Raw genomic sequence first — 41,884 nt, 5'->3', positions numbered from 1 at the left:
CATGCCCGTCACCTCCCTCCGCAAGTCCTTCGTTCGGCCTCCTGAAGTCGCTCAAGATCAAGAGCCAGATCAAGAGCCAGATCAAGAGCCAGATCAAGAGCCAGATCAAGAGCAGATCAAGAGCAGATCAAGAGCAGATCAAGATCAACGGCAACGGGGCGTTCGGTGGAAGGGGTTACTACTTACCAGCGCGCACGGCTCGCCAGCTTCGCCTCAGAACCAGCGATCGTTCTTCTTGCGCCCACGGGTGAGGGCGGGCAGGATCAGGCCCGCCAACAGGCCGGCACCGGCGATGCTGCCGCCATACACCATGTAGCGCATCATCACCTGTTTGTTCTCGTCGCCCAACCTTGCCTGCGTATCACGCAAGGTCGACTGGCTTTGGTCGAGCTCATCGCTCAGCGACTTGTTGCGCGCTTCGAGCTCATCCACCAGTTGCTTGCGCGAATCGAGGGTTTCCTGCATGCCCTGGACGCGGTTTTTCCAGCTGTCGTCGATGGTCTTCAGTTGCCCCGTAAGCTCCGCAACCTGCGCATCCAGCTGCGGCAGGCGGTCGCCCTGGCCAGGTACCGACTGCAAGTCGCTGGACAGGATCCACACCACGTCGCCGTTCTGCCCGCGCACCTGGCTGTAGTTACCCTGGGTGCTGACCAAAGTCAGTTTCTGGCCAGACTTGAGGGTGCCGACGATACGGTGACCGTCTGTCGGGCCGCTGCGCACATAGGTGCTCAGGCTGTCGCTCACCCAGCGTGCATCGCTGGCAGGCTCTTCGGCATGCGCCGGCACGGCAAGGGCCACCGTGGCGGCGAGCAGGCCACCGCGCAGGGCAGTAAGGGCGTAGGCAGTTGGGCGGGAATCGGGCATTTTGAGTCTTCGCTGAAACAGGACAAAAGTAGGCCGGGGACTGGGCCGGTGAACCGGTCGGTGGGTTGACCGTCAGCCAAAGACCTTTTTTTTGTAAGCTGGTTCAGCGATCGGGTTCGGAAATATCTACAGCATGTTGCAACGTAGGCAGGCTTTGCGACCTCACAGCGCCTGTTCATAGCATCCCGTCAGGGGGCGTACCTGTCGTCAGCTCATCCGGCAGCGGCACCACCGGGGCGGCCTCCTTGGCCCACCAGGTGTTCTTGCGGCACACCAGCCTGAACTTGTAAAGCTGCCCGTCTGCTGGCTTGAGTCCGGGGTCGAGCAGGTCTGCGCCTCGCACCAATGCACTGTGGCCGTTTATGCACAGAATGCAGCCAAACTGCTTGCCCTGGTCGAACCAGGCAACCCTGCCAATCCAATGCTCTTGCACGATCTGACACCCCCAACCATCCAGCATCCGGGGCTGTTGCCCAGGTAGCACCATGCTGCGGCGGTCGACCAAAAGCTGAAACTGGCAATTTTGCCAGTTGGCTCTGCGCCGTGGCAGGTGCGCAGGGCGAGGGGCGGCAATGGCTCAGTGTTAAATCTCTGAGCACGAAGAACCAGCCGATAAGGCCGAGAACAATCCAATCGAGCGTCTCTGTGCGGCCTGGCCACCCCTTGCAGACCCCCGAGCCATTTTTAGTTGGTGGCAGCATGACCCTTCCTTGTCACGTTCTGTTAACCTGAACGGCATCACCTGGGCCTGCATCCCCGAGAAGCGTGGACACGTTGCTTGCAGCGGCCTGGGTTGTACCAGGAAACGGAGATTCGTCTAGATGGCCACTGACCGTGTGAGCCTGATTCATTTCGATAAACTGAGCATGAGCCCAGATGCTGCCAACCGGTTCCAGTCCGCCCTCGACGCCCTGGAGGCGCTGAAGCTGCAGGACCGTTACGTGTACCTCATCGCTCCCTATCTGGGTGACATCGCGGACGCTTCCGATACTGAGCAATTGGCCACGGCGCTGCAGCAGAGCCAGCGCGTGGTCGAGGAATTACTGGCTGCCAGGTCGGTAACCCAGGCCAAGGCAGAAGAGGTCAACCAGGTGTTCCTGCGCGCTGCGGAGCGCGCCCGGGCCGAGCTGTCGGGCTGAGCCGCGCATCGCCCAGGCCCTGCCGCTTTTGCTGCTTCATGCGCCCGGTAACTGCTCCCCCTAGATAGCGAAGAGGGTAGAAGGCCATGCGTTGCGTTCGCCGCGTCATGCTGCTTCTGTCTTGCCTGGCATTACTGCCAGGCTTCGTCGTGCCGGCCGAGCGCTGCCAGCGACTGACCGCCACCGGTAACCCTGAATACCCCCCTTATCTATGGCGCGACCCTGCCAACCCTCAGCAACTGATCGGCGCCAATGCCGACCTGGTCAAGCACCTGGCCGAGCGCCTGGGCCTTGACATTGATGTGGTCTATGGCGGGCCGTGGTCCCGCGCCCAGGAAGAGGTGCGCACCGGCAGGATCGACCTGCTGGCCGGTTATTTCATGACCGATGCACGTGAGCAGCAGATGGATTTCGTGCTGCCCCCCTTCCTCCATACGCCGAGCGTGGTCTGGGTGCGCCGGGAGGGCACCTTTGATTACCGGCAATGGGCCGACCTGAGGGAGCGCAAAGGCGGCACGCTGGTGAACAACAGCCACGGCCAGCAGTTCGATGACTACGCCCGGCAATACCTCACCCTCGAAGCCGTGCCTACCGCAAGGCAGGCATTTGAAAAGCTGGTGCACAAACGCAGTGATTACGTGGTGTACGAGCAATACCCCGGAATGGCGTTGGCCCGCACGCTGGGTATTGAAGGCGAGCTGCTGGTGTTGCAGCCGCCTGTATCCAGCGAAGGGCTTTATCTGGCGATGTCGCGCGCCTCACCTTGCAATCAACCCGCGTTGATCGAGGCGCTCACTCGCGAGATGAAGGAGGTCACCGCGGGAGCACTGCCTGATCAACTGTTGAAGCAGAACCTGCAGCGACGGCAGGAGTGAGTGAGCGCGGCCCCGCTACCGCATATGCAGGATGATCGGGCTGCTGCTGGCCGGGTCGGTATGGTCCCGCAGCTTCGCTACCGCCGCCGGGTCCACCGCCGGGCCATGGTTACCCCAGGCACTGCGCACAAAGCTCAGTACCTCGGCAACCTCCTGATCGCTCAACTGTGCCCTGAACGCCGGCATCCGGTAGGCGTCCGGCATGCCCGCAGCCACCACGCGCTGTGAACCGTTGAGGGTGATGTTGATGGCTGAAGCGTTCTCTTTGGCCAATGCCGAGGTAGCGCCGGCCAACGGTGGCATCCATTCGCCCTGGCCCTTGCCGTCCATGCCGTGGCAGGAAGCGCAGCGGGTCACGTAAGTGTGCGCCCCAGGCCGATCGAGCTGGGCGACACCAGGCTCATCCTGATACTGCCAGGGCGTCCCGTCGCGTGCGGGGTCGCCTGGCAGCGACGTGAGATAACGAGCGATGGCTGACAGGTCCTGATCGTTCATGAACTGCGTGGAGTTGTTGAACGCCTCGGTCATGGAGCCGAATACCACGGCATGACGGTTACGCCCAGTTTTCAAAAACTGCACCACGTCGGCCTCGCTCCAGCGGCCAAGGCCCGTGTTGTGATCGGCGCGCAGGCTTGGCGCATACCAGCCGTCTAGCAGCGCCCCCGCCAGGAACGGTGCGCCGCTGTCATCCAGCGCCTTCTCATTGAACGCCAGCCCGCGGGGTGTGTGGCAGCTGCCGCAGTGGCCGGGCCCCTGCACAATGTAGGCACCCCGGTTCCAGAGCGCATCCTGCCCGGGTTTGTCGGCGTAAGGCTCGGTGGGAGCGAACAGGCCGTTCCACAGGGCGATGGGCCAGCGCATGTTCAGCGGCCACGGGATGCTACTGGCCTGGTTGGGCTGGCGCGCCGGTTGCACGCTGCGCATGAAGAACGCATACAGGGCCTTGACGTCTTCATCGCTGAGCTTGGCGTAGGACGGGTAGGGCATGGCTGGGTAAAGCCGTCGCCCACCCGGTGCCACCCCCTGGCGCACGGCGCGGTCGAAGTCCGCCAGGCTGTAGCTGCCAATGCCGGTTTCAGCGTCGGGAGTGATGTTGGTGGCATGGATGGCGCCCAGTGGCGTCGCCATTTCCAGCCCGCCGGCAAAGGGCTTTTGCCCTGGCAGGCTGTGGCAGGCCACGCAATCGCCAAGGCGCGCCACGTATTCGCCTCGGCTTACCAGGGCCGGGTCATCGATGGCTGCCTGTGTACGTTTAAAAGGCGAGGCCGGCTCACGGGTGACATACCACGTCACCAGGCCCGCGGCCACTGCACAGGGCAGCAGCAACCAGCCAAGGGTTGTTTTCATACGACGTGTCATCGCGGCGTCCTTGTCGGTCAGCTGAAGGTATGACGGCTCATGGGCAGGCTACGCACCCGTTTGCCGGTGAGCTGGGCAACCGCGTTTGCCACGGCAGGCGCCACCGCTGGCAAGGGGGGCTCGCCGATGCCACCCATCTTCGCGCCGCTCTCGATGATGCGCACATGCACCCGTGCCATGCGCGACGGCGGCAGGATCGGATAGAGGTCGTAATTGCGCGCCCGGGGCATGCCGTCCACATATACAGCTTCTTCCACCAGCGTTTGTGAAAGGCCCAGCGCCACGGCGCCATTGACCTGATGCTCGATGATGGCTGGGTTGACGATGCTGCCAGGGTCGATGGCCTGCCAGATGTCATGCACCTTCACCTGGCCATTCTCGATCGACACTTCGGCGATGACCGCAGCCTCGGAACCGAACGGCGACGCCATAGCCACACCCCGCGCCCTTCGGCTGCCGTCCTCGGCGGTGAACGGCCCGCGCTTCCAGCCGCCAGACAACTCGCCCACGGCTTGCAGCAAGTGGGTCAGGCGCGGGTTGTCACGCAGCAGGTGTAGGCGCAGTTCAAACGGGTCCTTGCCACCCTTGTCGGCCAGTTCGTCCAGAAAGGACTCGTAGAAGAAGTCGTTCAGCGAATTGCCCACCGACCGCCAGTAACCGAGCATCGCCGGCCCCTTCACGTAGACCTGGGCGATGCGTTTGTGCGCGATCGCATAGGCCTTGCCCGACAGCCCCTCGAGCGCCGTGGGGTCTATCTTCTCGCCCTGCTTGCCCGCCAGTGCCTCGGTCGGGCCTTCGGTAGCGCTGACCGCCTCCAGGGCTATGGGCATACCGTCGGCATCCAGTGCGGCACGGAATTTCACGGCAGCAACCGGGCGCAGCACGTCGCGCAGAAACTCTTCTTCCCGGCTCCAGATCAGTTTCACTGGCTGGCCGACCGCTTTGGCCAGCGCGATAGCTTGCGGGTAAGGGTTGGCGGACTCATACAGGAAATGGCGGCCAAAGAAACCGCCCAGCAGGGGTGAGTGGAGGGTGATCTGGCTAGCGTCCAGGCCCGTGCGTTTGGCTATGTCGTCGCGGAACATGTCGGGCGCCTGGTTCGGCAACCAGACTTCCAGGGTGCCGTCCGGGTTGAAACGGGCCAACGCAGAGGGTGGCTCCAGCTGGGCGTGGTTGAGGTACTGGTTGTGATAGCTGGCTTCTACCTTGGTCGGTGCGCTGCCCAGGGTAGCTACGAAATCGCCCGCCTGCTCTTCATCCCGGGCCGGGCCTTGCGTCGCGCCCAAGTGCTCTACCCAGCGGTCGCTGGAAAAGTCCGCAGGCATCGCGCGCACGGTGGAGCCCGCCGCCGCTTCCTGCCAGTCCACCTGCAGGGCCTCCACTGCCCGCTTAGCGTGCCACCAGCGTTTGGCGACCACTGCCACGGCCCCCGGCAGTTGATGCACCGAGTGCACGCCGTGCATGGCCTTGACCTCGGGCTCGTTGCGCAGGCCGCCAACCGTCATGCCCAGGCGCGGTGCGTGCTGGACAGCGGCGTGCAGCATGTTCTCGACGGTGATATCGATGCAGTACATGGCCTTGCCGGTGGACTTGTCACGGGCATCCAGGCGCATGACAGGCCTGCCGATCCAGCGGAACGTGGCGGGGTCGCGGAGCTTCAGGGTAGTGGGGTCGGGTACCGGTAGGTCCATGGCCCGCCCGGCCAGTTCGCCGTAGGGTATGGATCGCCCGGTCGTGGTATGTACTACAGTACCCGGAGTAGTGGACAGCTCTGCCAACGGCACACCCAGCTTCTCGGCACCCGCCTGCAGCAGCATGGCGCGAGCGAGGGCGCCAAGGCGGCGCATGGTGGGGTAGCTCATGCGCACCGACATGCTCCCACCTGTGATGCGCATGCCGTTCTCCATCACCACATAGGCATCACCAGGGGGCGCGCTCTCGACCACGAAGTTGACGGGGTCGACGTCGAGCTCTTCTCCGACGATCTGCGCCATGGCGGTGAACGGCCCCTGGCCGCCTTCCATGAACGGGCTCAGTAGGCGCACCGTGCCGTCAGGGCGAATCTCCAGAAACGCGGGCACCTGGGTACCACGCTCGGCATGGGTGGCTGCCTGTACGCGAGAAACGCCAAGCGGGAGGCCAAAGCCGAGCACCAGTGCACCCACTGCCGTACCGGCAAGAAAACGCCGGCGTGACAGGTTCACGGTTTCGCCAGCCTGCAATTTGGCCAGCTCAGGGAACGTATCCATCAGGCTTTCCCCCCTTGCGCCAGCGCGTGCATCGCCGCATGGATGGCGTTGTAGGTGCCGCAGCGGCACAGGTTGACCATGGCCGCATCGATCTGCTCATTGCTGGGGTTGGGGGTGTGCTTGAGCAGGGCGGTCGCCGCCATCACCTGCCCTGACTGGCAGTACCCGCATTGGGCCACCTGGTGCTCAACCCAGGCCGCGACCACCTTCTTGCCGACAGGGTCGTCCTCGATCGCCTCGATGGTGGACACTTCGCGGCCCTCCACGCCCGCCACTGGCGTGACGCATGCGCGCACCACCACACCGTCGACCAGCACCGAGCAGGCCCCGCACTGGGCCAGGCCACAGCCATATTTGGTGCCGGTGAGGCCCAGGTCGTCCCTGAGCACCCACAGCAGGGGCGTGTCGGCTTGCGCTTCGACCTGGTAGGCCGCGCCGTTGATGCGTAATTCCATGGTTCACCTGCCCATCATCGGTTGCTGTCGCTGTTCTGAGATACACCGGGGGTACGTTGCCCCCGTCCGCAAACGCTAGCACATCGTGTCTACCGGCCATCCGAGCAGCAGGCAGATCCAGAGGATCAGGCAAGCATTCCCCCGTAATACGCAAGCGCAGACCGCCTGGCGCGGCGCAGCGGGTACCGGGGAGGATTTCCACGGCGAAAACCCGGATAATGCCGGGCACTTCTGTTCTGCACGTTTAAATCACGGTAAACCCGCATGGAAATCAAGGTCAATTTTCTCGACAATCTGCGCCTCGAAGCCAAGTTCGACGACTTCACGGTGATTGCCGACCAACCGATCCGCTACAAGGGAGACGGCTCGGCGCCGGGGCCGTTTGATTACTTCCTGGCGTCCTCGGCCCTGTGCGCCGCTTACTTCGTCAAGCTGTACTGCCAGGCTCGCGACATTCCGACCGAGAACATTCGGCTGTCGCAGAACAACATCGTCGACCCTGAAAACCGCTACAACCAGGTCTTCAAGATTCAGGTCGAGTTGCCCGAAGACATCTCCGAGAAGGACCGCCAGGGCATCCTGCGTTCCATCGACCGCTGCACGGTGAAGAAGGTGGTGCAAACCGGCCCCGAGTTCGTCATCGAGGTGGTGGACAACCTGGATGCCGACGCCCAGGGGCTGTTGATGCCGGTGGCGCAGACCAGCACCCGTATCCCCGGCAAGGACCTGCCGCTGGAACAGACCATTGCCAACATGTCCGGCATTCTGGCGGGCTTGGGCATGAAGATCGAAATCGCTTCGTGGCGCAATATCGTGCCCAACGTCTGGTCGCTGCACGTGCGCGACGCGCAGTCGCCGATGTGCTTCACCAACGGCAAGGGCGCCACCAAGGAGGCCGCCCTGGCCTCGGCCCTGGGCGAATTCATCGAGCGCCTGAATTGCAACTTCTTCTATAACGACCAGTTCTGGGGCGAAGACATCGCCAATGCGCCGTTTGTGCATTACCCGAACGAGCAGTGGTTCAAGCCCGGCCCGCGTGACGCGCTGCCAGGGGAAATCCTCGACGAAAACTGCCTGGCCATCTACAACCCCGATGGCGAGCTGCGCGGCTCGCACCTGTACGACACCAACTCAGGTAACACGGCGCGGGGCATCTGCTCACTGCCATTCGTGCGCCAGTCGGATGAACAGGTGGTGTACTTCCCGTCCAACCTGATCGAAAACCTGTTCCTGAGCAACGGCATGAGCGCAGGCAATACCCTGGCTGAAGCCCAGGTGCAGTGCCTGTCGGAAATCTTCGAACGGGCCGTGAAGCGCGAGATCCTCGAAGGCGAGCTGTGCCTGCCGGATGTGCCAGCAGAGGTACTGGCCCGTTACCCGGGCATCGTGGCTGGCATTCAGGGGCTGGAAGAGCAGGGCTTCCCGGTGCTGGTCAAGGATGCCTCGCTCGGGGGTGAGTTCCCGGTGATGTGCGTGACCCTCATGAACCCGCGCACAGGGGGCGTGTTCGCCTCGTTCGGTGCACACCCGAGCATGGAAGTGGCGCTGGAACGCAGCCTCACCGAGCTGCTGCAGGGCCGCAGCTTCGAGGGCCTCAATGACCTGCCGCAGCCGACCTTCGAAAGCCACGCGCTGACCGAGCCGAACAACTTCGTCGAACACTTCATCGATTCCAGCGGTGTGGTGTCCTGGCGCTTCTTCAGCAGCAAGGCCGACTTCGAATTCGTCGAGTGGGACTTCTCGGGCCAGGGCGAAGATCGTAACGTCCAGGAAGCCGCCACCCTGTTCGGCATCCTGGCCAACCTGGGCAAAGAGGTGTACATGGCGGTGTACGATAACCTCGGTGCCACCGCCTGCCGCATCCTGGTGCCTGGGTACTCGGAAATCTACCCGGTGGAAGACCTGATCTGGGACAACACCAACCGCGCCCTGAGCTTCCGCGCCGACATCCTCAACCTGCACAGCCTCGACAACCGCTCCCTGAAGCTGTTGCTCAAGCGCCTGGACAACTGTGACGTGGATGACTACACCACCATCACCACGCTGATCGGCGTGGAGTTCGATGACAACACGGTGTGGGGCCAGCTGACCATTCTCGAGCTCAAATTGCTTATCTGCCTGGCTGTGCAGCGCTTCGAGGATGCCAAGGAGCTGGTCGAGGCGTTCTTGCAGTTCAACGACAACACCGTCGAGCGGGGCCTGTTTTACCAGGCGCTGAACGTGGTGCTGGAGGTGATGCTGGACGACGACCTGGAAATGGCCGACTTCGAAACCAACTTCCGGCGCATGTTCGGCGACGCGCGCATGGACGCGGTGCTGGGGTCTGTCGATGGCAGCGTACGCTTCCACGGCCTGACCCCGACCAGCATGAAGCTCGAAGGCCTGGACCGCCACCTGCGGCTGCTCGACAGCTACAAGAAACTGCACGCAGCGCGGGCCCGAATGGCCTGAGGGTGTGAGGCCACGCGCGGCGGGGTGGGCCCCGCGTGGCCGAGGGTCATTGGCTGCAAATAGCTTGCAGGATGTTTCAAACGGTTGAAGCGGTGAACTATCACCGCTCCAGGGTGCTCATTGGTTTAGCGCACCTTGCGCGCCCCTGTGGGCTTTTGCCCATCAGAGCTGGGTCACCGAATGAAAAGGAGGCACCGTGACCGTAACCGACCAAACCCTTTACCGCTGCAGGCCCGGCCCGCTGCACGCGCTGCTGTTGGCAGGCAGCGTGCCGTTGTTCCTTGGCGCCATGCTGAGCGACATCGCCTACTACAACAGCTACCAGATCCAGTGGAGCAACTTCGCCGCCTGGCTTATCGCCGGTGGGCTGGTGTTCTGCGGGCTGGCGTTATTGTTCGCTTTGGTCAACCTGGTGCGGGCGCGGCAAAAAGCCGGCCGGCCTACCCTGTATTTCGTGCTCTTGCTGGTGACTTGGGCGCTGGGCTTGGTCAATGCGTTCGAGCATGCCAAGGATGCCTGGGCCGTGATGCCGTCGGGCTTGGTACTGTCGGTGATCGTGACCGTGCTTGCCGTGGTGGCGGCCTTGCTCGGGTTGAGCAACCTGCGCGCGCGAGGTGAAGCATGAAACGTCTACATGCACTGAGCCTGCTGTCCCTTTCACTGCTGCTGGCCGCCTGTGGCGGCGATGGCGAGCCCACCCAGGCCCATGGCCCGGACCCAAAACTGCCTGAACCCCAGCGCGGCTTGCTGCCGAGCATGAAGATCGCCCAGCCGGTTGCGTGGGGCCAGCAGAAGCCGACCGTGCCAGACGGCTTCAGCGTCACGGCCATCGCCACCGACCTGAAGATCCCCCGGCAAACCCTGGTGCTGCCCAATGGCGACATCCTGGTCGCAGAAGGGCGGGGCGGTAGCGCGGCCAAGCTCAAGCCCAAGGACGTGATCGCCAGCCAGATCAAGGCCAAAGGCAATACCCAGGTCAAGGGTGGCAACCGCCTGACGCTGCTGCGCGATGCCGATGGTGACGGGCGTTATGAAATGCAGACAGTGTTTGCCGAAAACCTCAACGCCCCTTATGGCCTGGCTTTTGCCAACGGCAAGGTCTACGTGGCCAACCAGGATGCGCTGGTGAGCTTTGACTACAAGGACGGCCAAACCAAGGCCGAGGGCGCACCTGCCAAGGTCACCGACCTGCCCGCCGAGATCAACCACCACTGGACCAAGGCACTCACCGTCAGCCCAGACGGGCGTTACCTGTATGTGGGCATCGGCTCCAACAGCAACATCACCGAACGCGGCCTTGAGGTTGAAATCGACCGCGCCATGGTCTGGCAGGTGGATGCCCAGACCGGTGCCCACCGCCCGTACGCTACCGGCCTGCGCAACCCGACGGCGCTGACCATCCAGCCAGGCACCGGCCAGCTGTGGACTGTGGTGAACGAGCGCGACGAACTGGGCCCCGACCTGGTGCCGGACTACCTGACTTCGGTGCGCGAAGGCGGTTTCTATGGCTGGCCCTATAGCTACTGGGGGCAGAATGTAGACGACCGGGTGCGGCCGCAGAACCCTGCCAAAGTTGCCGCAGCCATCAAACCGGACTACAGCCTGGGGTCGCACGTGGCAGCCCTTGGGGTCGACTTCTCGACAGCCGCCATGGGCGAGGGCTTCACCGATGGCGTGTTCGTCGGCGAACACGGCAGCTGGAACCGACCAAACCCGGTGGGCTACAAGGTGATCTTCGTGCCGTTCAGCAATGGCAAGCCGGCCGGCGAGCCGATCGACTTCGCCACCGGCTTCCGCGGCGAAGATGGCAAGACTCGAGGGCGGCCAGTGGGTGTGACCGTAGACCCGCGGGGGGCGTTGATCATCGCTGACGATCTGGCCAATACCGTGTGGCGTGTAACGCGTAACTGATACAGCCAGCCGCTGCAGTAGTTGCATGCCCATGGTTCGCCCATGGCATGCAACCTTCTGCATGTGATCCATGCCAGTTCAGATGATGGTCAGTATTCAAATGGCGAATGCCAGCCGTGCATAGTTTCGATTTCCATAAGACCCATCGATGACCCCAAGCTGTCGTCACGTGTTTGATGATGGAGAACGGTCATGTTCAGTAAAACCATGCTCATGGTGGCAGTGCCGGTAGCCTTGGCAGTGCTTGCAGGCGCCATGCTGCCGTTTCAGGCGGCCGGTAACGCCGCTGCAGGCCGCGCACTGGGTCATTGGTTGTGGGGGGCGTTCGCGTCGCTCACCGTCAGCGGCATCGTAGTGATTGCGGCACTGTTGATCTTGCGTGTACCTGCGCCAGAGGTAGGCAGGGCACTGCAGGGGCCTTGGTGGCTATGGATCGGTGGCGTGCTGGGCGCCTTGTACGTGGCCGGTGCAGCAGCGCTGACGCCCAGATTAGGGGCGGCAGGCTTTCTGGTGCTGGTGGTTGCGGGGCAAATGGTGATGGCCGTGGTGGCCGACCATTTCGGGTGGATGGGGCTGGCCGGAAGGCCGCTTGGCTGGGGGCGGATAGCCGGCTTGCTGCTGATTCTGGGCGGTGTGTGGTTGGTGCAGGGTGGCTGGGCTACAGGTCCACTCCCCAAAACCGACACGGTGATCAAACAGCCCAATGGCTGATCAAGCGTCGGGCTGGCTGCACGCCCACACGCTTTCGCGCAGCCAGCGGTGGCCCGGGTCGTTGTTCTTGCGTGTGTGCCACGCCTGCTGGTAGTCGAAGCACGCGATGTTCAGGGGCGGGGGGAACGCTTGCAGGTACGGTTGCTGTTGCAGGCACCCCACGGCACGCTGGGCCACAGTCAACACCAAGTCGGTGCCCGTCAATACCTCCACTGCTGCACTCCAGTGCGGCAAGGCCAGGGCAATGCGCCGCCGCAAACCCTGTTCGGCCAGGGTGCGTTCGATCTCATCGAAAGCGTCCGGGCGCATGGCCAACAGCACATGAGGGCGCGTCAACCAGTCGTTCAGTGTGAGGCCACCTGAGGGTGGCAGCACGCGCCGGTCTGCCACGCTGACGAAGGTATCCTGGAACAACGCCTGGGCCGTGATCGTTTGAGGCAATTCCGGGAACAGCCCGAGTGCCAGGTCCAGTTCGCCGTCCAGCAACTGGGCAAGCATCGTTTCGCGGCTGGCCTGGCTGATGGCCAGGTCGACCCCGGGGGCGACGCGACGCACATGGCGTACCAACGGCGGCAGGATGATGCGCGAGGCGTAGTCCGATAACGACAGCCGAAAGCGACGCTGGGCCAGCGCCGGGTCGAAATGCGGGGCGGCCAACAGGCCGTTGAGGCTGCCCAAGGCGTCTTCCAGCGGTTGCTCCAGGGTCTGCGCCAGGGACGTGAGCACCATCTTGCCCTGCTGGCGTATCAGCAGCGGGTCATTGAAGTGTTTGCGCAGTTGGGCGAGGGCGTGGCTGACTGCCGGTTGGCTGCGGTGCAGGCGCAGAGCTGCGCGCGTCACATGCTTTTCGCTCAGCAGGGCGTGCAAGGCCAGCAGCAGGTTGAGGTCGATTCTGCGAAGTTCATCCATGGGGCGAATAGCCATCGGCTGTGAAGGTGGCGGCCATCAGCTTAACAAATACTGGGTGCGGGGGTAGCGCTACGCCACCGCAGCCGCGACCTGCCGGCCGCTTGAAGGTATACTCACCGGCCGTTTGACTGTTATCCGAGTATTTCGATGGGTCTTTCTGCAACCGCTTCACCTGAACCGCGCCGCCTGGGCGCACCCCTTGTTGCGCTCGGGCTGCTGATAGCCGGTGCCTGGTTCCTTGATTTGAACGCTGGGTTCAAGCAAGTACTGTTGCTGCTCGTTGGCGCTGCCCTGGGCCTGACCTTGTACCATGCCGCCTTTGGCTTTACCTCAGCGTGGCGGGTGTTCATCAATGAACGCCGTGGTGCAGGCTTGCGGGCACAGATGGTCATGCTGGCCCTGGCCGTTGTGCTGTTCTTCCCTGCACTGTCGGCCGGCACCCTGTTTGGCAACCCCGTCAATGGGCTGGTAGCGCCTGCGGGCGTTTCGGTCGTGTTCGGGGCGTTCATTTTCGGTATTGGCATGCAGCTCGGCGGCGGCTGTGCCTCTGGCACACTGTTCACCGTAGGCGGTGGCAACGCGCGCATGCTGGTCACCTTGCTGTTCTTCATCATCGGTTCGGTGACCGCTACCCACCACGCGGATTGGTGGTTCGCCCTGCCATCGTTCCCGGCCACGTCGATCGTGCAGGCCTGGGGGCTCGCGCCCGCCCTGGTGGTGAGCGTGGCCGTGTTTGCGCTGATTGCATGGGCCACGGTGGTGCTGGAAAAACGCCGGCACGGTGCGCTTGAAAAGCCCCTGCCCAGCGAGCATGAAGGCTTGCGGCGGTTCCTGCGAGGCCCGTGGCCTTTGCTGTGGGGCGCCATTGCCCTGGCGCTGCTCAACTATGCCACGCTGGCGCTTGCTGGCCGGCCTTGGGGTATTACATCTGCCTTTGCCCTATGGGGTGCCAAGGTACTGGACGCAGCAGGCGTGCAGGTGGGTACCTGGGTGTTCTGGCAAGCGCCTGCCAACGCCAAGGCTCTGGCCTCGCCACTTTGGCAGGACATCACCACGGTCATGGACCTGGGCATCGTGCTGGGGGCACTGCTGGCAGCAGGGCTGGCGGGGCGCTTCGCACCTAGCCTGAAAATCCCATTGCCTTCACTGGTAGCAGCAGTGATCGGCGGGCTGTTGCTCGGTTACGGTTCGCGGCTGGCCTATGGCTGCAACATCGGCGCCTACTTCAGCGGCATTGCCTCGGGTAGCCTGCACGGCTGGCTCTGGCTGATCGCGGCTTACCTGGGGAACGTGATTGGCGTGCGCCTTCGCCCGATCTTTTTCGCCGGGGAGCGCCGCCCGGTAACGCTGACCGGCTGCTGACAGATTATCAATGCGCGGGGCGACCGCTGGGCGCCCCAATGCAGCACTCAACTCTGATTCTCAAAATGATAATCGGCATTAACTTCTAACCATAACGCTATGATTAAGAAGTTATTTTCTTGCAACGGCATGCTGCACGCACTGCTCATAGTAGGTTTGCCCGATGGCCGCAGGCTTGAGCCTGGAGCGGCTGTTGAAGGTTTGCTCCGTAATCCCTAAAGCGGTCATGCGCATCCAGGCCTTGGCAAACCTGCGCACCTGCAGCTTCTTGCGCGAGGCATACAGCGTTACCCCTGAAAGCTTCGCCTTTTGCGCCTCGGCTGCAATCTGCGCACCCCATTTGCAGGTGTGGCGATCATTCTGGGTCAACGGACGAGCCTGGGCGCCCATGGTAGCTGAGGCCAACACGCACCCTGCCGCCATTGCTAGAAATACTCGCATGTTGCTGTCCTAAGCATCTGAAGAGAAAAGAAGTTTGCCTTCAGATAATTCGTACAGGGGCCAGCACTTTGCCCTCAGTGGGCCCAGGCTGGCAAACCTGGGACATCACAAGCGCCGATAGCGTGTCAGGCGTATGTGATCGTACAACTGCCTGCGCTATCATGGCGGCTGTCATTCAAGGTGAACAGGGCATGTCAGAGCAACAGCCACAGGCACGGGCCCGGCGCAAGCCGCGTAGCCTGGCGCAGGAACTGGTCACGGTATTGACCGAGCGCATCCGCAGTGGCCAGCTGAAGCGCGGGGACAAGTTGCCGACCGAGTCGCAGATCATGGCCGAGGAGGGCGTAAGCCGCACCGTCGTGCGTGAAGCCATCTCGCGCCTGCAGGCTGCCGGCCAGGTCGAGACCCGTCATGGTATCGGCACCTTCGTGCTGGACGCCTCGCCTGCCGCGGGCTTGCGTATTGACCCGGCCACGGTGGTCACCCTGCGCGAGGTGCTGGCAGTGCTGGAGTTGCGTATTGCCCTGGAAGTGGAGTCGGCCAGCCTGGCAGCGCAGCGGCGCAGTGACGAGCAACTGGCCGGCATGCGCGCGGCGCTGGACGAGCTGAATGAGGGCGCGGCCCATGCCCTGGATGCGGTGTCAGCGGACTTCCAGTTCCACCTGCGCATCGCCCAGGCCAGCGGCAACCACTATTTTGCCGACATCATCCATCACCTGGGTACCAGCATCATCCCGCGCACGCGCCTGAACTCCGCGCGCCTGGCTCACGATGACCAGCCCCATTACATGAGCCGGTTGATGCATGAGCACGAGGCGATCTATGAAGCGATTGCGCGGCAGGACAGCGAGGGGGCGAAGATGGCGATGCGCATGCACCTGAGCAACAGCCGTGAGCGGCTGCGCCAGGTGCATGAACGGGTGCAAGGGAACGAGGGGTGACTGGGGGGCTGCGATGTGTTCGCCTTTGGGGATGCAGCGTCTGTGAGATCGAGCGCCGCCCGCGCGGCGCAATTTCACCCGCCATCCCCCGTCAGCCTCACCTACTGCTCAAGGCCTCCCTCACACCACTCCCCATTCACCAGCCGACGCAACCCCAGTGGGTTGTCGTCACGCAGCGCCTCGGGCAGCAACGCCTGCGGGTAGTTCTGGTAACACACCGGCCGCAGAAACCGGTCGATTGCCAAGGTCCCCACAGACGTACCCCGGGCATCCGAGGTGGCCGGGTATGGCCCCCCGTGAACCATGGCGTCGCAGACCTCGACGCCGGTGGGGTAGCCGTTGACCAGAATGCGCCCGACCTTTTCCTCCAGCAGCGGCACCAGCCAGGCAAACGCGGCAAAATCCTCTGGCTCGCCGATCAACGTCGCGGTCAACTGACCCCGCAGGCCCTGTAGGGCACTGCGCAACTGCTCATTGTCACGCGCCTCTACCGCCACCGTCGTCGGGCCGAACACTTCTTCCTGCAGCAGCGGGTCCGCCTCCACCAGCAGGCCGGCTTCGGCCTTGAACAACTGCGCCCACGCCTGGTTGCCCGCCTGCGGCTGGCCGGCCAGGTGTTCGATACCGGCATGGGCGTGAAGGTGTTCCAGGCCACTGACGTAACTGCGCAAGCCCCCGGCATTGAGCATGGTCTGGCCGGCCTGTTGCTGAAGGTGGCCGCCAAGGTCCGCAAGCAGCTGGCTGTAGGCAGGCGATTGCAGGCCTATCACCAACCCCGGGTTGGTACAGAACTGCCCAGCCCCCATGCACACCGACCCGGCCAGCTCGCGCGCAATGGCTTCGCCACGCTTGGCCAGCGCACCCGGCAGGATGATCACCGGGTTGATGCTGGACATCTCGGCAAACACCGGGATCGGTTGCGGGCGTTCGGCGGCCATGCGACACAGGGCATCGCCACCCTTGAGCGAGCCGGTGAAGCCCACCGCCTGAATGGCCGGGTGCTTGACCAGCGGTTCACCCACGCCAGCCCCGAACACCATGTTGAACACGCCCTTGGGCATACCGGTGCGGGCCGCCGCGCGCTCAATGGCGCAGCCGACCAGGTCGGCAGTGGCCATATGGCCGCTGTGCGCCTTGAACACCACAGGGCAGCCTGCCGCGAGCGCAGCGGCCGTGTCACCCCCCGCGGTAGAGAAAGCCAGCGGGAAGTTGCTGGCGCCAAATACGGCTACAGGGCCTACGCCAATGCGCATCTGCCGCAAGTCCACGCGCGGCAGTGGCTGGCGATCCGGCAGGGCCAGGTCGATGCGCGCGCCTAGAAAGTCGCCCCGGCGCAGCACTTGGGCAAACAGGCGCATCTGCCCGCTGGTGCGGCCCCGCTCGCCCTGGATGCGGGCAGGCGGTAACGCCGTTTCACGGCACACGATGGCGACGAAGGCGTCATCCAGCGCGTCCAGCTCTGCGGCGATGGCGTCGAGAAATTCGGCGCGGCGGGCAGGCGCCAGCTGGCGGAACGTTACGAATGCGGCCTGTGCGGCCTTGGCCGCCTGGTCCACTTCGGCGTCCGTGGCCTGGGCGAAGCTGTAGGGCAGGGGCTCGCCCGTTGTGGCGTCCAGGCTTTGCAGACGCTGTAGGCCGGCGGCGCTGCGCTGCCAGGCGATGAAGTTGTGGCCAAGAATGTCCGGCATCTGGAACTCCTAGAGGGGAAGGGTCAGGTAATGGGTGCGGGGTTGAACAGGGTGATGTCGTTGTGCAGGCGGTGCCGTTCAGCCCAGGTGCGCTTGCGCCCGCTGGCGACGTCCAGGTAGTAGTGGAACAGCTCCCAGCCCAGCGCTTCGATGCTGCTGCGCCCCGTGGCGATGCGCCCGGCGTCGATGTCGATCAGGTCCGGCCAGCGCTGCGCCAGCTCGGTGCGGGTGCACACCTTCACCACCGGCGCCATCGCCAGGCCATAGGGAGTGCCGCGGCCTGTGGTGAATACGTGCAGGTTCATGCCGGCGGCCAGTTGCAGGGTGCCGCAGACAAAGTCACTGGCTGGGGTGGCGCAGAAGATCAGCCCCTTGCCATTGACGCGTTCACCGGGGCCAAGCACCCCCTGGATCGCGCCGCTGCCAGACTTGACGATCGACCCGAGTGCTTTCTCGACGATATTCGACAAGCCACCTTTCTTGTTGCCCGGTGTGGTATTGGCGCTGCGGTCGGCTGCCCCCTGTTGCAGGTAGCGGTCATACCAGTCCATTTCGCGCACCAGGGCATCGGCAACCTGAGGGTCTTGGGCCCGGGAAGTCAGCATGTAGATCGCGTCACGTACCTCGGTCACCTCCGAAAACAGCACGGTAGCGCCGGCCCTAACCAGCAGGTCTGCCGCGTAGCCTAGCGCCGGGTTGGCGGTGATGCCCGAGAATGCATCACTGCCACCGCACTGCATGCCCAGGATCAACTCACTGGCCGGTACAGCCTGGCGCCGGCGTTGGTCGAGTTTTTTCAGGCGGATTTCGGCCAGCGCCATGATCTGCTCGATCATTTCGGTAAAGCCCAGGCTTGCGTCCTGCAGGCGGTACAGCCAGGGTTCGCTCAGGTCGACGGAAGGGTCGTTGTCGTGCATCACCTGCCCGGCCTGGAGCTTTTCACACCCCAGGCTGATGACCAGCGCTTCGCCACCCAGGTTGGGGTTGCGCGCAAGGTTGCGCACCGTGCGGATAGGGATGTAGGCATCGCGGGCATTGATCGCCACGCCGCAGCCGTAGCTGTGGGTGAGGGCGACCACGTCGTCCACGTTGGGGTAGCGGGGCAGCAACTCGTCGCGGATACGCTTCACCGCATGCTCCAGCACACCGGTGACGCACTGCACGGTGGTGGTGATGCCGAGGATGTTACGGGTGCCTACCGTGCCGTCGGCGTTGCGGTAGCCTTCGAAGGTATAACCTTCCAGGGGCGGCTGCGGCTGGGGTACGGCGTCGCAGCGGGGCAGGCTGGCCAGCTCGGGCGCGGCCGGCATGGCCAGCTGGCTTTCCTGCACCCAGCTACCCTGGCGCAGGTCCTCCAGGGCATAGCCAATGACCTGGCCATAGCGCCTCACCGCGTCGCCCCGGGCAATCGGCACGGTGGCCACCTTGTGGCTCTGCGGCACGGCTTCGACCAGGGTCAGGCCATCGGCAAAGCGTGCGCCTTCGCCCAGGCCACCGTCGTTGACCACCACCACGACATTGTCGTCGTCGTGCAGGCGCACGTAGCGGGGCGATTCAGAGTGTTCGATCAGCTGCATGTTCGGGCCCTACTGTTCAGGTTCTCAGGCTTTTGTACATCCGCCCGCGCCGGCATTGGCCGGCCCGGGCGTGTTCACTCAGTGCGGCGGGCTGGCCAGTTGCGGATTGGCCGCAGGCTCTGGGCGTGGCTTGGGTGGGTCTTCGCGCAGCTCGATGCGCTTGATGGGGCCGACGATCACCAGGTAGCTGAATACCGCCACCAGTGCATTGGCCCCCACGTACACCAGTGCCCACTTGAACGAGCCGGTGGCGCTGATGATGTAGCCGATAACGATGGGGGTGGTGATCGAAGCGATGTTGCCAAACGTGTTGAACAGCCCGCCAGACAGCCCGGCGATCTGCTTGGGCGAGGTGTCGGCCACCACCGCCCAGCCCAGTGCACCAATGCCTTTGCCGAAGAAGGCGAGGGTCATGAAGCCCACCACCATCCATTCGGCGTCAACGTAGTTGCAGAACACCATGGTGGTCGACAGCAGCAGGCCACAGACGATGGGCAATTTGCGTGAAAAGGTGAGCGAGTTGCCGCGGCGCAACAGCCAGTCCGAGATTACCCCGCCCAGTACCCCGCCAATGAAGCCGCAGATAGCCGGTAACGACGCGATGAAGCCCGCCTTCAGAATGGTCATGCCGCGCTCCTGCACCAGGTACACCGGGAACCAGGTCAGGAAGAAGTAAGTGATGGCGTTGATACAGTACTGGCCCAGGTACACGCCGAGCAGCATGCGGCTGGTGAGCAGTTGCTTTACGTAACCCCATTTAGGCCCGTCATTGCCACGCTTCTGGTCCATGTCCACCAGGCCGCCGTTCTGCTCGATGTGCTCCAGTTCGGCAGGGCTGATACGCGGGTGCTGGCGCGGGTTGTAGATGGTCTTGAGCCACACCATGGAGAACACGATACCCAGGGCACCCATGACCACGAACACGTGCTCCCAGCCGAAACTGAATACGATCCAGCCCATCAACGGCGCGAAGAGTGCAGTGGCAAAATACTGCGCCGAGTTGAAGATCGCCGAGGCGGTGCCTCGTTCCTGGGTCGGGAACCAGGCCGCGACGATCCGCGCATTGCCCGGAAACGACGGCGCCTCGGCAAAACCCACCAGAAAGCGCAGGGTGAACAGGGTGACAACGGCCCAGGCCACCGGCAAGCCGCCGACAAACCCCTGCAGCAGGGTAAACAGTGACCAGGTGAAGATACTGAAGGCATAGACGTTCTTCGAGCCGAAGCGGTCCAGCAGCCACCCCCCCGGGATCTGCCCGGCCACGTAGGCCCAGCCGAATGCGGAGAAAATATAACCCAGGGTAACGGCGTCGATGCCGAGGTCTTTCTGCAGGCTGGAGCCTGCGATGGCAATGGTGGCGCGGTCTGCGTAATTGATCGTGGTCACCAGAAACAGCATGAACAGGATCAGGTAGCGCACATGCGTCTTTTTAGTCGCTTGCATGCAGTTGTACTCCCACTAATTATTGTTGTGCGGGGTATTGGGATGTAGCCGGAGCGAGGTGTGCTCACTCCGGGTGCGGCGGAGGCAGGCCGCTAACGGGGTTACTGTGGTCCCATCTTGTCCATCAAGGCTGCCAGCATTTCATACTCGTCGGCGCTCAGGTCGGTCAGCGGTGTACGCACCGGGCCTGCGTCGTAACCGGCAATACGGGCGCCTGCCTTGACGATGCTCACGGCATAGCCGGCCTTGCGGTTGCGGATGTCCAGGTAAGGCAGGAAGAAGTCGTCGATCAGCCTGGCCACGGTGGCGTGATCTTCGCGGGCGATGGCGTGGTAGAAGTCCATCGCAGTTTTGGGGACGAAGTTGAACACCGCCGATGAATAAACCGGTACGCCCAGCGCCTTGTAGGCTGCGGCGTACACTTCGGCGGTCGGTAGGCCGCCGAGGTAGCTGAAACGCTCGCCCAGGCGACGGCGAATCGACACCATCAACTCGATATCACCCAGGCCGTCCTTGTAACCGATCAGGTTGGGGCAACGCTCGGCCAGTTGCTCGAGCAGTGTGGCATTGAGGCGGCAGACGTTGCGGTTATAGACCACCACGCCGATGTTGACCGATTTGCACACGGCTTCGACATGGGCGGCTACCCCATCCTGGCTGGCTTCGGTGAGGTAGTGCGGCAGCAACAGCAGGCCCTTGGCCCCCAGGCGCTCGGCTTCCTGTGCGTATTCAATCGCCTGGCGGGTGGCACCACCGACGCCGGCCAGAATAGGTACCGACGTTGCGCAGGTGTCCACGGCAGTTTTGATGACCTGGCTGTATTCACTGGCCGCCAGGGAGAAGAATTCGCCCGTACCACCCGCAGCGAACAGCGCGCTGGCGCCATAGGGCGCCAGCCATTCCAGGCGTTTGACATAGCCGGCCTGGTTGAAGTCGCCATGGGCATTGAAGTCGGTGACGGGGAAGGAGAGCAAGCCGTGGGAGAGGATGGATTTCAGTTCTTGTGGGTTCATTGTTATTGGCATCCAGACGCTTGGGTGAAAGGGGTGCTGTTTGTGAGAGGTAAGTTATCGTACAACCTAAACGATGACCAGTCCTTCTTTTAGATTTTCTCAGGCGGGGAGTGCGCGTCTTTTAGAACGCTCAGTGGATATGCGCTGGATGGGCGGGAGTAATTGGATACGCGGTTTCACCTGTGGTCAGGTGATCGTATGTCTATCAGCGTGGCAGCGAATCAAACGAATGGGGCGGCATTGCGCCGCCCCGTGGTCATGTCCGAGCAGGATGCAAGTGCTCAGGCAGCCTGCTGGCGCTTGCCCTGAGCTTTGCGTACCTGGGCGCGGCATGCATCACCGAACGCCTGGAAGATCTTGATCGAATCAGGGTTTTTCGCCGCCTGCCATTCCGGGTGCCATTGCACGGCGAACAGGAAGGGCGACAGGGTCGGTGCATGGATGGCCTCCACCAGGCCGTCTTCAGCCTGGGCAATGGCCTCGATACCCTCACCCAGGTTGCGCAGGCCCTGGCCGTGCAGAGAGTTCACGCGAATTTCATCGGTGCCCAAGGTGTGGTGCAGCCAGCTGCCTGGTTGAATCTTGACCCCGTGTACCTGGGCGTATTGCACTTCAACCGGGTCTTCCGGGTTTTCCCGGTGATCGTTGAAACCAGGTTCTGCGTACACCTTCTGGTAGATGTCCCCACCCAGGGCAACGTTGATTTCCTGCATGCCACGGCAGATACCGAAGATGGGCAGCCCGCGCTTGATGGCGGCTTTGACCAGGGGGATATCGAACAGGTCACGGTTCGGGTCCTGGCCTTTGCCCGGAGTTTCGTTCTGCTGGCCGTACAGCGCCGGGTCGATGTTGCTGCCCGCGCCGGTCAGGTAGACGCCGTCGGCCATGTCCAGGTAGGTGTCCAGGGCATCGGTACCGCAGCAGGTAGGTACCAGCACGGGGACGCAGCCTGCGAACTCGACCAGCGGGGTGATGTATTTGTGGGTCATGACCTGGTAGTCATGGCCTTTGCGCTCTTGGGTACCCATGGTCATCAGGACGACGGGCTTGCGCAGGGAGGGTTGCTTGTTGCCAATGTTGCTGTTGGACATATGTCACCTTGGGACAGGCTGAACCTGTCGTTGTTGTGCAGGCGCACAGCGCGGGGCCTTGGGTGCAGCCTGTGGCCCCGAGCACTGCCGGCTCGTCATGGGCGACGATGCCGGTCGGGGCCTGTGGCTAGAGTGCCAGAGCCGTTCAATATGTCAAACGACCGATAAGGCGCATACCGCCCGTAATCGCGGGTCCAAGCGGTGTGAAAACGATCTAAACCCTGTGCCTGTGAGGGTTTTCCAGCTACGGAGGTCAATAATATTTAACGATGCAGTCGGCTCATTGCAGCCATGCAAAGAAGCCTGCCTGTGCATTGACCCACGCGCTGCGCCGCGCCAGCATGGCCTGACAATACCCACCAGGAGGTTCTGATGTCCGCACCCTCAGGCGGCGCCGTTGCGCGCATTCCGTTTACCGAGCTGCAGGCACTGCTGCAGGGCATTTTCGAGCGCCATGGGTGCAGCCAGGCGGTGGCGCAAGTACTGGCCAGCAACTGCGCCAGCGCCCAGCGTGATGGCGCCCATAGCCATGGCATCTTCCGCATGCCCGGTTACGTATCGACCCTGGCCAGCGGCTGGGTGAACGGCCGCGCCACGCCTCAGGTCAGCGACCTGGCTGCTGGGTACGTCAGCGTCGACGCCGGGGGCGGCTTTGCGCAACCGGCGCTTGCCGCTGCGCGGGAACTGCTGGTGAAAAAAGCGCAGGCGGCCGGTATCGCCGTGCTTGCCATCCACAACTCCCACCACTTTGCAGCGCTGTGGCCTGACGTGGAGCCGTTCGCCGAACAGGGCCTGATCGCGCTGAGCGTGGTCAACAGCATGACCTGCGTGGTGCCCCATGGAGGGCGCAAGCCGCTGTTCGGCACCAACCCCATCGCGTTCGCCGCGCCTTGCGCGGGGCACCCTCCGATCGTCTTCGACATGGCCACCAGCGCCATGGCCCATGGTGATATCCAGCTTGCCGCCGCCGCAGGGCAGCCGTTGGCCGCGGGGATCGGCGTAGACAGCCAGGGCGACCCTACAACCGATGCCAAGGCAGTACTGAACGGGGGCGCCTTGCTGCCCTTTGGTGAGCACAAGGGCTCGGCCCTGTCGATGATGGTGGAGTTGCTCGCTGCGGGCCTGACCGGTGGGCATTTTTCGTGGGAATTCGACTGGGCACAGCATCCGGGCGCCAAGACCCCTTGGACTGGCCAGTTGATTATCGTCATCAACCCAGGCCTGGGCGCAGGCCGACCGTTTGCCGAGCGCAGCCGGGTGCTAGTGGAGCAGATGCAGGCGGCGGGCTTGACGCGCATGCCGGGCGAGCGGCGCTACCGTGAGCGCGAGGTGGCCGAGCGGGAAGGGGTGGCCATTACCGAGCAGGCGCTGCAAGGGCTGAAAGCCCTGCTTGGCTGACCCGGCCACTTCGCGGGCGAAAGCGCAGCGATAACATGCAGGGGTGCACACACAACCGTGCACGATAGTGGATGTTCCTGAGCACGCACTCCGGGTATGCTCAGGCCTGCCTTTTCGAACTGTCCTGATCCAAGGAGCTGCACGCTGTGTTCAAACATGTCGATGCCTACGCCGGCGACCCGATTCTCTCGTTGATGGAAACCTTCAAGGCCGACCCCCGCGCCGACAAGGTCAACCTGAGCATTGGCCTTTATTACGACGAGGCCGGCGTGGTGCCGCAGCTGGCTGCCGTGGATGCCGTCGAAAAACGCCTGGCCGGGCAGGACCACGAAGCATCGCTGTACCTGCCCATGGAAGGCCTGGCCAGCTATCGCCAGGCGATCCAGGCACTGCTGTTCGGTGCCGACCACCCGGCGGTCACGGGCGGGCGCGTGGCTACCGTGCAGACGGTCGGGGGCTCCGGTGCACTGAAGGTTGGCGCGGACTTCCTCAAGCGCTATTTCCCTGAGGCTGAAGTGTGGGTCAGCAACCCTACCTGGGACAACCACCGCGCCATTTTCGAGGGTGCAGGCTTCAAGGTGAACAGCTACCCGTATTTCGACCAGAACACCCGCGGCGTCGATTTCGACGGCATGCTGGCCACCCTTCAGGGCCTGCCGGCCCACAGCGTCGTACTGCTGCACCCGTGCTGCCACAACCCGACCGGTGCCGACCTCGACCAGCGCCAATGGCAGCAGGTGGTTGAAGTGGTCAAGGCGCGGCAACTGATCGCGTTTCTCGACATTGCCTACCAAGGCTTTGCCGAAGGCCTGGTAGAAGACGCCCACGCCATGCGTGAAATGGCCAGCGCCGGTGTACCGTGCCTGGTCAGCAATTCGTTTTCGAAGATCTTCTCGCTGTATGGCGAGCGCGTAGGCGGGCTGTCGGTGGTTTGCGAAGACCAGGCCACCGCCCAGCGCGTGCTTGGCCAGCTCAAGGCCACTGTTCGCCGCAACTATTCCAGCCCGCCCAGCTTCGGCGCCCAACTGGTGGCCGGTGTGCTCGGTGATGCCGCGCTCAATGCCCAGTGGGTGGCCGAAGTAGAGGTCATGCGCAAGCGTATCCTCGACATGCGTCAGGCCCTGGTGGATGCCTTGGCCGTGCTGTTGCCCGGCCAGGACTTCCAGTTCTTCTTGCGTCAGCGTGGCATGTTCAGTTACACCGGCTTCAGCGTCGAGCAGGTACGAAGGCTGCGTGACGACTTCGGCGTCTACCTGATCGACAGCGGCCGCGTGTGCATGTCTGGCCTGCGCCCGGCGAACCTGCAGCGCGTTGCCGAGGCGTTTGCTGCTGTGCAGAAGTAACGTTGCGGCGGGCGGCTCTGAAGTCTGCACGATCAGAACCGCTCGCTACTGCGCTTGTACAGACAAGTGCAACCGCCCCTCCGAAAAAGGCTTCGCAAGTGCAACCTTTCAGTGCACAATCGCGCCCCTCTTTTCCGGTTGAGTTGGGCGGAGCCGACATTTCGCCATTCTCAGCCTGTTACAGTCTTGCGAGTGGAGCTTCACCCGGAATGAATGAGCAGGCCCAAGGCGTTCAGCAACGCCATGCAGAATCGACCGCCGCCACCCTTGGCAACTGGTCGCGTCACGACACTACCTGGATGCTGGGCCTGTTCGGCACAGCCATTGGCGCCGGAACCTTGTTCCTGCCCATCAATGCCGGGTTGGGCGGCTTCTGGCCGCTGCTGGTGCTGGCCGCGCTGGCCTTCCCGATGACCTATTATGCCCACCGCGGGCTGACCCGTTTCGTGCTGTCCGGGCGCAACGGCGGGGACATCACCGAGGTGGTCGAAGAACACTTCGGGATCAAGGCCGGTGCCTTGATCACCGTGTTGTACTTCTTCGCCATTTTCCCCATCCTGCTCATCTACAGCGTTGCACTGACCAACACCGTCAGCAGCTTCATGGAGCACCAACTGCACATGGCGCCGCCGCCCCGCGCCGTGCTTTCGCTGGTGCTGATCCTTGGCCTGCTGGCGATCGTGCGCTGCGGCGAGCAAGCCACGGTGCGCATCATGAGCCTGCTGGTGTACCCCTTCATCGTCGCCCTGGCGCTGCTGGGCCTGTACCTGGTGCCGCACTGGACGGGCGGCATCCTCGACAGCGCCCACCAGGTGCCGAGCGGGTCGGCGTTCTTGCACACCGTTTGGCTGGCTATACCGGTGATGGTGTTCTCGTTCAACCATTCACCGATCATCTCGGCCTTCGCCGTCGACCAGAAGCGCCGTTACGGTGAGCATGCCGACGCCCGCAGCGGCCAGATCCTGGCACGTGCCCACCTGCTGATGGTGGCGATGGTGCTGTTCTTCGTGTTCAGCTGCGTACTAACCCTCGATAGCGCACAGTTGGCCGAAGCCAAGGCCCAGAACCTGTCGATTTTGTCGTACCTGGCCAACCACTTCAGCAACCCGACCATTGCGTTCGCGGCACCGCTGATTGCCTTCATTGCCATCGCCAAGTCGTTCCTTGGGCACTACATCGGCGCCAGCGAAGGCCTGAAAGGCATCTTCGCCAAGTCGGGTGCGCGCCTGGGTAGCAAGGCGCTGGACCGTGTGGTGGCCGCACTGATGCTGGTGGTGTGCTGGATCGTTGCCACGCTCAACCCGAGCATTCTCGGCATGATCGAGTCGTGGGGCGGCCCGGTGATCGCTGTGCTGCTGTTCCTGATGCCGATGTACGCCATCCGCCGCGTGCCTTCCATGCGCAAGTACAGTGGGGCGTTGTCCAACGTGTTTGTCACGGTCATCGGCCTGGTGGCGCTGACCTCGGTGGTGTACGGCCTGCTGGGCTAACCAGCACGCTGTAACCGTGCCTGGGCTGCTACAAGCGGCCCGGGCATTTTTTTGCCCGCACCCTTTGTGCGGCTATCGAACATTTTCAAGCCAACCCATAGGCACTCGGCTGCCTTCATGCTTAACTCACTGTCCTTTACACACCCTCCATAAAGGATTTCGTCATGGCTCAAGTGACTCTCAAAGGCAACCCGGTCCAGGTCAACGGCAACCTGCCACAAACTGGTGCCCAGGCGCCGGCGTTCTCCCTGGTCGGCGAAGGCCTGGCTGACAAGTCGCTGAAAGACTACGCTGGCCAGCGCAAGGTGCTGAACATCTTCCCAAGCGTTGACACGCCAACCTGCGCGACCTCGGTGCGCGAGTTCAACGCACAGGCCAATGGCCTGAACAACACCGTTGTGCTGTGCATCTCCGCCGACCTGCCATTCGCCCAGGCGCGCTTCTGCGGTGCCGAAGGCCTGGAAAACGTGAAGAACCTGTCGACCTTGCGTGGCCGCGAGTTCCTCGAGCAGTACGGCGTAGCCATCGCTGACGGCCCGCTGGCCGGCTTGGCCGCCCGCGCTGTGGTGGTGCTGGATGAAAACGACAAGGTGCTGCACAGCGAGCTGGTTGCTGAAATCGGCAACGAACCCAACTACGAGGCCGCTCTGGCTGCCCTGAAGTAAGGGGGCAGGGCAGGGTGGCTGCGTTTGTGCTGCCACCCTGCGCCACACGCAACACCCTGTAACGGCCCGGAACGCTTTCCGGGCCGTTTTCATTTAAAGTTCAGGGCCTTGCCAACGTCAGGCAAAGGTAAACCTCTGGTAAAGGCCCTTTGCTTAACCGTCGATAGTGCTTATCGTTCACCCTCTCCAAGTCGTCACTCCGAACAAGGCTCGTTCAACCCATGCAAGCGCCCAAATCCCGCTCCTCCCGTCGCTGGCTCGTCGGCCTGCTGATCGTGTTGCTGATCGCAGCCCTGGCCTGGTGGCTCTGGCCAGCCTCGAGCGCGCCCGGTAAAGACGCCGGTCGGCAGGGCGGGCGCCCTGGCTTCGGTGGTTCCAGCGACCCGGTACCGGTACGTGTCGAACCCGTCAAGGTGGGTGATTTCCCGCTGTACTACAAAGCGTTGGGCACGGTTACGGCCACTAATACGGTCAACGTGCGCAGCCGCGTGGCCGGGGAGCTGGTGAAGATTCACTTCAAGGAAGGGCAGCACGTCAAGGCAGGCGACCTGCTGGCCGAGATCGACCCACGCCCCTACCGCATTGCCCTGCAACAAGCCGAAGGTACGCTGGCGCAAAACCAGGCCCAGTTGCAGAACGCCCAGGTTGACCTGGCCCGCTACAAGGGCCTGTTCGCCGAGGACAGCATCGCCAAGCAGACGCTCGATACCGCCCAGGCACAAGTGGCGCAGTTTCAGGGCTTGGTCAAGACCAACCAGGCGCAGGTCAATGACGCTCGGCTGAACCTCGACTTCACCCAGATTCGTGCGCCCATCAGTGGTCGCGTCGGCCTGCGCCAGCTCGACCTCGGCAACCTGGTGGCGGCCAACGACTCCACCGCGCTGGTCATCATCACCCAGACTGAGCCGATCAACGTCGCGTTCACCTTGCCTGAAACCGAGCTGGGCACGGTGCTGGAACGCTACCGCAGCGGTGCCAGCCTGCCCGTGGAGGCTTGGGACCGCGGTGACAGCAAGCTGCAGGCTACCGGTGTGCTGGGCAGCATCGACAACCAGATCGACACCACCACTGGCACCTTGAAGTTCAAGGGCCGCTTCGAGAACAAGGACATGGCCCTGTTCCCCAACCAGTTCGTCAACGTGCGCTTGCTGGCCGACACACTCAAGCAAGTGGTAATGGCGCCTGCCGCGGCCATTCAGTTTGGCACCGACGGCACGTTTGCCTATGTGGTCAATGCCGAGAACACCGTGAACATCCGCAAGCTGAAAGTGGGCCCCAGCGACGGGGAGAACAGCGTGGTGCTCGAAGGCCTCGCCGCCGGGGACCGGTTGGTGCTGGAGGGCACCGACCGCCTGCGTGAAGGCACCAAGGTGGAAGTGGTTGACGACAGTTCCCAGGTACCGGCCACGCCTGGCCAGCACCTGCAGGGCCAGGACACCAAGGGTTCGGCGCAGTCCGCTGACACGGCAGGCAAGGCGGGCGCATGAACCTCTCGCGCCTGTTCATCCTGCGGCCGGTCGCCACCACCCTGAGCATGCTGGCCATCGTGCTGGCCGGTTTGATTGCCTACCGCCTGCTGCCGGTGTCTGCCTTGCCGCAAGTGGATTACCCCACCATCAGGGTCATGACGCTGTACCCTGGCGCCAGCCCACAGGTGATGACCAGCGCGGTCACCGCACCGCTGGAACGGCAGTTCGGCCAGATGCCGGGCCTTGAGCAAATGGCGTCGACCAGCTCCGGTGGCGCTTCGGTGCTTACCCTGCGCTTCAACCTGGACATGAACATGGACGTCGCCGAGCAACAGGTGCAGGCGGCCATCAACGCGGCCAGCAACCTGCTGCCGAGCGACCTGCCGGCACCGCCGGTGTACAACAAGGTCAACCCCGCCGACACCCCGGTGCTGACCCTGGCCATTTCCAGCAAGACCATGCCGCTGCCCAAGCTGAACGACCTGGTCGATACCCGCGTCGCGCAAAAGCTGGCGCAGATCAGCGGGGTGGGCATGGTGAGCATCGCCGGGGGCCAGCGCCAGGCCGTGCGCATCAAGGTCAACGTCGATGCCTTGGCTGCCAACGGGCTCAACCTGGAAGACGTGCGCACCCTCATTGGTGCCTCCAACGTCAACCAGCCCAAAGGCAACTTTGACGGCCCCACGCGGGTGTCCATGCTGGATGCCAACGACCAGCTGCGCTCGCCCGCGGAATACGCCAACCTCATCCTCACGTACAAGAACGGCGCGCCCCTGCGCCTGAAAGACGTCGCCGAAATCGTCGACGGCGCCGAAAACGAGCGCCTGGCCGCCTGGGCCAACGAAAACCACGCAGTGCTGCTGAACATTCAGCGCCAGCCCGGTGCCAACGTGATCGAGGTGGTGGACCGCATCAAGAGCCTGCTGCCGTCGATCACCGACAACCTGCCTGCCGGCCTGGACGTGTCGGTGCTCACCGACCGCACCCAGACCATCCGCGCCGCCGTGCGCGACGTGCAGCATGAGCTGCTGATCGCCATTGCCCTGGTGGTGATGGTGACGTTCCTGTTCCTGCGCCGGGTCAGCGCAACCCTCATCCCGTCGATTGCAGTGCCGTTGTCGTTGGTCGGCACCTTCGGGGTCATGTACCTGGCAGGGTTCTCGGTGAACAACCTCACCCTGATGGCCCTGACCATCGCCACCGGCTTTGTGGTGGATGATGCCATCGTCATGCTGGAGAACATTTCCCGGCACATCGAAGAAGGCGAAACGCCGATGCAGGCGGCCCTGAAGGGTGCCCGGCAGATCGGCTTCACCCTCATTTCCCTGACCTTCTCGCTGATTGCCGTGCTTATCCCGCTGCTGTTCATGGCCGATGTGGTGGGCCGCCTGTTCCGGGAATTCGCCATCACCCTGGCAGTGGCGATCCTGATTTCCCTGGTGGTGTCGCTAACCCTCACCCCGATGATGTGCGCACGGCTGCTGAAGCGCGAGCCCACGCCCGAGGAGCAGGGGCGCTTTTACCGTGCCAGCGGCGCCTGGATCGACTGGCTGATCAAGCACTACGGCAACGCCCTGCAATGGGTGCTCAAGCGCCAGCCGCTGACCCTGCTGGTGGCCGTGGCCAGCCTGGCGCTCACCGTGATCCTGTACATGGTGGTGCCCAAGGGCTTCTTCCCGGTGCAGGACACCGGCGTTATCCAGGGCATCTCCGAGGCACCGCAGTCCACCTCGTTCGCCGCCATGAGCGAGCGTCAGCAAGCCTTGAGCCGGGTCATCCTGCAGGACCCTGCGGTGCAGAGCCTGTCGTCCTACATTGGCGTGGATGGCGACAACGCCACCCTCAACAGCGGCCGCTTGCTGATCAACCTCAAGCCCCACGGTGACCGTGACGTCACCGCCAGCGAGGTGATCAGCCGCCTGCAGCCCCAACTCGACAAGCTGGTGGGCATCCGCCTGTTCATGCAGCCGGTGCAGGACCTGAGCATCGAGGACCGGGTTAGCCGTACCCAGTACCAGTTCACCCTGTCTTCACCGGATGCCGACCTGCTGGGCCAGTGGAGCGGCAAGCTGGTGCAGGCCTTGCAGCAACGCCCGGAGCTGGCCGACGTGGCCAGCGACCTGCAGGACCAGGGGCTGCAGGTGTACCTGGTCATAGACCGGGACCTGGCCAGCCGCCTGGGCGTAAGCGTGTCGCAGATCACCAACGCGCTGTATGACGCTTTCGGCCAGCGGCAGATCTCCACCATCTACACCCAGGCCAGCCAGTATCGGGTGGTGTTGCAGGCTGAGAACGCAGCGGTGATCGGCCCGCAGGCCCTGGAGTCGATTCACGTGAAGGCCAGCGAGGGTGGCCAGGTGCGGCTCTCGGCGCTGGCGCGCATCGAGCAGCGCCAGGCACAGCTGGCCATTTCCCATATCGGCCAGTTCCCGGCGGTGACCCTGTCGTTCAACCTGGCCCATGGCGCCTCGCTAGGCGAAGCGGTGCAGGTGATCGAGCAGGTGCAACAGGCCATCGGCATGCCCTTGGGTGTGCAAACCCGTTTCCAGGGCGCCGCGCAGGCGTTCCAGGCTTCGCTGTCCAGCACTTTGCTGCTGATTCTGGCGGCGGTGGTGACCATGTACATCGTGCTGGGCGTGCTGTACGAAAGTTACATCCACCCGGTGACCATTCTTTCAACCTTGCCCTCGGCGGCGGTTGGGGCCCTGTTGGCCTTGCTGATCAGCGGCAACGACCTGGGCATGATCGCCATCATCGGCATCATCCTGCTGATCGGTATCGTCAAGAAAAACGCCATCATGATGATCGACTTTGCCCTGGAAGCCGAGCGGCATCAGGGCATGGCCCCACGGGATGCTATCTATCAAGCGGCACTGCTGCGTTTCCGGCCCATTCTGATGACCACCCTGGCCGCGCTGTTCGGCGCAGTGCCGCTGATGCTGGCCACAGGCTCCGGCGCTGAATTGCGCCAGCCGTTGGGCCTGGTCATGGTCGGCGGGTTGCTGGTCAGCCAGGTGCTGACACTGTTCACCACGCCAGTCATCTACCTGTACTTCGACCGCCTGGCACGCCGCTTCGGCAGGCAGCGCCCGGTGCAGGAGCCGGTATGAGCGCCCTGACACCAGTGCCCGGGAGTGGCCGATGAACCTGTCTGGTCCTTTCATTCGCCGGCCAGTGGCGACCATGCTGCTGAGCCTGGCGATCATGCTGCTGGGCGCCGTGAGCTTCGGCCTGCTTCCGGTGTCGCCGTTGCCGCAGATGGACTTCCCGGTAATCGTCGTATCGGCCAACCTGCCCGGTGCCAGCCCGGAGGTCATGGCATCCACGGTCGCGACCCCGCTGGAGCGCAAACTGGGCAGTATCGCGGGCGTCACCACGCTCACCAGCAGCTCCAACCAGGGCTCAACCCGGGTGATCATCGGTTTCGAGCTAGGGCGCGACATCGATGGCGCGGCCCGCGAAGTGCAGGCGGCCATCAACGCCACCCGTAACCTGTTGCCCAGCGGCATGCGCAGCATGCCCACCTACAAGAAGATCAACCCGTCCCAGGCACCGGTGATGGTGTTGTCGCTGACCTCGGATGTGTTGCAGAAAGGCCAGCTGTACGACTTGGCCGACACGATCCTGTCCCAGAGCCTGGCCCAGGTGCCTGGGGTAGGGGAGGTGCAGATTGGCGGCAGCTCGTTGCCGGCCGTGCGTATTTCTGTGGAGCCACAGTTGCTCAGCCAGTACGGCCTGTCGCTGGACGAGGTGCGTACTGCGGTCGCCAACGCCAACCAGCGCCGGCCCATGGGCTTCGTCGAGGATGCCGAGCGCAGTTGGCAGGTGCGCGCCAACGACCAGCTGGAGCGTGCGCAGGATTACGGGCCGGTGGTGATCCGCCAGCAGAATGGCACCATCCTGCGGCTGTCCGATGTGGCGACCATCACCGATGGCGTGGAAAACCGCTACAACAGTGGCTTCTTCAACGATCAGAGCGCGGTACTGCTGGTGGTCAACCGCCAGGCCGGGGCGAACATCATCCAGACCGTGGACCAGATAAAGGCGCAACTGCCCGCCTTGCAGTCGCTGCTGCCGGCAAGCGTGCAACTGAACGTGGCCATGGACCGTTCACCGGTGATCAAGGCCACCCTCAAGGAGGCCGAACACACCCTGCTGATTGCCGTGGTGCTGGTGATCCTGGTGGTGTACCTGTTCCTGGGTAGCCTGCGCGCTTCGCTGATCCCCAGCCTGGCGGTGCCGGTATCCCTGGTAGGTACCTTCGCGGTGATGTACCTGTGCGGGTTCTCGCTCAACAACCTGTCACTGATGGCGCTGATCCTGGCCACTGGCTTGGTGGTGGACGATGCCATCGTGGTGCTGGAGAACATTTCCCGCCACATCGAGGGCGGCCAGCCACCGATGAAGGCGGCATTCCTGGGTGCCAAGGAAGTCGGCTTCACGCTGCTGTCGATGAACGTGTCGCTGGTGGCCGTGTTCGTGTCCATCCTGTTCATGGGTGGCATCGTGCGCAACCTGTTCCAGGAGTTCTCGATCACCCTGGCAGCGGCGATCATGGTCTCGCTGCTGGTGTCGCTGACCCTCACCCCCATGCTCTGCGCCCGCTGGCTCAAGCCGCACCAGGCCGAGCAAACCCGCCTACAGCGCTGGAGCGATGCGGTGCACCAGCGCATGGTCGGCGCCTACGACCGTAGCCTGGGTTGGGCCCTGCGCCATCGCCGCCTGACCTTGCTCAGCCTGCTGGCCACCATCGGCGTGAACATCGCGCTGTACGTGGTGGTGCCCAAGACCCTGATGCCGCAACAGGACACCGGTCAGCTGATGGGCTTCATCCGTGGGGACGACGGCCTGTCGTTCAGCGTGATGCAGCCAAAGATGGAAACCTACCGCCGCGCCTTGCTCGCCGACCCGGCGGTGCAGAGCGTGGCCGGCTTTATCGGCGGCAACAGTGGCACCAACAACGCCATGGTACTGGTGCGCCTGAAGCCCATCGGCGAGCGTAAGCTCGATGCGCAGAAGGTCATCGAGCGGCTGCGCAAGGAAATGCCCAAGGTGCCGGGCGGGCGGTTGTTCCTGATGGCCGACCAGGACCTGCAACTGGGCGGCGGTGGCAGGGACCAGAGCTCTTCCCAGTACCTGTATACCCTGCAGAGTGGCGACCTGGCCGCCCTGCGCCTGTGGTTCCCGAAGGTCGTCGCGGCGCTGCGCGCCTTGCCTGAACTGACGGCTATCGACGCCCGCGACGGTGCTGGCACCCAGCAGGTGACCCTGGTGGTCGACCGGGACCAGGCCAAGCGCCTTGGCATCGACATGCAGATGGTCACCACGGTGCTGAACAACGCCTATAGCCAGCGGCAGATCTCGACCATCTACGACAGCCTCAACCAGTACCAGGTGGTGCTGGAAATAAACCCCAAGTATGCCTGGGACCCCAGCACGCTGGAGCAGGTGCAGGTCATCACTGCAGACGGCGCGCGGGTGCCGCTGTCGACCATCGCCCATTACGAGAACAGCCTGGCCAACGACCGTGTCAGCCACGAAGACCAGTTCGCTTCCGAGGACATCGCCTTCGACGTGGCCGAAGGGTTCAGCCCCGACCAGGCACTGTCCGCCGTGGAGCGTGCAGTAGCGAAACTGGGCTTGCCAGAGGGTGTGATCGCCAAGCTGGGTGGCACGGCTGATGCCTTCGCCAAAACCCAGCAAGGCCAGCCGTTCATGATTCTCGGTGCACTGGTGCTGGTGTATCTGGTGCTGGGCATTCTCTACGAAAGCTACATTCACCCGCTGACGATTCTGTCGACCTTGCCGTCGGCCGGCGTCGGCGCGCTGCTGGCGCTGTACCTGACCGGTGGCGAGTTCAGCCTGATCTCGCTGCTGGGGTTGTTCCTGCTGATCGGCGTGGTGAAAAAGAACGCCATCCTGATGATCGACCTGGCGCTGCAACTGGAGCGGCACCAGGGCCTGTCGCCCGAAGAGTCGATCCGCCGGGCCTGCCTGCTGCGCCTGCGGCCAATCCTCATGACTACGCTGGCCGCCATACTCGGTGCGCTGCCGTTGCTGCTGAGCCAGGCCGAAGGTGCGGAAATGCGCCAGCCCCTGGGGCTGACCATCATCGGCGGCCTGGTGTTCAGCCAGATTCTGACCCTTTACACGACGCCGGTGGTCTACCTGTACCTGGACCGCCTGCGCCACCGCTTCAACCGTTGGCGCGGTGTGCGCACCGACGCGGCACTGGAAACCCCGCTATGACTTTTGCCAAGACTCCACTGCACCGTGCCTTGCAGGTGCTGACCCGAGGGCGCGGCTCGCGCCTGCTGGGTGCCGCATTCAGCGTGGCGCTGCTCAGCGCCTGCACCCTGGCGCCCGACTATCATCGCCCTGAGCTTGCCGGCACTGCGCAATTCAAGCACGCCGACGGCTGGACCCTTGCCAAGCCTGGCGATGCCATCGCCCGGGGCGCCTGGTGGGAGATCTACGGCGACACCCGGCTGAATGCGCTGGTGGCGGAACTCAACAGCAATAACCAGAGCGTTGCCCAGGCCGAAGCCCAGTATCGCCAGGCCCAGGCGTTGGTGCGCAGCAGCCGCGCCGGCTTGTTCCCCAGCCTGAACCTGAGCGTTAACAAAAACCGCTCGGCCCAGGGCACCGGCAGTTCCAGTTCCAGCTTGTCTACCAACAGCAGCGGCATCCGCAATACCTACAACGCCCAGTTGGGCGTCAGTTGGGAGATCGACCTGTGGGGCAAGCTGCGCGAAACGCTCAATGCCAACGAAGCCAGCGCCGACGCCAGCCTGGCTGACCTTGCGGCCATGCGCCTGAGCCAGCAGTCCGAGCTGGTGCAGAACTACCTGCAACTGCGGGTGATCGATGAACATAAACGCTTGCTGGAGGCCACCGTCGCCGCCTACGAGCGGTCGCTGCGCATGAACCAGAACCAGTACCGTGCCGGTATTGCCGGCCCCGATGCGGTGGCCCAGGCGCGTACCCAGCTCAAGAGCACTCAGGCCGACCTGATCGACCTGGCGTGGCAGCGTGCCCAGTTCGAGAACGCCATCGCTGTGTTGCTGGGCAAGACGCCAGCGCAGTTTGCCTTGGCCGATAGCAAGGATATCCCGGCCTTGCCGCAGATACCCGTGGCGTTGCCGTCACAGCTGCTCGAAAGGCGCCCCGACATCGCAGCCGCCGAGCGCAACGTGATGGCGGCCAACGCCAATATCGGCGTTTCTCGCGCCGCGTACTTCCCAGACCTGAGCCTGAGCATGAACGGCGGTTACTCTAGCAGCAGCTTCAGCAACTGGATCGAATTGCCCAACCGTTACTGGTCCGTTGGCCCGCAACTGGCGCTCACGCTGTTCGATGCCGGCAAGCGCAGCGCCGAGGTCGACCGTACCGTGGCGGTGTATGACCAGACCGTGGCGCAGTACCGGCAGACGGTGCTGGACGGGTTCAAGGAGGTGGAAAACCTGCTGGTGCAGTTGAAGGTGTACGGTGACGAGGCGGTGGTGCGCCAGGAAGCCCTGGAAGCGGCCCGCGAATCCCTGCGCCTGACCGAGAACCAGTACCGCGCGGGGCTGATCGGCTACCTGGATGTGGTCAACGTGCAGGCTACCGCCCTGAGCAACGAACGCAGTGCACTCAACCTGCTGCAAGGGCGCCTGGTGGCCAGTGTGCAACTGGTGGCGGCACTGGGCGGCGGTTGGCAGGCACAGCAGGCGTTCAGCGAGCAGGAATGACCCACCGGGCGGCCCATTTTCGTTAGCAAAAACCCCGTGCGTTTCGCCAAAGCTTGAGTACAATCGTCAGCTTTTTCCGGGCCGCCCCGGCCCGTCTCCGGAAACTCAAATGCTGACCGCTAGCTATTCCTCTTCGCTGGTGTTGATTTCGCTGTGCGTGGCAATCCTGGCGTCCTATACCGCCCTTGACCTCACCGGCCGCATCGCCACGGCCAAAGGCCGTGCGGCTGCCTTGTGGACGGTGGGCGGCGCGCTGGCCATGGGGACCGGGGTGTGGTCCATGCATTTTGTGGGCATGCTTGCCCTGAGCCTTCCGGTCGACCTGGGGTATGACCTGCCCCTGACCGCGCTGTCACTGCTGATTGCAGTGCTGTCCTCAGGCTTTGCCCTGTGGTTGGTCAGCCAGCCACGCCTGCCCTGGCTACAGCTGGCGTTCGGGGCGCTGATCATGGGCGGCGGCATTGCCAGCATGCATTACACCGGCATGGCGGCGCTGCGCATGCTGCCGGGGATCGACTACGACCCCTCACTGTTCATGGCATCGCTGCTGATTGCCGTGGTGGCGTCGGCTGCCGCGTTGTGGATCGCCTTCCGGCTGCGCAGGCAAACGCCGTATGTCAGGCAGGTTCGGGGCCTGGCTGCGGTGGTGATGGGCCTGGCGATCGTCGGCATGCACTACACGGGCATGGCCGCGGCAAGTTTCCCGGTGGGTAGCTATTGTGGCGCCTTGCCTGGTGGCCTGCAGGGCGACGGGTTGGTCTACCTGGTATTGATCCCCACCCTGGCTGTGCTGGCGGTCGCCTTGCTGACGTCGGTGCTGGACGCCCGCCTTGAGGTACGTACCGCGGAGCTGGCCAGGTCGCTGACCCTGGCCAACCAGGAGCTTACCCAACTGGCGCTGCACGACACCCTGACTGCGTTGCCCAACCGCAGCCTGTTGGCGGACCGGATCGAGCAGGCGATTGCCAAGGTGGCGGAGCAGGGCGGGTGCTTTGCACTGATGTTCATTGACCTGGACGGTTTCAAACCGGTGAACGATGCCTTTGGCCACCACATTGGCGACTTGTTGCTCAAGGCAGTGGCCGCTCGCCTGCGCGGTCACTTGCACAGCCAGGACACCCTGGCGCGTATCGGCGGCGACGAGTTCGTGCTGCTGGTTGAGCTGCAGACCCCAACCGATGCCATGGATGTGGCAGTCAAGCAGGTCAACCTGGTGTCCCGACCCTTCCAGGTGGCCGACCACGAGCTGCAATTGTCGGCCAGCCTGGGCATTGTGCTGTACCCGGGCAATGGCCTTGACCAACACGAACTGCTGCGCAATGCGGACGCTGCCATGTACCACGCCAAGAGCGCGGGCAAGAACGGCTACAGTTTTTTCGACGTGTCGATGAACAGCAACGCCCGCCAGCAGTTGCAACTGCTGCAGGACCTGCGCCATGCCGTGGAGCGCCGGCAGTTGCGCCTGCATTATCAGCCCAAGTTCGACGCCAGGGCCTGCCAGCCGATCGGTGCCGAAGCCTTGTTGCGCTGGGAACACCCTCAACACGGCCTGCTGTTGCCCGACCGCTTCATTGGCCTTGCGGAGAAGACCGGGCTGATCTTGCCCATTGGTGAGTGGGTGCTGGATGAGGCCTGCCGGCAGATGCGCCAGTGGTTGAACGAAGGGCATGTCGGCTGGCGTATTGCGGTGAACCTGTCGGCGATCCAGTTCTGCCATGCGGGGTTGGTTGACAGCGTGGCCAGCGCCCTGGCGCGCAACCACCTGCCGGCCAACTGCCTGACCCTGGAAGTGACGGAAACCACCGCAATGCATGACGCTGACGTCAGCCTGGCCGTGCTGCGACGGCTTTCCGAGATGGGGGTAGACCTGTCTATCGACGACTTTGGTACGGGCTACTCCAGTTTGCTGTACCTCAAGCGGCTACCGGCCAACGAGTTGAAGATCGACCGTGGCTTTGTTCGTGAACTGGAGCAGGACAGCGAGGATGCGGCCATCGTTTCTGCCATTGTGGCGTTGGGTCAGGCATTAGGGCTGCGCATCGTTGCAGAAGGTGTAGAGACCGGCGGGCAGCAGGCGTTTCTCACGCGCCTGGGCTGTGATTCGCTGCAAGGGTACCTGCTGGGCCAGCCGGTGCCGGCCGAGCAGTTCATGAGCGGTTTGCAGGCCATGGGCCCGGCGCTGGCTGCAGTCGGCTAGCCTGCGTCGCGCAGTGTGAAGGCTGGCTGGAACGCATCGATTTCGGCTTCGACCGCCTCGATGATGCGCTCGACGTCCGCTGCCGCCATGATGGCCGTGCAGGGGATGCCGGCAATGGCCAGCAGTGTTACACCGGTGCCACGGTCGAACAGCCGCGCGACCATGCTGCGAGGCGCATCCATGCTGGCTTCGAAGCCAAGCGGATGGAAGTGCCAGCGCATCACCTGGCAGGCGTTGGGGAACGTCATCTTGTTCATGCCAGCCTCCTTGTCCTTGCCTGGACGATGGTGATGGGCGGCCGCGTCATGCGACCGCTGGGAAGGTAACCATAGCACTTGCACCGAGCGATTCTCGTTCACAAATATGACAAATGTATCAATGGATGACCCAGGTCACAGGCGGGTATGCCGACAGCCTGAACAGCTGGAGCGGGGCAAACGTTTTCCTGGCCCATACACCTCGAATTCTGGGCGCCCTGGGGCAGCGCTGCATTCCACGCCCGCATGAGGGTTTCGGACAGGCGGTAGCTCAATTCAACAGCCCTGCCGCGATGTTGATGGTGAACCCCAGGATGGCCGTGTTGAACACGAACCCCACCAACGAGTGCGCCAGCACCACCCGGCGCAGATTGCGCCCGGCTACGCCCACGTCCGAGGTTTGCACCGCCACGCTGATGGTGAAAGAGAAGTAATGGAAGTCCCAGTAGTCAGGTTTGCATTCGTTATCGGCGAACCGCAGCGGCGGCTCGGGGTGCTGCCCGGCATAGAACAGCCGCGCATAGTGCAGGCTGAAGATGCAGCCGATCAGCAGCCAGGAGCCGGCAATCGTCAGCCCGGTGTACAGGTAGTGCACCGCCAGGGCGTCGCCGTGCAAGCCACGGCTCGAAACCAGCTGGAACGTCACTGCCACCAGGCTGGCAATGGCGGCCACGCACACGGTGAGTAACACCAGCCCGGCGTTTTCGTCCTCGGTGCGGGCCACCTTGCGTACTTTGTCCGGGCTGGCGTTCCAGCTCAACCACAGCACCAGGAGCAGGTACAGCCATACCCCCAGGTTCCAGCCAGTAAGAGTGCGCTGCACGCTGTCGCCGCCTGGGATCAACCAGCCACCCAGCAGGCCGACGATGGCGGCGATGGTCAGCCTGGGGTGGGTACGGGTGAGACGATGAAATGCCATGGGGCCTCGCAGGCAGTGGCTGATGAGCTTCACTCTAGACCGCCCAGAAGCTGGCGGGTTGCCAGGTTGTTTGTTGACTGGCCCCATCGCACCACCATGCAACTCTCAGTACACTGCACGTTCCAACACCCACCATTCGTTGAACTCGAGGTTTATGCATGACGCTCAGTCCTTTGGCAGGCAAGCCGGCACCGGCCAGCGTGCTGGTTGATATCCCCCGCCTGCTCACGGCCTATTACACCGGCCGCCCGGATGCGGCCGTGGCGACCCAGCGGGTGGCCTTTGGTACCTCAGGGCACCGGGGCACCTCTTTCGAGTTGAGCTTCAACGAGTACCATGTGCTGGCGATCACCCAGGCCATCTGCCTGTATCGCCAGGAAAAGGGCATCGACGGCCCGTTGTTCATCGGCGCCGACACCCATGCCCTGTCGGCACCCGCTGCCGCCAGCGCCCTGGAGGTGCTGGCCGCCAACGGCGTGCAGGTGATGCTGTCCAAGGACGACGAGTACACCCCGACACCCGCCATCTCCCACGCCATCCTGTGCTACAACCGCGGGCGCGAGCAGGGCCTGGCCGACGGCATCGTCATTACCCCGTCGCACAACCCGCCCCAAAGCGGTGGGTTCAAGTACAACCCCACCAACGGTGGGCCCGCCGACAGCGACGTCACCAAGTGGATCGAAAACAAGGCCAACGAACTGCTGGCGGCGGACCTTGCCGGGGTCAAGCGCATTGACCATGCCCAGGCGCTGCTGGCGCCGACCACCCACCGCCACGACTATGTCAGCCATTACGTGGCCGACCTGGAGAACGTGATCGACTTCGACGTGATCCGGGCAGCCAAGCTGCGCCTGGGCGTCGACCCGCTGGGTGGGGCAGGGGTGCGCTACTGGTCGGCCATTGCCGAACACTACAAGCTCGACCTGGAAGTGGTGAACACCGAGGTAGACCCAACCTTCCGCTTCATGAGCGTGGACTGGGACGGCCAGATCCGCATGGACCCTTCCTCGCCTTACGCCATGCAGGGCCTGATCGGCTTGCGCGAGCGTTTTGACGTGGCCTTCGCCTGCGACCCGGACCACGACCGCCACGGTATCGTCACCCCTGAAGGGCTGCTGCAACCCAACAACTACCTGGCCGTGGCCATCGATTACCTGTATCGCCACCGCCCGCAATGGCGCAGCGACGCAGCGGTGGGCAAGACCGTGGTGTCCAGCGGTTTGATCGACCGTGTCACCGAGCGGCTGGGCCGTGAGCTCTACGAAGTGCCGGTGGGCTTCAAATATTTCGCCCAGGGGCTGTTCGACGGCTCGTTGGGTTTTGGTGGCGAAGAAAGCGCCGGGGCCTCGTTCCTGCGCCGTGATGGGTCGGTCTGGGCGACCGACAAGGATGGCCTGATCCCTGCGCTGCTGGCCGCTGAAATGACTGCCCGTACCGGCCGTAACCCAGGCCAGGCCTACGCGGACCTGACTGCAGCCCTTGGCAAACCTTACGCCACCCGGGTAGAGGCCAAGGCGGATGCCCGCCAGAAGACGCTGCTTAGCAAGCTGGCGCCCGAGCAGGTGAAGTCCACGGAACTGGCCGGCGAGCCGATCGTGCAGGTGCTGAGCCATGCGCCGGGCAACGGCCAGGCCATTGGTGGCCTCAAGGTGATGACCGCCAATGGCTGGTTTGCGGCACGCCCATCGGGCACTGAAGACATCTACAAGATCTACGCCGAAAGCTTCATCGACGAAGCGCATCTGCAGCGCCTGGTGCAAGAAGCCCAAGTGCTGGTGGACGCCGCCATTGCCTGACAGGTGATAAAGGGGTTGGTCCTGCTGTGCGATGTAAATTAGAATTAATCCTATTTACGTCCACTGCAGGGCCATCCCCATGATCGATGCCGCGGCGCCCCCCCCCCCCCCCCCCCCCCCCGCCGCGGGGTAGCCCCC

At 63.5% G+C, this 41,884-nt stretch carries 33 protein-coding genes; 19 read left to right on the top strand and 14 right to left on the bottom strand.

Going from position 1 to position 41,884, the window contains the following annotated elements:
• The coding region (locus IAE38_RS23955; RefSeq protein ID WP_236404206.1) for a hypothetical protein at nt 1-251 on the top strand (251 nt) is incomplete at its 5' end.
• Here the strand turns inward: IAE38_RS23955 and IAE38_RS19465 are convergent.
• Nucleotides 214-864: a TIGR04211 family SH3 domain-containing protein gene (locus IAE38_RS19465; RefSeq protein WP_201165555.1), complete on the bottom strand. Its 651-nt coding sequence runs from the start codon at nt 862-864 to the stop codon at nt 214-216. The genes IAE38_RS23955 and IAE38_RS19465 overlap by 38 nt on opposite strands.
• A 175-nt stretch (nt 865-1,039) precedes the next feature.
• Complete coding sequence (locus IAE38_RS19460) at nt 1,040-1,297, bottom strand: hypothetical protein (RefSeq protein WP_201218775.1); 258 nt, start codon at nt 1,295-1,297, stop codon at nt 1,040-1,042.
• A gap of 388 nt (nt 1,298-1,685) precedes the next feature.
• On the opposite strand from IAE38_RS19460, the gene IAE38_RS19455 reads away from it, so the two are divergent.
• On the top strand, nt 1,686-2,003 hold the full coding sequence (locus IAE38_RS19455) for a hypothetical protein (protein ID WP_201165559.1): 318 nt from the start codon (nt 1,686-1,688) through the stop codon (nt 2,001-2,003).
• A gap of 86 nt (nt 2,004-2,089) precedes the next feature.
• On the top strand, nt 2,090-2,878 hold the full coding sequence (locus tag IAE38_RS19450; RefSeq protein WP_201165561.1) for a substrate-binding periplasmic protein: 789 nt from the start codon (nt 2,090-2,092) through the stop codon (nt 2,876-2,878).
• A gap of 15 nt (nt 2,879-2,893) precedes the next feature.
• Here IAE38_RS19450 and IAE38_RS19445 read toward each other — a convergent pair whose 3' ends face one another.
• Genes IAE38_RS19445 through IAE38_RS19435 form a run of 3 tightly spaced genes read right to left on the bottom strand, consistent with a single transcriptional unit; the run spans nt 2,894 to nt 6,941 of the window.
• Nucleotides 2,894-4,237, bottom strand: a complete 1,344-nt coding sequence (locus tag IAE38_RS19445; protein ID WP_201218773.1) for a c-type cytochrome — start codon at nt 4,235-4,237, stop codon at nt 2,894-2,896.
• A 17-nt stretch (nt 4,238-4,254) separates the two neighbouring features.
• Nucleotides 4,255-6,486: a xanthine dehydrogenase family protein molybdopterin-binding subunit gene (locus IAE38_RS19440; protein WP_201218771.1), complete on the bottom strand. Its 2,232-nt coding sequence runs from the start codon at nt 6,484-6,486 to the stop codon at nt 4,255-4,257.
• Entirely contained in the window at nt 6,486-6,941 is a 456-nt protein-coding gene (locus IAE38_RS19435) for a (2Fe-2S)-binding protein (RefSeq protein WP_201165567.1), read from the bottom strand. The genes IAE38_RS19440 and IAE38_RS19435 overlap by 1 nt, the downstream gene beginning before the upstream one ends.
• 264 nt (nt 6,942-7,205) lie before the next feature.
• Between IAE38_RS19435 and IAE38_RS19430 the strand changes: the two genes are divergently transcribed.
• From IAE38_RS19430 to IAE38_RS19415, 4 genes are all read left to right on the top strand, one after another.
• Entirely contained in the window at nt 7,206-9,392 is a 2,187-nt protein-coding gene (locus IAE38_RS19430; protein ID WP_201165571.1) for an OsmC domain/YcaO domain-containing protein, read from the top strand.
• A 196-nt stretch (nt 9,393-9,588) separates the two neighbouring features.
• Nucleotides 9,589-10,017, top strand: a complete 429-nt coding sequence (locus IAE38_RS19425; RefSeq protein ID WP_201218769.1) for a DUF2231 domain-containing protein — start codon at nt 9,589-9,591, stop codon at nt 10,015-10,017.
• The gene (locus IAE38_RS19420; protein WP_201218767.1) at nt 10,014-11,303 is read left to right on the top strand and encodes a PQQ-dependent sugar dehydrogenase; all 1,290 of its coding nucleotides are present in this window, start codon (nt 10,014-10,016) and stop codon (nt 11,301-11,303) included. The genes IAE38_RS19425 and IAE38_RS19420 overlap by 4 nt, the downstream gene beginning before the upstream one ends.
• Before the next feature lie 192 nt (nt 11,304-11,495).
• Nucleotides 11,496-12,014 carry a DMT family transporter gene (locus IAE38_RS19415; protein WP_201218765.1) on the top strand — a complete coding sequence of 173 codons (519 nt, stop codon included), beginning with the start codon at nt 11,496-11,498 and terminating at the stop codon, nt 12,012-12,014.
• On the opposite strand, the gene IAE38_RS19410 is transcribed toward IAE38_RS19415, so the two are convergent.
• A complete protein-coding gene (locus tag IAE38_RS19410; RefSeq protein WP_201165575.1) occupies nt 12,015-12,923 on the bottom strand; it encodes a LysR family transcriptional regulator in 909 nt (302 codons plus the stop codon).
• 147 nt (nt 12,924-13,070) lie between these two features.
• Between IAE38_RS19410 and IAE38_RS19405 the strand changes: the two genes are divergently transcribed.
• Complete coding sequence (locus tag IAE38_RS19405) at nt 13,071-14,285, top strand: YeeE/YedE family protein (RefSeq protein ID WP_201218763.1); 1,215 nt, start codon at nt 13,071-13,073, stop codon at nt 14,283-14,285.
• Nucleotides 14,286-14,396: 111 nt separating this feature from the next.
• On the opposite strand, the gene IAE38_RS19400 is transcribed toward IAE38_RS19405, so the two are convergent.
• Nucleotides 14,397-14,726 (bottom strand): hypothetical protein, encoded by a 330-nt coding sequence (locus IAE38_RS19400; protein WP_201218760.1) that lies wholly within the window; start codon nt 14,724-14,726, stop codon nt 14,397-14,399.
• 191 nt (nt 14,727-14,917) lie between these two features.
• Here IAE38_RS19400 and IAE38_RS19395 point away from each other — a divergent pair, with 191 nt between their 5' ends.
• Nucleotides 14,918-15,667: a FadR/GntR family transcriptional regulator gene (locus IAE38_RS19395; protein WP_201165579.1), complete on the top strand. Its 750-nt coding sequence runs from the start codon at nt 14,918-14,920 to the stop codon at nt 15,665-15,667.
• Between the two features lie 101 nt (nt 15,668-15,768).
• On the opposite strand, the gene IAE38_RS19390 is transcribed toward IAE38_RS19395, so the two are convergent.
• From IAE38_RS19390 to IAE38_RS19370, 5 genes are all read right to left on the bottom strand, one after another.
• A complete protein-coding gene (locus IAE38_RS19390; protein WP_201218758.1) occupies nt 15,769-17,355 on the bottom strand; it encodes an aldehyde dehydrogenase (NADP(+)) in 1,587 nt (528 codons plus the stop codon).
• Between the two features lie 23 nt (nt 17,356-17,378).
• Nucleotides 17,379-18,932 (bottom strand): galactarate dehydratase, encoded by a 1,554-nt coding sequence (gene garD, locus IAE38_RS19385; RefSeq protein ID WP_201161587.1) that lies wholly within the window; start codon nt 18,930-18,932, stop codon nt 17,379-17,381.
• Nucleotides 18,933-19,010: 78 nt separating this feature from the next.
• Nucleotides 19,011-20,375: an MFS transporter gene (locus IAE38_RS19380; RefSeq protein ID WP_028633814.1), complete on the bottom strand. Its 1,365-nt coding sequence runs from the start codon at nt 20,373-20,375 to the stop codon at nt 19,011-19,013.
• A 101-nt stretch (nt 20,376-20,476) separates the two neighbouring features.
• Nucleotides 20,477-21,388 (bottom strand): 5-dehydro-4-deoxyglucarate dehydratase, encoded by a 912-nt coding sequence (gene kdgD / locus IAE38_RS19375; protein ID WP_201218756.1) that lies wholly within the window; start codon nt 21,386-21,388, stop codon nt 20,477-20,479.
• Nucleotides 21,389-21,669: 281 nt separating this feature from the next.
• On the bottom strand, nt 21,670-22,479 hold the full coding sequence (locus IAE38_RS19370) for a gamma-glutamyl-gamma-aminobutyrate hydrolase family protein (protein ID WP_201218754.1): 810 nt from the start codon (nt 22,477-22,479) through the stop codon (nt 21,670-21,672).
• 372 nt (nt 22,480-22,851) lie between these two features.
• Between IAE38_RS19370 and IAE38_RS19365 the strand changes: the two genes are divergently transcribed.
• The 9 genes from IAE38_RS19365 to IAE38_RS19325 all read left to right on the top strand — a co-directional run bounded on the left by IAE38_RS19365 (nt 22,852) and on the right by IAE38_RS19325 (nt 38,774).
• Nucleotides 22,852-23,877, top strand: a complete 1,026-nt coding sequence (locus IAE38_RS19365; protein ID WP_201218752.1) for an Ldh family oxidoreductase — start codon at nt 22,852-22,854, stop codon at nt 23,875-23,877.
• A 146-nt stretch (nt 23,878-24,023) separates the two neighbouring features.
• The gene (locus IAE38_RS19360; protein ID WP_201218750.1) at nt 24,024-25,220 is read left to right on the top strand and encodes an amino acid aminotransferase; all 1,197 of its coding nucleotides are present in this window, start codon (nt 24,024-24,026) and stop codon (nt 25,218-25,220) included.
• Between the two features lie 209 nt (nt 25,221-25,429).
• Nucleotides 25,430-26,710 carry a serine/threonine transporter gene (locus tag IAE38_RS19355; protein WP_028633819.1) on the top strand — a complete coding sequence of 427 codons (1,281 nt, stop codon included), beginning with the start codon at nt 25,430-25,432 and terminating at the stop codon, nt 26,708-26,710.
• Between the two features lie 164 nt (nt 26,711-26,874).
• Nucleotides 26,875-27,375, top strand: coding sequence for a thiol peroxidase (tpx, locus tag IAE38_RS19350; RefSeq protein WP_201218749.1), 501 nt, complete (start codon nt 26,875-26,877; stop codon nt 27,373-27,375).
• A gap of 221 nt (nt 27,376-27,596) precedes the next feature.
• The gene (locus IAE38_RS19345; RefSeq protein ID WP_201161592.1) at nt 27,597-28,862 is read left to right on the top strand and encodes an MdtA/MuxA family multidrug efflux RND transporter periplasmic adaptor subunit; all 1,266 of its coding nucleotides are present in this window, start codon (nt 27,597-27,599) and stop codon (nt 28,860-28,862) included.
• The gene (locus IAE38_RS19340) at nt 28,859-31,954 is read left to right on the top strand and encodes an MdtB/MuxB family multidrug efflux RND transporter permease subunit (protein WP_201218746.1); all 3,096 of its coding nucleotides are present in this window, start codon (nt 28,859-28,861) and stop codon (nt 31,952-31,954) included. The genes IAE38_RS19345 and IAE38_RS19340 overlap by 4 nt, the downstream gene beginning before the upstream one ends.
• A 31-nt stretch (nt 31,955-31,985) precedes the next feature.
• On the top strand, nt 31,986-35,093 hold the full coding sequence (locus tag IAE38_RS19335; protein WP_201161594.1) for an efflux RND transporter permease subunit: 3,108 nt from the start codon (nt 31,986-31,988) through the stop codon (nt 35,091-35,093).
• Nucleotides 35,090-36,577 (top strand): efflux transporter outer membrane subunit, encoded by a 1,488-nt coding sequence (locus IAE38_RS19330; protein ID WP_201218744.1) that lies wholly within the window; start codon nt 35,090-35,092, stop codon nt 36,575-36,577. Before IAE38_RS19335 ends, IAE38_RS19330 begins: the two co-directional genes overlap by 4 nt.
• A 109-nt stretch (nt 36,578-36,686) precedes the next feature.
• Nucleotides 36,687-38,774 carry a putative bifunctional diguanylate cyclase/phosphodiesterase gene (locus IAE38_RS19325; protein ID WP_201218742.1) on the top strand — a complete coding sequence of 696 codons (2,088 nt, stop codon included), beginning with the start codon at nt 36,687-36,689 and terminating at the stop codon, nt 38,772-38,774.
• Here the strand turns inward: IAE38_RS19325 and IAE38_RS19320 are convergent.
• Together IAE38_RS19320 and IAE38_RS19315 are read right to left on the bottom strand one after the other, a co-directional pair.
• Nucleotides 38,771-39,031 (bottom strand): DUF1652 domain-containing protein, encoded by a 261-nt coding sequence (locus IAE38_RS19320; RefSeq protein ID WP_028633826.1) that lies wholly within the window; start codon nt 39,029-39,031, stop codon nt 38,771-38,773. The two genes, IAE38_RS19325 and IAE38_RS19320, sit on opposite strands and share 4 nt — an antisense overlap.
• Nucleotides 39,032-39,302: 271 nt before the next feature.
• Entirely contained in the window at nt 39,303-39,950 is a 648-nt protein-coding gene (locus tag IAE38_RS19315; protein ID WP_201218740.1) for a DUF1345 domain-containing protein, read from the bottom strand.
• A gap of 158 nt (nt 39,951-40,108) precedes the next feature.
• On the opposite strand from IAE38_RS19315, the gene pgm reads away from it, so the two are divergent.
• Nucleotides 40,109-41,746 (top strand): phosphoglucomutase (alpha-D-glucose-1,6-bisphosphate-dependent), encoded by a 1,638-nt coding sequence (gene pgm / locus IAE38_RS19310; protein WP_201161598.1) that lies wholly within the window; start codon nt 40,109-40,111, stop codon nt 41,744-41,746.
• The last annotated feature ends 138 nt before the right edge of the window (nt 41,747-41,884 follow it).

This window comes from Pseudomonas sp. S32, assembly GCF_016648095.1.
Lineage (GTDB): Bacteria > Pseudomonadota > Gammaproteobacteria > Pseudomonadales > Pseudomonadaceae > Aquipseudomonas > Aquipseudomonas parafulva.
Note: the sequence above shows the minus strand (reverse complement) of the source record. Positions and strands in the feature narration are given on the sequence as shown.

Excerpts from the sequence above, each read along its gene's own strand:
- IAE38_RS19335 (WP_201161594.1), top strand. The coding sequence starts at position 31,986 with ATGAACCTGTCTGGTCCTTTCATTCGCCGGCCAGTGGCGACCATGCTG.
- IAE38_RS19320 (WP_028633826.1), bottom strand. The coding sequence starts at position 39,031 with ATGAACAAGATGACGTTCCCCAACGCCTGCCAGGTGATGCGCTGGCAC.
- IAE38_RS19390 (WP_201218758.1), bottom strand. The coding sequence starts at position 17,355 with ATGCCGGACATTCTTGGCCACAACTTCATCGCCTGGCAGCGCAGCGCC.
- IAE38_RS19380 (WP_028633814.1), bottom strand. The coding sequence starts at position 20,375 with ATGCAAGCGACTAAAAAGACGCATGTGCGCTACCTGATCCTGTTCATG.
- IAE38_RS19400 (WP_201218760.1), bottom strand. The coding sequence starts at position 14,726 with ATGCGAGTATTTCTAGCAATGGCGGCAGGGTGCGTGTTGGCCTCAGCT.
- IAE38_RS19465 (WP_201165555.1), bottom strand. The coding sequence starts at position 864 with ATGCCCGATTCCCGCCCAACTGCCTACGCCCTTACTGCCCTGCGCGGT.
- IAE38_RS19315 (WP_201218740.1), bottom strand. The coding sequence starts at position 39,950 with ATGGCATTTCATCGTCTCACCCGTACCCACCCCAGGCTGACCATCGCC.
- IAE38_RS19370 (WP_201218754.1), bottom strand. The coding sequence starts at position 22,479 with ATGTCCAACAGCAACATTGGCAACAAGCAACCCTCCCTGCGCAAGCCC.
- IAE38_RS19420 (WP_201218767.1), top strand. The coding sequence starts at position 10,014 with ATGAAACGTCTACATGCACTGAGCCTGCTGTCCCTTTCACTGCTGCTG.
- IAE38_RS19395 (WP_201165579.1), top strand. The coding sequence starts at position 14,918 with ATGTCAGAGCAACAGCCACAGGCACGGGCCCGGCGCAAGCCGCGTAGC.
- IAE38_RS19440 (WP_201218771.1), bottom strand. The coding sequence starts at position 6,486 with ATGGATACGTTCCCTGAGCTGGCCAAATTGCAGGCTGGCGAAACCGTG.
- IAE38_RS19450 (WP_201165561.1), top strand. The coding sequence starts at position 2,090 with ATGCGTTGCGTTCGCCGCGTCATGCTGCTTCTGTCTTGCCTGGCATTA.
- pgm (WP_201161598.1), top strand. The coding sequence starts at position 40,109 with ATGACGCTCAGTCCTTTGGCAGGCAAGCCGGCACCGGCCAGCGTGCTG.
- tpx (WP_201218749.1), top strand. The coding sequence starts at position 26,875 with ATGGCTCAAGTGACTCTCAAAGGCAACCCGGTCCAGGTCAACGGCAAC.
- garD (WP_201161587.1), bottom strand. The coding sequence starts at position 18,932 with ATGCAGCTGATCGAACACTCTGAATCGCCCCGCTACGTGCGCCTGCAC.
- IAE38_RS19435 (WP_201165567.1), bottom strand. The coding sequence starts at position 6,941 with ATGGAATTACGCATCAACGGCGCGGCCTACCAGGTCGAAGCGCAAGCC.
- IAE38_RS19355 (WP_028633819.1), top strand. The coding sequence starts at position 25,430 with ATGAATGAGCAGGCCCAAGGCGTTCAGCAACGCCATGCAGAATCGACC.
- IAE38_RS19405 (WP_201218763.1), top strand. The coding sequence starts at position 13,071 with ATGGGTCTTTCTGCAACCGCTTCACCTGAACCGCGCCGCCTGGGCGCA.
- IAE38_RS19455 (WP_201165559.1), top strand. The coding sequence starts at position 1,686 with ATGGCCACTGACCGTGTGAGCCTGATTCATTTCGATAAACTGAGCATG.
- kdgD (WP_201218756.1), bottom strand. The coding sequence starts at position 21,388 with ATGAACCCACAAGAACTGAAATCCATCCTCTCCCACGGCTTGCTCTCC.
- IAE38_RS19340 (WP_201218746.1), top strand. The coding sequence starts at position 28,859 with ATGAACCTCTCGCGCCTGTTCATCCTGCGGCCGGTCGCCACCACCCTG.
- IAE38_RS19410 (WP_201165575.1), bottom strand. The coding sequence starts at position 12,923 with ATGGATGAACTTCGCAGAATCGACCTCAACCTGCTGCTGGCCTTGCAC.
- IAE38_RS19430 (WP_201165571.1), top strand. The coding sequence starts at position 7,206 with ATGGAAATCAAGGTCAATTTTCTCGACAATCTGCGCCTCGAAGCCAAG.
- IAE38_RS19415 (WP_201218765.1), top strand. The coding sequence starts at position 11,496 with ATGTTCAGTAAAACCATGCTCATGGTGGCAGTGCCGGTAGCCTTGGCA.
- IAE38_RS19445 (WP_201218773.1), bottom strand. The coding sequence starts at position 4,237 with ATGACACGTCGTATGAAAACAACCCTTGGCTGGTTGCTGCTGCCCTGT.
- IAE38_RS19365 (WP_201218752.1), top strand. The coding sequence starts at position 22,852 with ATGTCCGCACCCTCAGGCGGCGCCGTTGCGCGCATTCCGTTTACCGAG.
- IAE38_RS19345 (WP_201161592.1), top strand. The coding sequence starts at position 27,597 with ATGCAAGCGCCCAAATCCCGCTCCTCCCGTCGCTGGCTCGTCGGCCTG.
- IAE38_RS19330 (WP_201218744.1), top strand. The coding sequence starts at position 35,090 with ATGACTTTTGCCAAGACTCCACTGCACCGTGCCTTGCAGGTGCTGACC.
- IAE38_RS19325 (WP_201218742.1), top strand. The coding sequence starts at position 36,687 with ATGCTGACCGCTAGCTATTCCTCTTCGCTGGTGTTGATTTCGCTGTGC.